59 protein-coding genes, 2 tRNA genes and 1 rRNA gene (1 of these 62 running past the window's edge) are annotated in these 56,048 nt (G+C 66.6%); 46 read left to right on the forward strand and 16 right to left on the reverse strand.

Features of this window, described 5'->3' with window-relative positions; all coding sequences use genetic code 11:
- From rrf to thiL, 8 genes are all read left to right on the forward strand, one after another.
- Positions 1-71: ribosomal RNA gene (gene rrf / locus LOC57_RS16585) — 5S ribosomal RNA — on the forward strand; the annotation flags it as partial.
- A gap of 139 nt (positions 72-210) precedes the next feature.
- Entirely contained in the window at positions 211-984 is a 774-nt protein-coding gene (locus tag LOC57_RS06335; protein ID WP_227911741.1) for a fumarylacetoacetate hydrolase family protein, read from the forward strand.
- Complete coding sequence (locus LOC57_RS06340; RefSeq protein WP_229958768.1) at positions 984-1,604, forward strand: hypothetical protein; 621 nt, start codon at positions 984-986, stop codon at positions 1,602-1,604. The genes LOC57_RS06335 and LOC57_RS06340 overlap by 1 nt, the downstream gene beginning before the upstream one ends.
- A gap of 39 nt (positions 1,605-1,643) precedes the next feature.
- Positions 1,644-3,161: a glutamate--tRNA ligase gene (gene gltX / locus LOC57_RS06345; RefSeq protein WP_229958770.1), complete on the forward strand. Its 1,518-nt coding sequence runs from the start codon at positions 1,644-1,646 to the stop codon at positions 3,159-3,161.
- A 9-nt stretch (positions 3,162-3,170) separates the two neighbouring features.
- The gene (locus tag LOC57_RS06350; protein WP_227911738.1) at positions 3,171-3,896 is read left to right on the forward strand and encodes an HAD family hydrolase; all 726 of its coding nucleotides are present in this window, start codon (positions 3,171-3,173) and stop codon (positions 3,894-3,896) included.
- 136 nt (positions 3,897-4,032) lie between these two features.
- Positions 4,033-4,104, forward strand: a tRNA-Gln gene (locus LOC57_RS06355).
- A 150-nt stretch (positions 4,105-4,254) separates the two neighbouring features.
- Positions 4,255-4,330, forward strand: a tRNA-Glu gene (locus tag LOC57_RS06360).
- A 138-nt stretch (positions 4,331-4,468) separates the two neighbouring features.
- Positions 4,469-5,479 (forward strand): thiamine-phosphate kinase, encoded by a 1,011-nt coding sequence (gene thiL, locus LOC57_RS06365; protein WP_229958772.1) that lies wholly within the window; start codon positions 4,469-4,471, stop codon positions 5,477-5,479.
- Positions 5,480-5,499: 20 nt separating this feature from the next.
- Here thiL and LOC57_RS06370 read toward each other — a convergent pair whose 3' ends face one another.
- Positions 5,500-5,925: a potassium channel family protein gene (locus LOC57_RS06370; RefSeq protein WP_227911736.1), complete on the reverse strand. Its 426-nt coding sequence runs from the start codon at positions 5,923-5,925 to the stop codon at positions 5,500-5,502.
- Positions 5,926-5,958: 33 nt separating this feature from the next.
- The gene (locus LOC57_RS06375; protein WP_229958774.1) at positions 5,959-6,678 is read right to left on the reverse strand and encodes an IclR family transcriptional regulator; all 720 of its coding nucleotides are present in this window, start codon (positions 6,676-6,678) and stop codon (positions 5,959-5,961) included.
- Between the two features lie 111 nt (positions 6,679-6,789).
- Here LOC57_RS06375 and leuC point away from each other — a divergent pair, with 111 nt between their 5' ends.
- The 7 genes from leuC to LOC57_RS06410 all read left to right on the forward strand — a co-directional run bounded on the left by leuC (position 6,790) and on the right by LOC57_RS06410 (position 14,599).
- Positions 6,790-8,247 (forward strand): 3-isopropylmalate dehydratase large subunit, encoded by a 1,458-nt coding sequence (leuC, locus tag LOC57_RS06380; RefSeq protein WP_227911734.1) that lies wholly within the window; start codon positions 6,790-6,792, stop codon positions 8,245-8,247.
- A gap of 10 nt (positions 8,248-8,257) precedes the next feature.
- On the forward strand, positions 8,258-8,857 hold the full coding sequence (gene leuD, locus LOC57_RS06385; protein WP_227911733.1) for a 3-isopropylmalate dehydratase small subunit: 600 nt from the start codon (positions 8,258-8,260) through the stop codon (positions 8,855-8,857).
- A 245-nt stretch (positions 8,858-9,102) separates the two neighbouring features.
- Positions 9,103-10,443 carry a UDP-N-acetylglucosamine 1-carboxyvinyltransferase gene (gene murA, locus LOC57_RS06390; protein WP_227911732.1) on the forward strand — a complete coding sequence of 447 codons (1,341 nt, stop codon included), beginning with the start codon at positions 9,103-9,105 and terminating at the stop codon, positions 10,441-10,443.
- Between the two features lie 9 nt (positions 10,444-10,452).
- On the forward strand, positions 10,453-11,217 hold the full coding sequence (locus LOC57_RS06395; RefSeq protein WP_227926061.1) for a lysophospholipid acyltransferase family protein: 765 nt from the start codon (positions 10,453-10,455) through the stop codon (positions 11,215-11,217).
- On the forward strand, positions 11,214-12,257 hold the full coding sequence (locus LOC57_RS06400; protein WP_229958776.1) for an NAD(P)H-dependent glycerol-3-phosphate dehydrogenase: 1,044 nt from the start codon (positions 11,214-11,216) through the stop codon (positions 12,255-12,257). The genes LOC57_RS06395 and LOC57_RS06400 overlap by 4 nt, the downstream gene beginning before the upstream one ends.
- Before the next feature lie 11 nt (positions 12,258-12,268).
- Entirely contained in the window at positions 12,269-13,408 is a 1,140-nt protein-coding gene (locus LOC57_RS06405; RefSeq protein ID WP_229958833.1) for a D-alanine--D-alanine ligase family protein, read from the forward strand.
- A gap of 153 nt (positions 13,409-13,561) precedes the next feature.
- On the forward strand, positions 13,562-14,599 hold the full coding sequence (locus LOC57_RS06410) for an LCP family protein (protein ID WP_229958778.1): 1,038 nt from the start codon (positions 13,562-13,564) through the stop codon (positions 14,597-14,599).
- Between the two features lie 8 nt (positions 14,600-14,607).
- Here the strand turns inward: LOC57_RS06410 and LOC57_RS06415 are convergent, their stop codons facing one another.
- Positions 14,608-15,078 carry a DUF3515 domain-containing protein gene (locus tag LOC57_RS06415; protein ID WP_227911728.1) on the reverse strand — a complete coding sequence of 157 codons (471 nt, stop codon included), beginning with the start codon at positions 15,076-15,078 and terminating at the stop codon, positions 14,608-14,610.
- A gap of 92 nt (positions 15,079-15,170) precedes the next feature.
- Here LOC57_RS06415 and LOC57_RS06420 point away from each other — a divergent pair, with 92 nt between their 5' ends.
- The 4 genes from LOC57_RS06420 to rsmD all read left to right on the forward strand — a co-directional run bounded on the left by LOC57_RS06420 (position 15,171) and on the right by rsmD (position 20,113).
- A complete protein-coding gene (locus LOC57_RS06420) occupies positions 15,171-16,172 on the forward strand; it encodes an LCP family protein (RefSeq protein WP_229958780.1) in 1,002 nt (333 codons plus the stop codon).
- A 160-nt stretch (positions 16,173-16,332) separates the two neighbouring features.
- Positions 16,333-17,310 carry a DAK2 domain-containing protein gene (locus tag LOC57_RS06425; RefSeq protein WP_229958835.1) on the forward strand — a complete coding sequence of 326 codons (978 nt, stop codon included), beginning with the start codon at positions 16,333-16,335 and terminating at the stop codon, positions 17,308-17,310.
- The gene (locus LOC57_RS06430) at positions 17,300-19,525 is read left to right on the forward strand and encodes an ATP-dependent DNA helicase RecG (protein ID WP_229958782.1); all 2,226 of its coding nucleotides are present in this window, start codon (positions 17,300-17,302) and stop codon (positions 19,523-19,525) included. Before LOC57_RS06425 ends, LOC57_RS06430 begins: the two co-directional genes overlap by 11 nt.
- A 9-nt stretch (positions 19,526-19,534) precedes the next feature.
- The gene (rsmD, locus tag LOC57_RS06435; protein ID WP_227911725.1) at positions 19,535-20,113 is read left to right on the forward strand and encodes a 16S rRNA (guanine(966)-N(2))-methyltransferase RsmD; all 579 of its coding nucleotides are present in this window, start codon (positions 19,535-19,537) and stop codon (positions 20,111-20,113) included.
- Between the two features lie 9 nt (positions 20,114-20,122).
- On the opposite strand, the gene LOC57_RS06440 is transcribed toward rsmD, so the two are convergent.
- Positions 20,123-20,911 (reverse strand): spermidine synthase, encoded by a 789-nt coding sequence (locus LOC57_RS06440; protein WP_229958784.1) that lies wholly within the window; start codon positions 20,909-20,911, stop codon positions 20,123-20,125.
- On the reverse strand, positions 20,908-22,152 hold the full coding sequence (locus LOC57_RS06445) for an aminotransferase class I/II-fold pyridoxal phosphate-dependent enzyme (protein WP_229958786.1): 1,245 nt from the start codon (positions 22,150-22,152) through the stop codon (positions 20,908-20,910). The genes LOC57_RS06440 and LOC57_RS06445 overlap by 4 nt, the downstream gene beginning before the upstream one ends.
- 40 nt (positions 22,153-22,192) lie before the next feature.
- Between LOC57_RS06445 and coaD the strand changes: the two genes are divergently transcribed.
- The 5 genes from coaD (at position 22,193) to mutM (ending at position 25,381) form a co-directional block, all read left to right on the forward strand.
- The gene (coaD, locus tag LOC57_RS06450; protein ID WP_227911722.1) at positions 22,193-22,666 is read left to right on the forward strand and encodes a pantetheine-phosphate adenylyltransferase; all 474 of its coding nucleotides are present in this window, start codon (positions 22,193-22,195) and stop codon (positions 22,664-22,666) included.
- Positions 22,667-22,843: 177 nt separating this feature from the next.
- On the forward strand, positions 22,844-23,410 hold the full coding sequence (locus tag LOC57_RS06455; RefSeq protein WP_227911744.1) for a YceD family protein: 567 nt from the start codon (positions 22,844-22,846) through the stop codon (positions 23,408-23,410).
- 2 nt (positions 23,411-23,412) lie between these two features.
- On the forward strand, positions 23,413-23,616 hold the full coding sequence (gene rpmF, locus LOC57_RS06460; protein ID WP_146364453.1) for a 50S ribosomal protein L32: 204 nt from the start codon (positions 23,413-23,415) through the stop codon (positions 23,614-23,616).
- 85 nt (positions 23,617-23,701) lie between these two features.
- Entirely contained in the window at positions 23,702-24,409 is a 708-nt protein-coding gene (gene rnc / locus LOC57_RS06465) for a ribonuclease III (protein WP_227911721.1), read from the forward strand.
- Between the two features lie 12 nt (positions 24,410-24,421).
- Positions 24,422-25,381 carry a bifunctional DNA-formamidopyrimidine glycosylase/DNA-(apurinic or apyrimidinic site) lyase gene (mutM, locus tag LOC57_RS06470; RefSeq protein ID WP_227911720.1) on the forward strand — a complete coding sequence of 320 codons (960 nt, stop codon included), beginning with the start codon at positions 24,422-24,424 and terminating at the stop codon, positions 25,379-25,381.
- A gap of 6 nt (positions 25,382-25,387) precedes the next feature.
- On the opposite strand, the gene LOC57_RS06475 is transcribed toward mutM, so the two are convergent.
- The 3 genes from LOC57_RS06475 to LOC57_RS06485 are packed head-to-tail and all read right to left on the reverse strand — an operon-like array spanning position 25,388 to position 26,690.
- A complete protein-coding gene (locus LOC57_RS06475; RefSeq protein ID WP_229958788.1) occupies positions 25,388-25,777 on the reverse strand; it encodes a VOC family protein in 390 nt (129 codons plus the stop codon).
- Positions 25,774-25,998, reverse strand: coding sequence for a hypothetical protein (locus tag LOC57_RS06480; protein WP_229958790.1), 225 nt, complete (start codon positions 25,996-25,998; stop codon positions 25,774-25,776). The genes LOC57_RS06475 and LOC57_RS06480 overlap by 4 nt, the downstream gene beginning before the upstream one ends.
- 11 nt (positions 25,999-26,009) lie before the next feature.
- Positions 26,010-26,690 carry a phosphotransferase gene (locus LOC57_RS06485; protein ID WP_229958792.1) on the reverse strand — a complete coding sequence of 227 codons (681 nt, stop codon included), beginning with the start codon at positions 26,688-26,690 and terminating at the stop codon, positions 26,010-26,012.
- A 170-nt stretch (positions 26,691-26,860) separates the two neighbouring features.
- Here LOC57_RS06485 and LOC57_RS06490 point away from each other — a divergent pair, with 170 nt between their 5' ends.
- Both LOC57_RS06490 and LOC57_RS06495 read left to right on the forward strand, forming a co-directional pair.
- Entirely contained in the window at positions 26,861-27,217 is a 357-nt protein-coding gene (locus tag LOC57_RS06490; protein WP_229958794.1) for a hypothetical protein, read from the forward strand.
- Between the two features lie 29 nt (positions 27,218-27,246).
- Positions 27,247-28,377 carry an HNH endonuclease gene (locus LOC57_RS06495; protein WP_229958796.1) on the forward strand — a complete coding sequence of 377 codons (1,131 nt, stop codon included), beginning with the start codon at positions 27,247-27,249 and terminating at the stop codon, positions 28,375-28,377.
- Between the two features lie 8 nt (positions 28,378-28,385).
- Here the strand turns inward: LOC57_RS06495 and LOC57_RS06500 are convergent, their stop codons facing one another.
- From LOC57_RS06500 to LOC57_RS06515, 4 genes are read right to left on the reverse strand one after another with little or no spacing between them, the layout of a single operon-like run.
- Positions 28,386-29,171, reverse strand: a complete 786-nt coding sequence (locus tag LOC57_RS06500) for a serine hydrolase domain-containing protein (protein WP_229958797.1) — start codon at positions 29,169-29,171, stop codon at positions 28,386-28,388.
- 29 nt (positions 29,172-29,200) lie between these two features.
- The gene (locus LOC57_RS06505; protein WP_227926075.1) at positions 29,201-30,217 is read right to left on the reverse strand and encodes an NAD-dependent epimerase/dehydratase family protein; all 1,017 of its coding nucleotides are present in this window, start codon (positions 30,215-30,217) and stop codon (positions 29,201-29,203) included.
- The gene (locus LOC57_RS06510; RefSeq protein ID WP_229958798.1) at positions 30,214-32,949 is read right to left on the reverse strand and encodes an alpha/beta fold hydrolase; all 2,736 of its coding nucleotides are present in this window, start codon (positions 32,947-32,949) and stop codon (positions 30,214-30,216) included. The genes LOC57_RS06505 and LOC57_RS06510 overlap by 4 nt, the downstream gene beginning before the upstream one ends.
- Positions 32,943-33,968 carry a 3-oxoacyl-ACP synthase III gene (locus LOC57_RS06515; RefSeq protein ID WP_227911743.1) on the reverse strand — a complete coding sequence of 342 codons (1,026 nt, stop codon included), beginning with the start codon at positions 33,966-33,968 and terminating at the stop codon, positions 32,943-32,945. The genes LOC57_RS06510 and LOC57_RS06515 overlap by 7 nt, the downstream gene beginning before the upstream one ends.
- A 214-nt stretch (positions 33,969-34,182) precedes the next feature.
- Between LOC57_RS06515 and smc the strand changes: the two genes are divergently transcribed.
- Positions 34,183-37,821, forward strand: a complete 3,639-nt coding sequence (smc, locus tag LOC57_RS06520) for a chromosome segregation protein SMC (protein ID WP_229958799.1) — start codon at positions 34,183-34,185, stop codon at positions 37,819-37,821.
- On the opposite strand, the gene LOC57_RS06525 is transcribed toward smc, so the two are convergent.
- Positions 37,818-38,549: a glutamine amidotransferase gene (locus tag LOC57_RS06525; RefSeq protein ID WP_229958800.1), complete on the reverse strand. Its 732-nt coding sequence runs from the start codon at positions 38,547-38,549 to the stop codon at positions 37,818-37,820. The two genes, smc and LOC57_RS06525, sit on opposite strands and share 4 nt — an antisense overlap.
- Positions 38,546-39,775: an MFS transporter gene (locus LOC57_RS06530; protein WP_229958802.1), complete on the reverse strand. Its 1,230-nt coding sequence runs from the start codon at positions 39,773-39,775 to the stop codon at positions 38,546-38,548. The genes LOC57_RS06525 and LOC57_RS06530 overlap by 4 nt, the downstream gene beginning before the upstream one ends.
- Before the next feature lie 62 nt (positions 39,776-39,837).
- On the opposite strand from LOC57_RS06530, the gene ftsY reads away from it, so the two are divergent.
- From ftsY to LOC57_RS06545, 3 genes are all read left to right on the forward strand, one after another.
- Positions 39,838-41,025, forward strand: coding sequence for a signal recognition particle-docking protein FtsY (gene ftsY / locus LOC57_RS06535; protein ID WP_227911710.1), 1,188 nt, complete (start codon positions 39,838-39,840; stop codon positions 41,023-41,025).
- 210 nt (positions 41,026-41,235) lie between these two features.
- Positions 41,236-42,531 (forward strand): ammonium transporter, encoded by a 1,296-nt coding sequence (locus LOC57_RS06540; protein ID WP_227926080.1) that lies wholly within the window; start codon positions 41,236-41,238, stop codon positions 42,529-42,531.
- A complete protein-coding gene (locus tag LOC57_RS06545) occupies positions 42,528-42,866 on the forward strand; it encodes a P-II family nitrogen regulator (protein WP_227911708.1) in 339 nt (112 codons plus the stop codon). Before LOC57_RS06540 ends, LOC57_RS06545 begins: the two co-directional genes overlap by 4 nt.
- A gap of 7 nt (positions 42,867-42,873) precedes the next feature.
- Here LOC57_RS06545 and LOC57_RS06550 read toward each other — a convergent pair whose 3' ends face one another.
- Positions 42,874-44,271 carry a glucose-6-phosphate dehydrogenase gene (locus LOC57_RS06550; RefSeq protein WP_229958804.1) on the reverse strand — a complete coding sequence of 466 codons (1,398 nt, stop codon included), beginning with the start codon at positions 44,269-44,271 and terminating at the stop codon, positions 42,874-42,876.
- Positions 44,272-44,401: 130 nt separating this feature from the next.
- Here LOC57_RS06550 and ffh point away from each other — a divergent pair, with 130 nt between their 5' ends.
- The 13 genes from ffh to LOC57_RS06615 all read left to right on the forward strand — a co-directional run bounded on the left by ffh (position 44,402) and on the right by LOC57_RS06615 (position 53,540).
- Positions 44,402-45,985, forward strand: coding sequence for a signal recognition particle protein (gene ffh / locus LOC57_RS06555; RefSeq protein ID WP_227911706.1), 1,584 nt, complete (start codon positions 44,402-44,404; stop codon positions 45,983-45,985).
- An 89-nt stretch (positions 45,986-46,074) separates the two neighbouring features.
- Positions 46,075-46,656, forward strand: a complete 582-nt coding sequence (locus tag LOC57_RS06560; protein WP_227911705.1) for an alpha/beta fold hydrolase — start codon at positions 46,075-46,077, stop codon at positions 46,654-46,656.
- Between the two features lie 24 nt (positions 46,657-46,680).
- Positions 46,681-47,040 (forward strand): GNAT family N-acetyltransferase, encoded by a 360-nt coding sequence (locus LOC57_RS06565; protein ID WP_229958806.1) that lies wholly within the window; start codon positions 46,681-46,683, stop codon positions 47,038-47,040.
- Entirely contained in the window at positions 47,037-47,918 is an 882-nt protein-coding gene (locus tag LOC57_RS06570; RefSeq protein ID WP_227911703.1) for a VOC family protein, read from the forward strand. The genes LOC57_RS06565 and LOC57_RS06570 overlap by 4 nt, the downstream gene beginning before the upstream one ends.
- 206 nt (positions 47,919-48,124) lie before the next feature.
- Positions 48,125-48,532: a 30S ribosomal protein S16 gene (gene rpsP / locus LOC57_RS06575; RefSeq protein WP_227911702.1), complete on the forward strand. Its 408-nt coding sequence runs from the start codon at positions 48,125-48,127 to the stop codon at positions 48,530-48,532.
- Position 48,533: 1 nt separating this feature from the next.
- On the forward strand, positions 48,534-48,776 hold the full coding sequence (locus LOC57_RS06580; RefSeq protein ID WP_227911701.1) for an RNA-binding protein: 243 nt from the start codon (positions 48,534-48,536) through the stop codon (positions 48,774-48,776).
- A gap of 169 nt (positions 48,777-48,945) precedes the next feature.
- Positions 48,946-49,527 (forward strand): ribosome maturation factor RimM, encoded by a 582-nt coding sequence (rimM, locus tag LOC57_RS06585; protein ID WP_229958807.1) that lies wholly within the window; start codon positions 48,946-48,948, stop codon positions 49,525-49,527.
- The gene (gene trmD, locus LOC57_RS06590) at positions 49,528-50,307 is read left to right on the forward strand and encodes a tRNA (guanosine(37)-N1)-methyltransferase TrmD (RefSeq protein ID WP_229958809.1); all 780 of its coding nucleotides are present in this window, start codon (positions 49,528-49,530) and stop codon (positions 50,305-50,307) included.
- A gap of 252 nt (positions 50,308-50,559) precedes the next feature.
- Positions 50,560-50,919: a 50S ribosomal protein L19 gene (gene rplS / locus LOC57_RS06595; RefSeq protein WP_227911698.1), complete on the forward strand. Its 360-nt coding sequence runs from the start codon at positions 50,560-50,562 to the stop codon at positions 50,917-50,919.
- A gap of 5 nt (positions 50,920-50,924) precedes the next feature.
- On the forward strand, positions 50,925-51,635 hold the full coding sequence (gene lepB / locus LOC57_RS06600; RefSeq protein WP_227911697.1) for a signal peptidase I: 711 nt from the start codon (positions 50,925-50,927) through the stop codon (positions 51,633-51,635).
- Positions 51,636-51,646: 11 nt separating this feature from the next.
- On the forward strand, positions 51,647-52,417 hold the full coding sequence (gene lepB, locus LOC57_RS06605; protein ID WP_442860141.1) for a signal peptidase I: 771 nt from the start codon (positions 51,647-51,649) through the stop codon (positions 52,415-52,417).
- The gene (locus tag LOC57_RS06610; RefSeq protein ID WP_229958811.1) at positions 52,414-53,223 is read left to right on the forward strand and encodes a ribonuclease HII; all 810 of its coding nucleotides are present in this window, start codon (positions 52,414-52,416) and stop codon (positions 53,221-53,223) included. Before lepB (LOC57_RS06605) ends, LOC57_RS06610 begins: the two co-directional genes overlap by 4 nt.
- A complete protein-coding gene (locus LOC57_RS06615) occupies positions 53,220-53,540 on the forward strand; it encodes a DUF2469 domain-containing protein (protein WP_227901490.1) in 321 nt (106 codons plus the stop codon). Before LOC57_RS06610 ends, LOC57_RS06615 begins: the two co-directional genes overlap by 4 nt.
- A 3-nt stretch (positions 53,541-53,543) precedes the next feature.
- Here the strand turns inward: LOC57_RS06615 and LOC57_RS06620 are convergent, their stop codons facing one another.
- Entirely contained in the window at positions 53,544-54,134 is a 591-nt protein-coding gene (locus LOC57_RS06620) for a GNAT family N-acetyltransferase (RefSeq protein ID WP_227911695.1), read from the reverse strand.
- Between the two features lie 41 nt (positions 54,135-54,175).
- Here LOC57_RS06620 and LOC57_RS06625 point away from each other — a divergent pair, with 41 nt between their 5' ends.
- The 3 genes from LOC57_RS06625 to LOC57_RS06635 all read left to right on the forward strand — a co-directional run.
- Positions 54,176-54,775: a 2'-5' RNA ligase family protein gene (locus LOC57_RS06625; RefSeq protein WP_229958813.1), complete on the forward strand. Its 600-nt coding sequence runs from the start codon at positions 54,176-54,178 to the stop codon at positions 54,773-54,775.
- Between the two features lie 35 nt (positions 54,776-54,810).
- Positions 54,811-55,839: a hypothetical protein gene (locus tag LOC57_RS06630; RefSeq protein ID WP_229958815.1), complete on the forward strand. Its 1,029-nt coding sequence runs from the start codon at positions 54,811-54,813 to the stop codon at positions 55,837-55,839.
- 118 nt (positions 55,840-55,957) lie between these two features.
- Positions 55,958-56,048, forward strand: partial view of a YraN family protein gene (locus LOC57_RS06635; RefSeq protein ID WP_227911692.1) — the start only. The gene runs 266 nt beyond the window's last position; the window shows 91 of its 357 coding nt (coding positions 1-91); it begins with the start codon at positions 55,958-55,960; the stop codon falls past the right edge of the window.

Genomic DNA, 56,048 nt, shown 5'->3' on the forward strand with positions numbered 1-56,048 from the left:
CGGAAGCTAAGACCCACAGCGCCGATGGTACTGCATCCGGGAGGGTGTGGGAGAGTAGGTCACCGCCGGACAAATTGTGGGGTGAGGCCCGTACCAGTGTTGGTACGGGCCTCACCTGTTTAACCCGACAACCCTGGTTGCGGCCTACAGGGGCACTGCTGCAGGGGTGCCCATGCCGGCATGGGCTGATTCTCCACTAGGCTTGTATCCATGCGTATTGCTCGATTTGTACAGGACAGCGACCCGGCGTTCGGCGTGGTCGGCGGAGAAGAAGGCAGCGAAGAAATTGCCGTCATCAAGGGAGACCCGTTCTTTTCGGGGATCCAGCTCACGGGGGAGCGGCACAAGCTCGAAGACGTTCGGCTGCTGGCGCCGATTATCCCGCGCAGCAAGGTAGTGGGCATCGGCCGCAATTACGCGGACCACGCCAGCGAGATGGGCAACGAGGTGCCGGCGGCACCGCTGATGTTCCTCAAGCCCAACACCTCGGTCATCGGCCCCAATGATCCCGTGGTGCTGCCATCCTTCTCGGACGAGGTCTCATACGAGGCGGAGCTCGCCGTCGTTATCGGCCGCATCTGCAAGGACGTCCCCATCGAACGGGTGGACGAAGTGATCTTCGGGTACACCTGCGCCAACGACCTCACTGCCCGCGACGTGCAGCGTACCGATGACCAGTGGGCGCGGGCCAAGGGCTTTGACACCTCCTGCCCTCTGGGCCCGTGGATTGAAACCGAACTGGACCCGGAAAGCACCGACGTGCGCGGTTTCCTGAACGGCGAGCTTGTTCAGGACGGCAACACGAGCTCCATGATCTGGGGTGTCAAGGAACTGGTGTCCTACGTGTCCCAGGCCTTTACCCTCTTGCCGGGCGACGTCATCCTCACCGGAACCCCTGCAGGAGTAGGCATCATTACCGACGGCCAGCGCTTCGAGGTCGACATCGAGGGCATCGGCCGCCTGGTTAACACCGTCCGCAGCTGATGTCCTCCGGGGCGGTCAGGCAGGAAGGCCACGGCACGTTCGCCGTGCCGGCGGCACTATGGTCCGCCGTCCTCCTGATTGCCCCGTTCCTCAGCTTCGCACCGGCTGCCGCATGGCCGTGGAGCGTAGGAGCGGCACTGCTGCTGGGTGTGTTTCCCGCCGTACTCATTGCCACTCTGCGGCGCCGCGGCGACCTGCGCCCGCTGCCGCCGTCGTCCCTGCCGCCCGCTGTGCTGGGCGCGGCCGCACTGGCAGGCATGACGCAATGGGCAATTCTGTGGCTGGACGGTCCGTTGGCGCTGTCCGCCGCCGCTTTCGGGCTGATCACCTGCGCCGTCCTCTTGATGATCGCGAACTGCTTTGCATCCTGGGACTGGCTGGACGTGTCCCTGGGCGCCGGCGTCGTCATCACCGCGGCGGAGGCCTACCTGTTGCTGCCGGGGGGTTACGGCCCGGCGGCCGCAGTGGTCCTGGCAGCCGGGCTGGGGACCGCAGTGGCCCTGCGTTTCCGCGAAGCGGCGCCGCACCACAATGACCGGTTCCGGCGCCTCGCTGCTGCTGCTGCCGGCGCACTTGCCGGGGGAGGAGTGTTCCTCTGGCTGCTCTCACATGCCCGGTGAGGGCCCTGCGGGGCAGAAGCGACTAAACTGGGAAGCATCATGACTAATGCGCCCACTCCCTTAGCTGACCTGCCCACCGTTACCGATGACACGCCCGTGCGCGTGCGGTTCTGCCCGTCTCCCACCGGCACCCCGCACGTGGGCCTGATTCGGACAGCCCTGTTCAACTGGGCCTATGCCAAGCACACCAAGGGCACCATGGTGTTCCGCATCGAGGACACCGATACGGCCCGCGACAGCGAGGAAAGCTTCCTGCAGCTGCTCGGCGCGCTGGACTGGCTGGGCATCACCTGGGACGAAGGCGTCAACGTGGGGGGTCCGCATGAGCCGTACCGGCAGTCCCAGCGCGGAGAGATCTACCAGGACGTCATCGCCAAGCTGCGCGACGCCGGCTACCTCTATGAGTCCTACTCCACTCCCGAAGAGATCGAAGCCCGCCACCGCGCTGCAGGCCGCGACATCAAGCTCGGCTATGACAACTATGACCGGGACCTGACCCCGGAGCAGATCGAAGCCTTCAAGGCCGAAGGACGCTCGCCTGTGCTCCGCGTCCGGATGCCCGATGAAGACATCACGTTCACCGACCTGGTCCGCGGTGAGATCACGTTCAAGGCCGGCACCGTTCCCGACTTCGTGGTGGTCCGCGCCAACGGCGCCCCGCTGTACACACTGGTGAACCCCGTGGACGACGCCCTGATGGGCATCACCCACGTGCTGCGCGGCGAGGACCTGCTCTCCTCCACCCCGCGCCAGGTTGCGCTGTACCGTGCATTGATCGACGTCGGAGTGGCGAAGTACATGCCGCTGTTCGGCCATCTGCCGTACGTCATGGGCGCCGGCAACAAGAAGCTCTCCAAGCGCGATCCCGAATCCAGCCTCTTCCTGCACCGGGAGCGCGGCTTCATTCCGGAAGGCCTGCTGAACTACCTGTCCCTGCTGGGCTGGTCGCTCTCGGCTGACGAGGATATCTTCAGCGTTGAGCAGCTGGTGGAGAACTTCGACATCCACAACGTGCTCGCCAACCCGGCGCGGTTCGACCTGAAGAAGGCCGAAGCCATCAACGGTACCCACGTGCGGATGCTCGAACCCACTGACTTCCGCAACCGCCTGGTCCCGTACCTGCAGCACGCCGGCTTGGTGGGGGAGACCCTCACCGGCCGTGAAGAGCAGATCCTCACCGAAGCAGCCCCGCTGGTGCAGGAACGCATCACCCTGCTCGGCGAGGCCCCGGATATGCTCGGCTTCCTGTTCAAGGCCGACGACGCCGTGGACGTTGCCGATGACGCACGCAAGGGACTGCCGGCGAACCTGGCCGAAGTGCTCGATGCAGCGCTGGGTGCACTGGAACCGGTCACGGACTGGACTGCCGAGAACATCCAGGCGGCGCTGCGCCAGGCCCTCGTGGAGGACATGGGCATCAAGCCGCGCCTGGCCTTCGGCCCCGTGCGTACCGCTGTTTCCGGCCGACGGATCTCGCCGCCGCTGTTCGAGTCGATGGTCATCCTTGGCCGCGATTCCTCGCTCGCGCGCATCCGCGCCTTCCGCGACGCCGCGTAGGAGCACCTGATGGGCAGGTCCATTGATGCGGTGCTGTTCGACATCGATGAAACATTGGTGGACCTGCAGGCTGCCATGGGCAGTACTCTGCAGGCAGTAGGGGCCGCGGATCTGACCCATTTCACGGCGGCGGACTGGGACGCGTATACCGCCCTGTTCGCCGCCGACCCGCAGGGCCACTACGAGTCCTATCTTGCGGGACGGCTGGACTTTGCCGATCAGCGGGTGCTGCGCCTGCAGCACGCTCGCGAGCAGGCGGGCCTGGCGCCGCTGGACAGCGACGCCGCCCGCGCCTGGAACGACGCCTACGAGCAGGCCCTGCCGCGCTACTTCCGGGCGTTCGACGACGTCGTGCCCCTCCTGGATGCGCTGGACGCCCGCGGGATTTCCTACGGGGCGGTGAGCAACAATGTCCACGACTACCAGCGGGCCAAGCTCGACGCCGCCGGACTGGAGCGCATCAAGGTCCTGGTGGGCATAGACACAGTAGGCGTCTCCAAGCCGGACCCGATCATTTTCCATGAGGGTGTCCATCTCCTGGGCGCCGCGCCTGAGCGCACCGCCTATGTGGGGGACAACCTCCGGGTGGACGCGGCAGGAGCTGTCGCTGCCGGGCTGCTGGGGGTATGGCTGGACCGCACGGACAACCCGTCACCGGTCCGTGAAGACAGCATGCCCGTGCCGGCAGACGTGCACACCATCGGTTCGCTGGCAGAGCTGCTGGGCCTGCTCTGACAGCAGCCGGAGAGGGGTGAAAGAGCCCGTTTTGTACTTGCTCCGGAACCCGTGTATAGTAATAACTCGTGCTGAGGGGTTGAAGCCCAAAGGAACGCGGCAGGGAAACCGGCCAAACGCGTCGCCTGAAGCACAGTGGGATATGGTGTAATTGGCAACACATCGGTTTCTGGTACCGACATTCTAGGTTCGAGTCCTGGTATCCCAGCGGTAACCAACAAGGCATCTGCCGGTTGGTCTCCACTGAAAGAGTATGAAATACTCTTTCAGCCGGTTCTTCGAAACCGGCAAAGGAAGTGCGCAGGCTAATCCACCCGTTGTAACCAACGGCTAGATCCATGCTTGCGGCACTGTACACGGCCCCATCGTATAGCGGCCTAGTACGTCGCCCTCTCACGGCGATAACGCGGGTTCGAATCCCGCTGGGGTCACCAGTAACCGGCTCCGGACAATATGTCCGGGGCCGGTTTTGCATTTAAGCCCCGGACGAGGCGAGGGGCAGCGGGGGCGGCGTGATAATTTCGAATCCGCACTCCTTCCCCATACCCCCACTGAAAACCGAGGAACAGACTGTGCCCAACGAGGCCCTGACCGTGGACCAGCTCGACGAGAAGGCACTCCTGGCCCGGATCTTCCCCCGGCTGGGGCCGGACACGGCACTACTGGGTCCGGGCGATGACGCAGCGGTGATTGCGTCGCCGGACGGGCGGACGGCCATTTCCATCGACACCCTGGTCCAGGATGCGGACTTCCGCCTGCTGTGGCCTTCGGGCTACCGGACCACCGGATTCGACGTTGGGTGGAAATGCGTGGCGCAGAACGTTTCCGACATTCGCGCGATGGGAGCCGTTCCCACATCCCTCGTCGTCAGCCTCACCCTGCCCGGCACCACGGAGGTGTCCTGGGTCGAGGATCTGGCCGAGGGGCTCGCAGCCGGCATCGCGGCCCTGGCCTTCGAACAGTGTTCAGTGGTGGGCGGTGACCTCGGCCGCGGGGACCAGATAGTGGTGACGGCGGCGGTAACCGGCGATCTGCAGGGCCGCCGGCCGGTACAGCGCTCGGGTGCACGCGCCGGGGACGTCCTGGCCCACATCGGTGCCTTGGGCCTGGCTGCAGCCGGCTTGGCTGTACTGGAGGGCAATGTCGACATGGCGGATCCCGAAGCGGCTGACGACCAGGAGCTGGCGGGGTTGGCTATGGCCCAGCTTCGTCCGCGGCCGCCGCGCGCCGGTGCCGGTCCCGAGGCGTCCCGTGCCGGCGCCACGGCCATGCTGGACGTCTCCGACGGGCTGGTACGCGACGCGGGCCGCATTGCCCGGGCATCCGGCGTGGGCATTGACCTGGACGCGGAATACCTCCTAGCGAAGGCGGCGTCCCTGGCCCCGGCAGCTGCACGCCTGGGCGCCGATCCGCTCGTGTGGGTCCTGGGCGGGGGAGAGGACCACGGTCTGCTGGCCGCCTTCCCGCCGGATGCTGCCCTTCCGGAGGGCTTTGCGCGGATAGGGCAGGTGCACGACGGCGCCGGCGTTACCTTTGGCGGACAGGTCCCACCGGCCACGGGCTGGGACCACTTCGCCGGCTGACGTGCCGACGGGCTAGACGGCTAGCGCAGGATATGGCGCTCCCGTATGCGCTGCGACAGTGACTGCAGCTCCTCCCGGGACAGGTCGGGCAGGTGTTCCAGCTCATCGAGCAGCCCGTTCAAGGAATCCCGGGAACGGACCCGCAGGAGTTCGTTGTAGAACCCCACAATGATGCCGGTCAACAGCGCGACCACCAGGATGCCGTACAGGGCCACCACCACGGTAATCAGCCGCCCCATGGGCGTGACGGCAACAAAGTCACCGAATCCGATGGTCGTAAAGGATCCGAAGAGATACCAGAGACTGTCTCCCAGCCCGGGAATGGCCGATTCGAACAACGGGATTAGCAGGGTGGCCACACCCAGGACGATGAGGAAGCCGTAAATGATGTAATCCGCGTTGGTGACCCGGACGATGTTCCAGAGCACGCGCATCCGCTTCATCATGCCTCCCGTGCATCGGAGACTCCCAATATAGGCTTAGTCGGCGTTCTTGCGCAGGGCTTCCGTCAGCTGGGCGGCTGCCTTGGCAACGACTTCGGCGTGGATTCGGCCGGGCTGGCGGGTCAGCCGTTCAATGGGCCCGGAAATAGACACGGCGGCAATCACCCGGCCGGACGGACCGCGCACCGGAGCGGACACCGAGGCGACCCCGGGTTCACGTTCGCCAAGGCTCTGGGCCCAGCCCCGGCGTCGGACGCCGGCCAGGACGGTGGGAGTGAACCGTGCGCTGTGCAGCCCCTCGAGCAGCCGGTCATGGTCCTCCCATGCAAGGAGGCACTGGGCTGCGGAGCCGGCCTTCATGGACAGCTGGGTGCCTACCGGGATGGTGTCCCGCAGCCCGATGGGCCGTTCGGCGGAGGCGACGCAGACCCGCCATTCTCCCTGTCGGCGGAACACCTGGGAGCTTTCGCCGGTGATGTCGCGCAGCTGCAGCAGCACGGGTCCGGCCGAGGCGATCAGCCGGTCCTCTCCGGCTGCGGACGCGAGTTCCACCAAACGGCCGCCGAGGACGAAACGGCCCTGGATATCCCGTCCCACGAGGCGGTGGTGCACCAGCGCCAGGGCCAGCCGGTGAACGGTGGGCCGGGCCAGTCCCGTGGCCGAAACCAGCTGCGCGAGCGTGGTGGGGCCGGCCTCCAGTGCATCCAGCACCATGGCCGCTTTATCGATGACTCCTACGCCGCTTGCTGTGTCCATGCACTGATACTGCCGTCTCACTATCTGAGATGCAAATCCAAAAGCTGGCGCGGCGGTACGGCGTGCTGGTTCCCTTAAGGCATCAGCAGTGAATCGTTAAGGGGTATCGGTATGGGTGAGCATGTGGCAGGCAGGACGCTTGCACAAAAAGTCTGGGACGAGCATGTCGTCCGCAAAGGCGAAGACGGCGCTCCGGACCTTCTCTACATCGATCTGCACCTCGTCCACGAGGTGACCTCCCCGCAGGCCTTCGAGGGCCTCCGGCTGGCGGGCCGCGGCCTGCGCCGCCCCGACCTGACCATTGCCACGGAGGACCACAACACGCCCACACTGGCCATCGACCGGCCGATTGCGGACCCGGTCAGCCGGACCCAGATCGAAACCCTGCGCGCCAACTGTGCCGAGTTCGGTGTGCGGCTGCATTCGCTGGGGGATGCCGAGCAGGGCATTGTCCACGTGGTAGGACCGCAGCTGGGACTGACCCAGCCCGGCCTGACCGTTGTGTGCGGCGACTCGCACACCTCTACCCACGGTGCCTTCGGCGCCCTGGCCATGGGCATCGGGACCTCCGAGGTGGAACACGTGATGGCCACCCAGACACTGTCCCTCAAGCCTTTCAAGACCATGGCCATCAATGTCGAGGGCACGCTGCGGCCGGGAGTCACCTCCAAGGACATCATCCTGGCCGTGATCGCCAAGATCGGCACCGGAGGGGGACAGGGCTACGTGCTGGAATACCGGGGTTCCGCCATCCGCTCCCTGTCCATGGAAGCGCGGATGACCATCTGCAACATGTCCATCGAGGCGGGTGCGCGGGCCGGAATGGTTGCCCCTGACGAGACCACCTTCGCCTACCTCAAGGGCCGCCCGCACGCGCCGCAGGGGCGGGACTGGGATGCCGCCGTCGAGCAGTGGAAGTCCCTGGCCACGGACGAGGACGCACAGTTCGACGCCGAGGTGTTCCTGGACGCCGACACGCTGGAGCCCTTCGTCACCTGGGGCACCAACCCGGGGCAGGGTGTGTCGCTTTCGGATGCCGTGCCGGCGCCCGCACACTTCACCGACGGGAACGCCCGGGCGGCAGCAGAGCGCGCGCTGGCCTACATGGACCTGGCCCCCGGAACACCCATGAAGGAGATCCGGGTGGACACGGTGTTCCTGGGCTCCTGCACGAACAGCCGCATCGAGGACCTGCGCATTGCGGCCGACATTATCCGCGGCCGGCAGAAGGACCCGGCGGTCCGGATGATGGTGGTGCCGGGTTCTGCCCGCGTGCGGCTGGAAGCCGAAGCCGAGGGGCTGGACCGGGTCTTCAAGGACTTCGGCGCCGAATGGCGGTTTGCCGGCTGCTCCATGTGCCTGGGCATGAATCCGGACCAGCTGGAACCCGGGGAACGCTGCGCCTCCACGTCCAACCGCAACTTCGAAGGGCGGCAGGGCAAGGGCGGACGCACCCACCTGGTCTCGCCGGTGGTGGCCGCCGCTACCGCCGTGCGCGGAACCCTCAGTTCACCCTCGGACCTGGACCCGCTGCCGGGTGCCGCCGTCGACGCCGCAGCTGCTGCCTAGGAGAGACCCCATGGAAAAAATCACCACCCACACCGGCATCGGTGTTCCGCTGCGCCAAAGCGATGTGGACACAGACCAGATCATCCCAGCCGTTTATCTGAAGCGGATCACCCGGACCGGATTCGAGGACGCACTGTTCGCCGGCTGGCGCAAGAACGAAGACTTCATCCTCAACCGGGAACCGTACAGTCGCGGCTCCGTCCTGGTGGCAGGGCCGGATTTCGGCACCGGTTCCTCGCGGGAACACGCCGTCTGGGCGTTGAAGGATTACGGATTTCGGGCCGTGCTTTCCTCCCGCTTCGCGGACATCTTCCGCGGGAACTCCGGCAAGCAGGGGCTGGTGGCCGCCCAGGTGGCCCAGGACGACATCGAGCTCATCTGGAAGGTGCTGGAAGACTCTCCCGGCACGGAAGTCACGGTGGACCTGCAGGCCCGCACGGTCCTGTGCGGCAGCGTCAGCGCCGGTTTCGAGATTGACGAGTACACACGCTGGCGGCTGCTCGAGGGCCTGGATGACATTGGGCTGACCCTGCGCCACGAGTCGGAAATCACCGGTTTCGAAGCGCAGCGGCCTTCCTACAAACCCGTCACCCTCCCGGCCCTGCCTTAGGAGGCAGGCAGCCGCCGGTTTGCCCCCGGCAGCGTTTCGTGCACCTAACCAAATCCCTATATCATTGACAGGCCCCGTCCAAGCGGGGCCTGTCCGTTTGTCCGGGCGGTGCAACGTGTCGGGAATCACCCCGACGAGGGGCCATGGCAAGGCGGCGTTATTTCAGTAAGCAGACGCTTCCTCCTATGCTTGGTTGCAGTCTCTTATTGCTTTTGGGGCCCAACTAGTTAAGAAATCAGGTGTTCATGGGTAGCGTTCTCACCATCCGAGGCGGTGTTCCTCTATCGGGGAAGGTACCGGTCCGCGGGGCGAAGAATCTGGTCCCCAAAGCCATGGTTGCGGCCCTGCTTGGCAACGGCCCGTCCCTGCTGCGCAACGTTCCGGAAATCAAGGACGTCGAGGTTGTCACCTCCCTGCTGAAGCTGCACGGCGTAGAGGTCACCAAGGACCCGGTAACCGGCGACCTCACGATGGATCCGAAGAACGCGAAAACGGCGGCGTCCAAGGACATTGACGCCCATGCCGGGGACTCGCGCATCCCGATCCTGCTGTGCGGGCCCCTGATGCACAGCCTTGGCGAGGCTTTCATTCCCGACCTTGGCGGCTGCAAGATCGGTGACCGCCCGATCGACTACCACCTGCAGATGCTGCGCAACTTCGGTGCCGTGGTGGAAAAGCGCCCCGGCGGCATTTCCATCTCCGCACCGCGCGGCCTCACCGGTGCCAAGCTTGAACTGCCGTACCCGAGCGTCGGCGCCACCGAGCAGGTGCTGCTGACCGCGGTTAAGGCCGAGGGCATCACCGAACTGCGCGGCGCTGCCGTGGAACCGGAAATCCTGGACCTGATCGCGATCCTGCAGAAAATGGGCGCCATCATTTCCGTGCAGACGGACCGCGTCATCCGCATCGAGGGTGTCACCGAGCTGACCGGGTACAACCACCGGGCGCTGCCGGACCGTAACGAAGCGGCGTCCTGGGCTTCCGCTGCCCTGGTCACCAAGGGCGACATCTATGTTGAAGGCGCGGACCAGAAGGACCTTACCGCCTTCCTGAACACCTACCGCAAGATCGGCGGCGCGTTCGACGTCGACGACGGCGGCATCCGCTTCTATCACCCCGGCGGTGCCCTGAACCCGCTGGTGCTGGAAACCGATGTACACCCCGGCTTTATGACGGACTGGCAGCAGCCCCTCGTAGTTGCGCTGACCCAGGCTGAGGGCGTCTCGATTGTGCACGAAACCGTGTATGAGAACCGCTTCGGTTTCACCGATGCACTGGTTCGCATGGGCGCCAACATCCAGGTCCACCGCGAATGCCTGGGCAGCGTCCCGTGCCGGTTCGGCCAGCGCAACTTCCTGCACTCGGCAGTTATCGCCGGCTCGGTGCAGCTGCGCGGCGCAGAAATCGACATTCCGGACCTGCGCGGCGGTTTCAGCCACCTGATCGCCGCGCTGGCAGCAGAAGGCACCTCCCGGGTGACCGGCATCGAGCTGATCAACCGCGGCTACGAGCACTTCCAGGGCAAGCTCGAGGGCCTCGGGGCGGACTTTGACGTCACGTCCGGTGTATCTGCCGGACTCCGGTAGCCTGACGCCATGAAGGAATCGACTAGGTCACGGGTAGTTTTCGCATTGCTGGCCGGGACGCTGCGGCCCGTGTTCAATGTCTTCCTGAAGAAGCACTGGCAGGGGGCGGAGAACCTGCCGCAGGATTCGGGCTTTATTGTGTGCCCGAACCACGTGACCGAAGTCGATCCCGTTGTGGTGGGGCATTTCCTGTACAACCAGGGCCACCCGCCGCACTTCATGGCCAAGGCCTCGCTGTTCAAGGCTCCCGTCCTGGGCCCAGCCTTGAAGTACAGCAACCAGGTCCCGGTGGAACGCGTGACCACCGGCGCAGCCGGGTCCCTGAATGCTGCGGGGAAGGCCCTGGCGGCCGGGCGTGCGCTGGTGATTTATCCCGAGGGGACACTGACCCGTGACCCGGACCTGTGGCCGATGAAGGGCCGGACCGGTGCGGCGCGGCTGGCCCTGCAGACCGGGGTCCCGGTTATCCCGGTTGCCCACTGGGGTTCGCAGGACCTGCTGCCCCGCTATGCCAAGCGTCCGTCGCTGTTTCCCCGCAAGGAGGTGCACCTGGTAGTGGGCAAACCGGTGGACCTCTCGGAGTTTGCGGGCCGTCCCATCACGAAGGCGGTGCTCGACGCCGCCACTGACCGGATCATGTCCGATCTCACCGACATGGTGGCCAAGCTGCGCGGGACCCAGCCGCCCGCCGAACGCTGGGATCCCGTGTCCAAGGGCCAGAAACAGATTGGCCGTTCCTTTGAAGCAGATAAACCGAAAGAGGCTGGACAGTGACCGCCAGAAGTGAGCACCCCGCCGTCGTCGCCGTGCTGGGCGCCGGAAGCTGGGGCACTGCCTTCGCCAAGATCGCCGCGGATTCCGGCGCCGGACGCGGCACCGAGGTCCGCCTCTGGGCCCGCCGGGCCGAGGTGGCCCAGGATATCAACGGCAGGCACCGCAATACGCAGTACCTCAAAGACACCGTCCTGCCCGAAAACCTGCGTGCTTCAACAGATCTCGCCGAGGTCCTTGCCGGAGCGGAACTGGTCGTCCTGGCCGTGCCCGCGCAGTCGCTGCGCGCCCAGCTGCAGGACGTTTTGCCCCTCATGCCCGCCGACGCGGTGGTGGTGTCCCTGATGAAGGGCCTGGAACGCGGTACCGACGCCCGGATGAGCCAAGTGATTGCCGAGGAACTGGGCGTTCCCGCCGAGCGCATCGCGGTGGTTTCCGGGCCGAACCTGGCCATGGAAATCGCCCGGCAGGAACCCACCGCCTCCGTGGTGGCCTGCACCGACCTTGATACGGCTGCATGGATTGCAGAGGCCTGTACCGCGCCGTACTTCCGGCCTTACACCAACGCCGATGTGGTGGGCACCGAGATAGGCGGCATCGTCAAGAACGTGATTGCCCTCGCCGTGGGCATCTGCGACGGCAAGGGCATGGGAGACAATACCAAGGCCTCGGTGATGACCCGCGGGCTGGCCGAGACCACGCGTCTTGCCCTGGCCCTGGGCGGCAACGCGGAGACCATGGCCGGCCTGGCCGGCATGGGCGACCTCATTGCCACCTGCTCGTCCCCCCTTTCGCGCAACCACACCGCGGGAACGCTGCTGGCGCAGGGCCTGAGCCTGGCCGAGGTCAACGCTTCCATGACCCAGACTGCCGAAGGCATCAAGTCCGCCCAGGCCGTCCTGGACCGGGCCACCCAGCTGGGCGTCTACATGCCCATCACCGAAAACGTCGTCGCCGTACTGCAGGGCGTAATTACTGTGGAAGAACTGGGCCCGCGGCTGCTGGCCCGTGAATTGAAATCCGAAGGTGTGTCCGCCCCGTGACTGTTGAACCCCTGCCCACCACTGCCGAAGAGCCCAGCCGTGCCGCCCGCCCCCGGGTGGCCGTCCTCTTCGGCGGACGATCCAGCGAGCACGCCGTCAGCTGCGTAACGGCTGCCGGAGTGCTGCAGGCCATTGATACGGCCAAGTACGACGTCGTTCCTATCGGCATCGCCAAGAACGGCCAATGGAGCCTGGTTGACGCAGATCCCGCCTCCTGGTCGCTGCGCTCCAGCACGCTGCCGGAGGTGGCCGTCTCCGACGACTCCGTGGTGCTTTCCTCACAGGACGGCAGCAGCGAACTCGTGGCGCACGGGCCCGGCAGCCTGCCGCGCAGCTTGGGCCGCATCGACGTCGTGCTGCCGCTGCTTCACGGACCATTTGGTGAGGACGGAACCCTGCAGGGCCTGCTGGAAATGGCCGATGTCCGCTACGTGGGCGCGGGCGTCCTGGCTTCGGCCGTGGGCATGGACAAGCACTACATGAAGGTGGTTTTCGCGGCCGCCGGGCTCGAGGTCGGCCCCTACGAAGTCATCACCGACAGGCAGTGGCGGCGCGACCCGCAGGCCTGCCTGGCCCGCGCCGGTGCGCTCGACTTCCCGTTGTTCGTCAAACCGGCCCGCGCCGGTTCCTCCATGGGCATCACCCGGGTGACCGATCCGGCGCAGCTGCCCGCCGCCATCGAAGCGGCCCGGCTGCACGACCCCAAAGTGGTTGTCGAAGCCGGGATCACCGGCCGGGAAATTGAAGTGGCCGTGCTGCAGGGCCGCGGGACCCAGGACCCGCGGACCAGCCAGCCGGGCGAGATCGCGGTGCGCGACGGCGGCCACGAATGGTACGACTTCGAGGCGAAGTATGTTGACGGTGCCGCCGTCGACCTCAGCTGCCCGGCGGACCTTCCGGCGGACATTTGCGCCCGGGTGCGTGACCTGGCCGGGGCCGCCTTCGAAGCTGTCGGCGGCGAGGGCCTGTCCCGGGTGGATTTCTTCTACACGCAGGACGGCAAGTTGACCATCAACGAGATCAACACCATGCCCGGCTTCACACCGGTCAGCATGTACCCGCAGATGTGGGCCAAATCCGGTTTGCCGTACACCGAGCTGATCGACGAGCTGATCACCCTGGCCCTGCAGCGGCCCACCGGCCTGCGGTAGGCGGCCGCCCTCGCCGGGCCGGGACCTGTCTCCGGGTAGGGTCCGCAAGTTTTCGGGTATGCCTTCCGTGGTTATTCTCAGGACCCGTGTGCCCCGTGCTGGCTACACTCGCATGTCTAGGACCGACCACGGACCCTGATGCGAGGACCGGCTATGCGTACGCACCCCTCTCCAGTTGCCCCATCCAAGGAACCCCCATCCAAGGAACACGGCCGCCGGAGGGTGGCCGTTAGGCGCGTGCGGAACGGGCTGTGGCTTGTGGCCAGCGTTGTCCTGGCCGCGGCACTGGTCCTGGGCGGCTACCTCTGGTCCTTGGCAACTGCCTTCGACGGCGGCAGGAACACCATTGTGGGGGCGCTCCCCTTGGACAAACCGCCGCGGCCTGCTGCCGCGGAAAAGTCACTGAACATCCTGCTGATGGGCAGCGAAGCAGGCAATTCCGGCAGCGCCGAGGCGGCACCGGACATGATGATGCTCCTGCACCTTCCCGGCGACCGAAGCGGGGTCTATGCACTGTCCATCCTGCCCGGTACTTCCGTGGACGTGCCCGGCTACGGCACCCGCCGGCTCGATTCGGCCATGTCGCTTGGCGGGGTCCCCCTGACCGTGGCAAGTGTGCAGAATATGTTCAACACCCCGATCGACCATGTAGCCATCATCGATTTCGAAGGCTTTCGGGGGCTCACGAGCGCACTCGGCGGAGTCACCGTGAACAACGGCACGGCATTCTCCTCCGGGGGAGCCAACGGCGACTATTTCCCCTCCGGACCGATCACCTTGGAAGGGGATGCTGCGCTCAACTACGTCCGGACCGGTCAGGGTTTCACGGATGGCGACATACAGCAGGTGAAGAACCAGCAGGCATTTGTTGCAGGTATCGTCGACGGGATGCTGACCCGTGGTCCGCTCAACAACGCCGTGACCGCGCGGGGCGCCATCAGCGACTTTGCTCCTTTCCTCAGCGTCGATGCAGGCCTGGACTCCCGCACGCTGGGAAGCATGGCAGTGAGCCTGCGGAGCATGCGGTCCCAGGACGTGCACATGTTCGCCCTGCGGACCAGCAACGGTGCCGGGGCGGACGGCGGGCCGGTACAGATCGCGGATCCCGGCCAGCTCGCCGGTATCTCCGGCGCCTTGGCTTCGGATACGGTTGCGGACTATGTCCAGGCAGCGGGAAGCGGCGCCGACTAAGCCGGAGGCTATCCGTCCAGTTCCAGGGTGTCCTCCGGGCTGAGGCACTGCGAGGTGGGCTCGATCTTCGATACCGCGTTCTGCAGTTGGACCAGGATGGTGGAAGAAGCCACTTCGTTGGGGTTAAAGACCACCTCCACGGCCGGTTCGCGGCCGTATGTTGTGGCGGTCCAGGTGTCTTCGTTTTCGCGCAGCACCCAGTCCACGCCGTTGACCTCGGCACACGGGTCCGTGGTGGGCCCGGGCACGGGCACGCCGCACCGGAGGATCGCCTTGGACGGATCGCCCCAGGCCGCCGTTGACTGGCTGGCGGTGTCCCGCAGCCGGTAGCCGGCCATTTCATCAGGCAGGGCCACCATTACGGCGGCGCAGTCTGGATTGGCGGCATCCGGGGCGGCATCAACATTGGCTGTCGCAGTGCAGGCCGTGGCGGAGACGGCCACCAGCAGCAGTACCGCGGGCAAAGCGTAGGACTTCATGCATCAAGGGTATCCGGCACGCCGAGGGGGACCGGAATCGGTCCCGGGATGCCCATGTATATACTTCGAACCCCGACGAGCGGAGGACGACTGTGAGCGAGCACCGGCTACCACCCGAATCTGACGCTAAGCATCCCGTACGCACCGCTTTGACCGTGATGCTCAGTGTTGTACTGGTTGCCGCCCTCGCGGCCGGCGGCTATCTGTGGCACCTGGCCCGGACCTTCGACTCGGGGAAGCAGACGCTTACCGGTGCCCTGCCTGCCGGCAGCCCGCAGAAGGACCCGGCTGCCGGGGATTCGCAGAATTTCCTGTTGATCGGCAGCGACAGCCGCGACCCGGGCTCGGACAACGCACGGTCCGACACCATGATGCTGGTGAACATTCCGGCGGACGGGAGCGGTGTCTACGTGATGTCGATTATGCGTGACACGTGGGTGGACGTACCCGGCCACGGCGCGAATAAGATCAACGCAGCCATGGCGCTGGGCGGTGTTTCCCTCACGGTGGAAACCGTCCAGGAGCTTTTCGACGTCCCGATCGACCACGTGGTGGTCATTGATTTCGAAGGATTCAAGGGGCTCACGGACTCGCTGGGCGGTGTCACGCTGGAAAACCATACGGCCTTCACCTCGCGTGAACCGGGCGCAGAGTATTTTGCGGCCGGAAGCATCCGGGTGCAGGGAGAGTCCGCATTGAAGTACGTACGGGAACGGTATGCCTTTGCCGACGGCGACTACCAGCGGGTGCGCAACCAGCAGGCTTTTGTGCGGGGCCTCCTGAACGGGATCATGGCCCGGGGGACGCTGCTGAATCCGGTGAAGGTCAATGAGATCGTGGGCGGAATGTCGCCGTACCTCAGCGTGGACGAGGGCCTGGACGCGGTGGCAGCCGGGCGCCTGGGCGTGAGCCTGCGCAAGGTAGGGCCGGAGGATGTGCACATGTTTACCTTGCCTAACGAAGGGGTGGGCACCTCACCGGACGGACAGTCCATTGTGCTGCCTGACTACGCTGCCATCGCGGAAATAGGGGCAGCCCTGGACGGTGGCACTATGGCCGGGTACCCGGGAGCCTCCGGCGCAGGGAAAGGGTGAATTGTTATCGGTTCTGTCACCGCCCTGCGGTAGGCTTCCTAATGACATAAACGGTTAGCGGCAAAGACGGCGAAGACCGGACGGGACGGGCCCCAGATGAGTGGCACAAGCAGGAAACGGGACTACTTTGCAGACTAAGATCACCGCCAACGCGCAAGCGCTGAAGCGATGGTTGAGCAACGCAGAGGTGTCCCTTGGCAACCACAGCGACCGCCTCAATGCCATCAACATTTTTCCGGTGGCCGACGGCGACACCGGCACCAACCTGTACCTGACACTTTGCGCCGCCGCCAAGGCAGCTGCCGAAACCGATACAGCCGACATCGGCGAACTGCTGGGAACCGCAGGCCGCGCCGCCATGGAAGATGCCCGCGGCAACTCCGGCACCCTGTTTTCGGTCTTCCTCACGTCCATGGCCGAACCCCTGGCCGGCGCCGTCCGGTTGTCCGCCCCGCTGCTCGCCTCTGCTTTGCAGCGCGCCCAGCTCCGGTCCTGGTCGGTGCTCAGCGATCCCGTCCCGGGCACCATGCTCTCGGTCCTGGAAGCGGCAGCCCATGCTGCCTCGGACAGTGAAGCCGCCGTCACCGGCGATGACAGCAACGTAGGCCTGGCAGTGACTCTGCGGGCCATGCTGGACGCTGCCCTTGCCGCCGTCGTCCACACCGAAAACCAGCTGGACGCGTTGGCGGAAGCCCGGGTGGTGGATGCCGGCGGCGTCGGCTTCCTGCTGGTGCTTGACGCGCTCCGCGCCGCAGCCCTGGGCGAGGAGCTGCAGGAGGAACTGCTGGACGGCCTGCACGGCTACGATGTCCAGGATCCGCACATCCACGCGCATATGCCCCGGATGGAGGGCGTCGAAGTTATGTGCACCATCAATCTCAGTCCGCTGGACGCCGCCACCCTGCGGCTGCAGCTCGATGAGCTGGGCGACTCGGTGATCATGAGCGCCGTCAGCCCCGTTGCGGACGGTTACCGCTGGCGGGTGCACGTGCACACCCCGGAGGCCGGCGCCGCCATAGAGCTGCTGCGCGGGCTGGGCGAGCCGATGAACCTGACCATCACGGAGCTCTCCGCGGACGGACACGAAACCAAGGAGATCCCCGAGAACCAGGAAATCCCCGGGGCGCATGGACTCTAGGCTTCCCGCAGAACTGGATTTCCCGCTCGACCGCCGCATCGGCAAGCCGTCCGCGACGAAGCTGGACAAGCAGCTGGGCCTCAAGACGGTCGGCGACCTGCTGCACCACTTCCCCCGGCGCTACCTCGAACGCGGGGAGCTCACGCCCATTGCCGAAATACCCTTCGACGAAGATGTCACCCTGATAGCCCGGGTGCAGAGCAACAACCGGCGGCAGATGCGCGCCCGCAAGGGAATGATCGTGGAGGTGGTGGTCACCGATGACACCGACGGCAGCCTCGGCCAGCTGCACCTGACGTTCTTCAACGGATTCAACGCATCCAAGGAGCTGGCCGTAGGCACCCGGGCGATGTTCTCCGGCAAAGTGGGCGCCTACAAGGGCCAGCTGCAGCTCACCAACCCCAGCTATGTCCTGCTGGATGAAGACACCGTGGACGAGGAAGAGCTCAAACGCCCCATTCCCGTGTACCCGGCCACAGCCAAACTCGCCAGCCCGCAGATTGCCAAGTCCGTGGCCATGCTCCTGGACACCATGGAGACGGACCGGCTGCGCGATCCGCTCCCCGCCGCAATCCGGAGCCGGGAACGTTTTCCCGGCCTGGTAGAGGCGTATAACCGGATCCACCGCCCCGCCACCATGGAAGAGGCCTACGCCGCACGGCACCGGTTCCGCTACCAGGAAGCCCTGGTGCTGCAGACCGCGCTGGCCCGCCGTCGGGCGCTGACCGCTGAGGAAGAAGCCACGGCCCGCCCTGCCGTGCCCGGCGGCCTGCTGGACCGGTTTGATGCCTCCCTGCCCTTCACGCTCACCAACGGGCAGGCCGAAATCGGCCGGGACCTTTCCCGGGAACTGGCCGGAGACCACCCGATGAACCGGCTGCTGCAGGGCGAAGTGGGGTCGGGCAAGACCCTGGTGGCGCTGCGGGCCATGCTGCAGGTGATCGACGCCGGAGGGCAGGCCGCCCTGCTCGCCCCCACGGAGGTACTGGCAGCCCAGCACTACGAATCTATTACCGCCATGCTTGGCCCGCTGGGCCGTGGCGGACAGTTGGACGGTGATCCGGACGGCACCCGGGTGACCCTGCTGACCGGTTCCATGAACACTGCGGCACGCCGGGCGGCACTGCTGGATGCGGCCAGCGGAGCCGCGGGAATCATCATCGGCACCCACGCGCTGCTCTCGGAGCACGTCTCCTTCGCCGACCTCGGCCTGGTGGTGGTGGATGAACAGCACCGGTTCGGCGTGGAGCAGCGGGACGTGCTGCGCACCAAGGGGCACAGCACCCCGCACCTGCTGGTGATGACGGCAACCCCTATTCCGCGCACCGTCGCCATGACTGTGTTCGGCGACCTTGAGGTGTCCACGCTGACCGAACTGCCGGCCGGGCGGGCACCGATTTCCACGTTCGTCTCTCCGCTGGCCGAAAAGCCGCAGTGGGAGCAGCGGATCTGGGCCCGCGCACGGGAAGAAATCGACGCCGGGCGCCAGGTCTACGTTGTGTGCCCCAAGATCGGAGACAAGGAAGAAGAGCCGGGCAGCGAGCTGGCGCTCTTTGACCCTGCCGAATCGCCGGCCGGCGGCGAACGGGCGCCGAAGCAGCAGTTGGCCTCCGTCACGGAAATGACGGAGTACCTGGCCACGGTCCCCGCCCTCGCCGGAAAAACAGTGGCGGCGCTGCACGGCCGGCTGGACCCGGCGGAGAAACACGAAGCGATGGCGGCCTTCAATGACGGTGACGTGGACGTGCTGGTCTCCACCACCGTCATCGAGGTGGGCGTGGACGTTCCCAACGCCTCCCTCATGGTGATCATGGATGCGGACCGGTTCGGCATCTCCCAGCTGCACCAGCTGCGCGGCCGGGTGGGCCGCGGCGGGTTGCCCGGCACCTGCCTGCTGGTCACCAGCCTGGAACCGGGCCATCCCAGCCGGGAACGGCTGGAAGCGGTTGCCGCGACCACCGACGGCTTCGAGCTCTCCCGCAAGGACCTGGAACTGCGCCGCGAGGGCGACATCCTGGGTGCCAGCCAGTCCGGCGGGCGCTCCACACTGAAGCTGCTGCGGGCGGTGCAGGACGAAAAGGTCATCGAAAAGGCACGGGCTGATGCCGTCGCCCTGGTTGCGGAGGACCCGGACCTGCGGGAGTATCCGGCCCTGGACGAGGCGATCGAGGCGTACCTGAACCCCGAGGCCGAAGCCTTCCTGGAACGCGGATAAAGTGAAGGCATGAGCCGCATTATTGCCGGGACCGCCGGCGGATCCACCTTGTTCAGCGTTCCGGGCGACGGAACCCGTCCCACCACGGACCGGGTCAAGGAAGCACTGTTCTCCCGCCTGGAATCCTACGAGGTGCTGCAGGGCGCCCGGGTACTGGACCTGTTCGCCGGTTCGGGAGCACTGGGTGTGGAAAGCGCCAGCCGCGGAGCCGAGGCCGTGGACCTGGTGGAGCTTGCAGACAAGGCCGCGGCCACCTGCCGGCGCAACGCAGAACTGGTCAACAAGCTGCTGGGCTCCAACCGGGTGAACGTGCACCGGGCCAAGGCGGAAACATTCCTGCTGCGTGTGCCCGAAGAAGTCCGGTGGGACCTGGTCTTCATCGATCCCCCCTACGCCCTGACGGAGGCCGAACTGGAAACGGTCCTGGCGCCGCTGGCGAAACACCTGTCCGAGGGCGCCGTCGTGGTGCTGGAACGATCCACCCGCTCCGATGAGCCGGTCTGGCCGGCGGGGCTGGAACGCTTCAGCGAGCGTAAGTACGGCGAGACCACCCTGTGGTTCGCCGAGCCCGCGCAGCAGGCCGGTTAGCCGCGCCCGCTAGGATCCCGAGGCAAACACGTCCAGGTCCTCGCCCGTGAGCACCGCAGCAGGATGCGGGCCGGCGGCCAGTAGCTGCCGGGTCCATTCCTCCGGCCACGGGAACGGGGTTGCCGCCAGCACGATGTTGCCGGGGTAACGGCCGGTAAACATGTCGGCCGGGCCCAGCGCGGCCACCGCTCCGCGGCCGGCACGTTCCAGGGCTGCCGCCAGTTCGCGGATCTGCCTGCGGGCGAACGCCAGCGGCGGATCGTCTCCCACATTGACCAGCAGCACGCCGTTGGGGGAGAGCAAGGCGGCCAGCTCCGCGTAGAAGTCCGACGTCGTCAGGTGCCCGGGTGCATCGGCGCCGGCAAAGATGTCCAGGACAACGGCGTCGAACTCCTGCCCGGTAAAGCGGTCCAGCGATTCACGGGCATCACCGATCACCGTCTGCAGATCCGTTCCCTCCGGCAGCGGAAGGTGGGCCAGGACAAAGTCCAGCAGTTCCCGTTCCAGCTCCACTGCGGCCTGCCGGGAACCGGGACGGGTGGCCTGCAGGTATCGGGCAAGGGTCAGGGCGCCGGCACCCAGATGCAGGGCGCGCACCGGCTCCCCGGCGGGCCGAACCAGGTCCAGGACGTTGCCCATGCGGCGCAGGTATTCATAGAAGATCTCCCCGGGCCGGGCCAGGTCTACGTGGGACTGTTCCGCCCCGCCGATGCTCAGCACATAGGCGCCCGGCGTGAAGCCGTCTTCCGTGATGGTGGCGTGGGCTCCGATGCCGCGCAGCAGCCGTGAGGCGTTCACAGGGCACCGCCCAGCCCGGCCAGGCGTTCTGATGCCTGCTCCAGGACCTCGAACTTTTTGCAGAACGCGAAGCGCAGCAGTGAGCGTGTGCGCTGCGCGCCGTCCGCGTGGCAGAACACTGCCACCGGGATGGCCGCCACACCGATCAGCTCCGGGAGCCGGCGGGCAAGCGCGGTGGCGTCCGTGATGCCCAGGGCGGAGGTATCCGCGGTGAGGAAGTAGGTTCCGGAGGAAGGCAGGACGGTCATGCCCGCTGCGCGCAGCCCCTCGCCGAGGAGGTCGCGTTTGGCTTTCAGGGTAGCCGCGGCCTCCGTGAAGTAGGCATCGGGCAGGCCCAGGCCAACCGCAACGGCGTACTGGAACGGGGTGCCGGAGGTGTAGCTCAGGAAGGTCTTGACCGTCCGGACCGCGGACACCAGCGGTGCCGGGCCGGTGAGCCAGCCGATCTTCCAGCCCGTCACGGAGAACGTCTTGCCGGCGGAGGAAATGGTCAGTGTCCGCTCGGCCGCCCCCGGCAGGGTGGCGACGGGGATGTGCTGCGGCCCGAAGGTGAGGTGTTCATACACTTCATCGGTGACGATCACGGCGTTGTACCGCGCCGCCAGGTCCACGACCTGCTGGAGCACTTCGCGCGGCAGGACGGTCCCGGTGGGGTTGTGCGGGTTGTTCACCAGCACCACCCTGGTGCGCTCGCTGAACGCGGCCTCCAGCGCGCCGTCGTCGGGCAGGAAATGCGGGGCCTGCAGGGCAACGGTGGTGTGCGTGGCGCCGCTGAGGCCGATCACGGCACCGTAGGAATCGTAGAACGGCTCGAAGGTCAGCACTTCGTCTCCCGGGCCGGCCAGCGCCAGCAGCGCCGATGCGATGGCCTCGGTGGCTCCGGTGCTGACAATCACCTCGGTTCCGGGATCCACGGCCAGGGAGTAGAAGCGGTCCTGGTGGGCGGCGATGGCTTCGCGCAGCACCGGCAGTCCCTGGCCCGGCGCGTACTGGTTGGCGCCGGAAGCAATGGCGGCGCGGGCGGCGTCGAGCATTTCCGCCGGGCCGTCCTCGTCCGGGAACCCCTGGCCGAGGTTGATGGCGTTGTGCCGGCCGGCCGTGGCGGTAATTTCTTCGAAGATCGTCACGCCCAGGTTGCCGTCTGCTGCGAGCAGGTTGGCGCCGGCGGCGGTGCGCTGCCAGGGCGCGGGGCCGGCTGCCTGCCGGGAGCGGAGCAGGGACGCGGGGGTGGAGAAACTCATTCTTCCAGTATTACCCTGCCGGACCCGGTAGATTCGACTTATGCGACGCGCTGTATGCCCAGGTTCCTTTGACCCTATCCACAACGGCCATATTGAGGTCATTGCCCGCGCGGCAAGCCTCTTTGACGAGGTCATTGTGGCGGTGTCCACCAACTATGCGAAGAAGTACCGTTTCCCGGCCGGGCAGCGCCTGGAACTGGCGGCCGAGGCACTGGGCTCGCTGCGCGGGGTATCCGTGGTTCCCATGGGGGAGGGGCTGCTGGCGGAGTTCTGCCGCGAGCACGGTGCCGGCGCCATTGTGAAGGGCCTGCGGTCCGTCCAGGACTACCAGTACGAACTGCCGATGGCCGTGATGAACCGGCACCTCACCGGCGTCGAAACCGTCTTCCTGCCCGCCGAGGGAAGCTATACCCACCTCTCCTCCTCCCTGATCAAGGAGGTCGCCGCCCTGGGCGGAGACATCAGCGGATTTGTCCCGGCAGCCGTGCTCAAGCGCCTGCTTGCCGCCGATTAGCTCTTGGCCCGCAGGCGGGTAAACTGGACCTCGGAGTTCCGTGCATGCGCGGGCTCCGTGGCTGCAGCGCAGCCGCAGTTTGAGAGATTCCGGCAAGTCAGGCTAAGATGATATGTCGGTCTATGTTCTACAGGAGTTCTCATTAGCGAATTTTCGCGGTCCAATCCGAATACACCCCTGGCAATCAACGTCAGGGACCTCGGGCGCAGCCCGGGAACGATGCGGACCTTGCATGAACATGTACCGGCACCGAAAGACTTCGGTGTTGCGCTTATCGGCGTTCCGGAAGGATCCGAGCTCGAGGTTGACTTGAGGTTGGAGGCCGTGCACGAAGGGATTCTGGTATCCGGCGTAGTCATCGCTCCCGTAAGGGGCGAATGCGGCAGGTGCCTGAAGCCACTCGCGTACGACCAAGAAGTCGATGTGCAGGAACTCTTCTACTACGAGGACGCTGAGTCCTTCGAAGAAGACGAGGAAGAAGAGCAACGCCGGATCGAGCGAGATGTCATCGATCTTGAGCCGGTATTGCGGGACGCCGTGGTTCTTACCATGCCGTTCCAGCCGGTGTGCCGGGAAGACTGCCCAGGCCTTTGCTCCGAATGCGGAGCGCGCCTAGAGGAGGATCCGGGTCACCACCATGAAGCAGTGGATCCTCGCTGGGCAGCCCTCGCAGGGTTGACCGGCACGGCCGCAGAAGATACTGCGGCACCAAGTACAGAGTCAGACGAGAGAGAAGAGAGTTAGCCGTGGCTGTTCCGAAGCGGAAAATGTCCCGCGCGAATACACGTGCACGCCGGTCCCAGTGGAAGGCGACCGCGCCCAACCTGGTGAAGACCGTGGAGAACGGCCGCGTCACCTATAGCCTGCCGCACCAGGCCAAGGTCGTCACCGATTCCGCCGGCACCGCGCTGTTCCTTGAATACAAGGGCCGCAAGGTCGCGGACGTCTAAGACCAGTGTTCGGCCCTGCCATGCACACCTTTAGGGGAACCGCTGCCAGGGCCGTGAATACTGCTTTTCGGGTTGTATCCAAAAAGTGAAGAATACTGAAGAGCTTATGAAGCGTCTCGGTGTCGATATCGACGCCGGGACGCTTCGTCTTGCGCTCACGCACCGCTCCTACGCTTACGAGCAGGGCGGCATCCCCACGAACGAACGCCTCGAATTCCTTGGCGATTCCATTCTGGGGTTCTCGGTAACCGATGCGCTCTACCGGGATAATCCTGACCTTTCCGAGGGGGAGCTGGCCAAGCGCCGCTCCGCCGTCGTGAGTACCCGCGCCCTGGCCGGCATTGCCCGCGACCTGGGGCTGGGCGAATACATCCTGCTCGGCCAGGGTGAAAAGCTCACCAACGGACGCGACAAGTCCTCCATCCTCGCGGACACCACGGAAGCCGTTATCGGCGCCGTATATCTGGACCACGGGATTGAAACCGCACGCCAGATGGTGATGCGGCTGGTGGGACCGCTCCTCTCCGACGCCGATGCCCTGGGCGCCGGTACGGACTGGAAAACGAGCATCCAGGAGATCGCCGCGAGCCGGAAAATGGGCGACATCGAATACCGTGTCACCGGTTCCGGCCCGGACCACTCACGCAGCTTCGTTGCCGTGCTCCATATTGGGGATACGGCCTTCGGCACGGGTACCGGCCACTCCAAGAAGGAAGCGGAGCAGGAAGCTGCCGCCGCGTCCTGGAAGATGATCAATTCCAGGGAAGCCGACGCCGCGGCTGCCGGTTCCTAGGGCGGTTCCGCCGTGCCTGAGCTTCCCGAAGTCGAGGTTGTCCGGCGCGGACTCGCCTCCTGGGTCCGCGGCCGGACCATCACCGGCGTCGAGATCCTGGACGCCCGCTCCGTGCGGCGCCACGCTGCCGGTCCCGAGGACCTGGCAGGCAACCTTGAGGGCGCCGTGGTCACCGACGTCGTGCGCCGCGGCAAGTTCCTGTGGCTTCCGCTGGTCGAGGAGGATCACGACGGCGTGCCGTCTCTGGCGCTCATGGCGCATCTGGGGATGAGCGGCCAACTGCTGATGGAAGACTCCGCGCTGCCGGACGAGAAGCACCTCAAGGTGCGCTTTTCGCTCAGTCCGGCGGTCGACGACGCCGGTGCGGCCATGCCCTCCGAGCTGCGGTTCGTGGACCAGCGGATTTTCGGCGGCGTGTTCCTCACCGACCTGGTGCCGACGCCCGACGGCGCTCCCGGCGGCCTTTCCGAAACCGGACTGCCGCTGGTGGCGCAAGAGGCGGCGCACATTGCCCGAGATCCGCTGGATCCGGCCTTTTCCTTCGATGACTTTTACCGCCGGCTGCGTGCCCGGCGGACCGGGATCAAGCGTGCCCTGCTGGACCAGGGGCTGGTGTCCGGGGTGGGGAACATCTATGCGGATGAATCCCTGTGGGCTGCGCGGATGCACTTTGCCCGGCCCACGGACACCATGCGCCGTGCGGACGCGCTGCGGCTGATTGAAGCGGTGCAGGACGTGATGACCCGGGCGCTTGATGCCGGCGGGACGAGCTTCGATTCCCTGTACGTGAATGTCAACGGGGCGTCCGGCTACTTCTCCCGGTCCCTGAACGCCTACGGCCGGGAGGGGGAGCCGTGCCTGCGGTGCGCTTCCCTGGGGCGAAATACGCTGATCCGCCGGGATTCCTTTATGAACCGGTCCTCATACAGCTGTCCGGTGTGCCAGCCGCGGCCGCGGAACGGGCGCTGGTAGCCAACACTACCGACGTTCCACGAACTGGAGCGGATGTCCGTCCGGGTCCTCCACGAACGCCACCCGGAGCCTTCCGTCCAGGAACGGGTGGGGACCCTCAAGGTCCTTTGCGCCGGCGTTGAGGGCCGTGGCATAGGCTGCAGCGACGTCGTCGGTCCACAGGGTGAGGCATGCCCGGTGACTCTTGGCCACCGGGGTGAGTTTGTGTTCCTGGGCGGCGGGTCCGGGCAACGCCAATCCGAGTTCGAAGCCTTCCAGCGACATTTCGATTTTGAACGGCGTCGAGTCCGGTCCTGCTGCCCGGAACTTCTCCACGAAGCCGAGGGCGGCGTAAAAGCGTGCTGCCCCTTCCGTGTCGGCCACGAACAGGATGATCTGCGGGTCGAAGATCCTCACGATTGTCCTTTTGTTGTGTGCGCATGGAATACATCCGTGCGGAAGGTGGCCAGCGCGTCGGCCAGCATCCGATGTCCCTGCCGCTCGAACGCATGGTCGCCGGTTTGGTAGGCCCACACCGCGGTGGAGACTGCTTCGCGCAGCAGCGTCATATGCCAGAGTTCCATGTCGCTGTCATCTTCCCGCACGCCGTCCCCGAGGCCTGCACCGTAGCCTGCCACGAAGGCACCCTTCAGTTGCGGGTGGGTGCGCCATTGCTGGCTGCCAGTCGGCAGAAGTCCGTGACAGCCGGGCGGAACGCAAACCGGCCGAAATCGATGATCCTCAGTTCCGCGCCATGAAGCAGCCAGTTGCGCGGCTGCCAGTCGCCATGGGTTGGCACCACCGCCACCGGCTTTGGCGAATAGGCGGCAAGGATGGTCCTGGCGTCTTCCACGTGGGACTTCTCGATGCGGTGTGGCCGTTTCAGCCAAGACAGCGCCTTGGCCGTTGCTGCGCTCTCATAGCCCTTGTTGGTATGCGAGGTCTGATCATGGAACTGACGCAGCAGCGAACCCGCCTGGTGATGAACTTCCGGGTCATGCTCGGCCGTGGTCCCCTCCGCCAGCGATCCATCGAGATATTCCGTGACGAGGACCGTCTGGGCGAGGTCCGAGCGGACGAGCCGCGGTGCACGGTTCTGCCGGCTCCATACCCGCGTCCATGATTCATGCGCCGCGATCTCGCGTCCGATGTGGTGGTTGGAAAGACCGGCGGCTTTGACGACGTACCGGCGCTCCCCGGATTCGACTTCCAGTACCGCTGTGTCCGAGAGGGCCCAGGAGAGATCCCGGATGAGGCGAACCCCCGGCAGCCACTGTTGCACAAGCTCACCCTGGCTCATGCTCAGTTGGTTCCGGTGCCAGGTTTCCATTCCAGCAGGCTAGCGGCTCTGTTGTCCGGTTCTGCGTATATCCGTATGTGCGGCTTAGCATCGGAGCATCGGCCTCCCGGGCTGAGTGGCCGCGAACAGAGCAAAAACAGGTAGCGGAACAGGTACTTCTGCCCTGTTTTACCGCTGCCCCGCCGCCTAAAATCGAATACATGTTCGAATACTCGTCGCCTCAGGAGCACCGGCCGGCCGGCACTGCCGTAGCTGGCAGCGCCATGGTGCATGGCTGGGTGGAGGTGCTGGTTGACCAAGCTGGCCTGGTGTCGGGAGCGGAACCGGAGGACAGCGAACTCATCGACCGGATACGGGCACTCGAGGAACTGAAAGCCGCCGCCTCAGCCGCCCAGGCCCGGGCCGCCGCAGAGTTTGATGCTTCCCAGCGCCGGAAACAGGCCGCAGCAGGAATGCGCCGTGAGGATGTGGGCCGCGGGATCTCTTCACAGATTGCGTTGGCACGCAGGGAGTCTCCGAACCGAGGCGGGCGGCTGCTGGGCTTCGCAAAGCCCTAACGTCCGAGATGCCGTGCACCTTGCAGGCCTTGACCACCGGCGCTATCAGCGAATGGCGGGCAACGTTGCTCGTTCGGGAGACGGCGTGCCTCAGTGTGGAGGACCGGCAGCGGGTAGATGCAGAAGTTGCCGGAGACCCCCGCGTGCTGGAAACACTGGGTGACCGCCAGATCATTGCCCGGGCCAGAGGCGCCGCCTACCGGCTGGATCCGAAGGCCGCCGTAAACCGGGCAGCCAAAGCCGCCTCCGAGCGGTTCGTCTCCTGCCGCCCCGCTCCGGATACCATGACCTACCTGACCGGGCTGCTGCCCGTGGCCCAGGGAGTCGGCGTTTATGCGGCCTTGTCCCGTGAAGCGGATCGCCTCCGTGCGGCGGGGGATGCCCGGGGGCGGGGCCAGATCATGGCCGATACCCTCGTGGAGCGGATTACCGGCCAGACCGATGCGGGCCAGATGAAGGTGGAAGTGCAGCTGGTCATGTCGGACCGGACGCTGTTGCGCGGAGAATCGGAGCCCGCACTTGTCCCGGGGTATGGTCCCGTGCCTGCGCAGTGGGCGAGGGACCTGCTGCGGGGGAGCGGGAGAGACGGGGATAACGGCCGGACGCGCCGCGGAGACGAGGACAGCGGAGGGGGACGCAGCAGGAACACCGGCGCCGGCCAGTCAGGGCGGGGGCAGTCGAAGCGGGACAAAAGCGCAGAACGCTGGATCCGGCGGCTCTATGCGGATCCGTCAAGCGGGCAGCTGGTCGCAATGGACACCCGTGCCCGGCTGTTCCCTGAATCGATGGCCCGCTTCATCGCTGCGCGGGACCAAACCTGCCGCATGCCGTGGTGCGGGGCACCGATCCGGCAGATCGACCATGTACATCCGCACAAGGACGGCGGGGTCACCAGTATCGTGAATGGCCAGGGACTGTGCGAGGCATGCAACCAGGCCAAGGAAGCACCTGATTGGCGTGTCCGGCCGGTTCACCAGCCGGGGCCGCACGTGGTCGAGACCATCACCCCAACGGGGCACACCTACCAGTCCTCGGCACCGCCGCTGCCCGGATCGCCTCAAGACCGGATGGGGAACGGGCCCGCCGTGGATCCAGGGCCTCCGCGCTTCGCAGGCGGAACCTTGGAAGTCTGCGTTGTGGACTACCTGAGGGCGGCTTAGCCGGCGCGCTAGTGGTCTGCGAGCTCCGCCAGGACCGCATCAGTCAACGGAGGCCAGACCTCGGCAGCCCACGGACCGAAGTCCCGGTCAGTGAGGCAAACGGCTGCTGAGCGGGCTTCGGGGTCTACCCAAAGGAAGGTACCGGACTGACCGAAATGGCCGAATGTCCTCGGGGAGCTGTTGGCACCGGTCCAGTGCGGAGACTTGCGGGCGCGGATTTCAAAGCCGAGACCCCAGTCGTTCTCCTTCTGCCGGCCGAACCCGGGAAGTACCCCCGCCAAGCCCGGGAAGACCACATGGGTCGCTTCCGCGAGCCGGTCCGGATCAGTCAGCGTGGGGGACTGAAGCTCCGCGGCAAAGCGGGTCAGGTCGGCCGCGGTAGACACCGCTCCGGCAGCGGGGGATCCCTCCAAGCGGGTGGACGCCATGCCCAGCGGGCTCAGCACACCTTCACGCATGTAGTCGGCAAACCCGATCCCTGTTTCCGCCTCGAGGGTTTCCCCGAGCACTTCGAAGCCGGCATTGGAATACAGCCGCCGGGTACCGGGGGTATACCGGACCGTGCGCTCGCCAAAATCGTACCCGCCGGAATGGGCCAGCAGGTGCCGTACGGTTGACCCTTCCGGGCCGGCCGGCTGGTCCAGTTCCAGCGCGCCCTCATCCAGGGCAATCAGGACCGTGTAGGCGCTGAGCAGTTTGGTGACGGACGCCAAGCGGTACGGACGGTCTTGGTCGCCGGCAGTGCCCAGCACTTCGCTGTCCGCTCCGAGGACAGCTACGGAAACATTGTCCACCGGCCACGATTCAACCGCAGCGAGACTCCTCACCGGGCCACCCCGCCGCCGTAATGGAGCGCAAGCCGGGCCATACCGTCTTCGATCGACACCTCAGGCGTCCAGTCCAGCACCTCCCGGGTTTCGCGCTGGTCAAACCAGTGCGACGTCGAAAGCTGCTCGGCCAGGAAACGCGTCATGGGGGGCTCGTCGTGAACCAGCCCGCGGCGCCCTGCGGCCAGCCATACACGTTCGATGACGCTGCCGGCTTTACGGGCGGCCACGCCGGGCACGCTCCAGCGGGGAGCGCTTACACCGGCGGCGGCACAAATCCCGGCGATCAGCTCACCGACAGGACGCGGCTGGCCGTTGGTCACCACCAGCGCCTTGCCCTGGGCGGCGTCCATCCGTTCCAGTCCCCGGACGATCGCGGAGGCGGCGTTGTCGATGTACGTGGTGTCGATCAGGGCTGCACCGGCGTCCAGCAGCGGCAGTCGGCCGGACCGTGCACGGTCAATGACCCGTTCCACCAGCTGGGTGTCACCAGGGCCCCAGACGATGTGCGGCCGGATGGCTGCCACCCGGAATTCGGCCGAGTTCGCGGCCAAGGCCAGCAGTTCGGCCTCGGCTTTGGACGAGGCGTAAAAACCGCGGGCCCTTTCGGGGTCGGCCTTGCCTGCGCCGGCGCCGGCAATTGGTTCACCAAAGTGGGCCACGGACGGAGAGGAAACGAAGACGACGTCGCGTACCCCGGCTTCCCGGGCTGCCTTGAGCAGTATCTGGGTTCCGAGGATGTTGGTTTCTTCGAACTCCTGCCATTCGCCCGTAAAGGACACCTTGGCGGCAAGGTGGATGACGGCGTCCATGCCCTCCACGGCACGGGCAGCAGCCTTGGGATCCGCCACGGACCCGGCCACGAAATCCGTTCCGGGCAGCCCGGGACGGCGCTGCAGGGTGCGTACCTTGTGTCCCTTGGCAGCAAGCAGCTCAGCGACGGCGCCGCCAAGCAGGCCGCTGGCACCGGTCACCAGGACGTTGCGGGGCGCCAGGTTGCCGGAGGTGCTCATCGGGAAGCCTCCTCAAAGACAGGCAGCGATCCGGAGCCGCCGGCGGTACCGGCTGAGGAACCGTCAGCGTCCGCAGAAGCAGGAACCGCGGGGCCGCCCTTGCCGTGCTTGCTCTGCTTTCCAAGCTTTGGCACCGGCCCCCCGGCCAGCAGCTGCGAGGCCCAGCCGGCCAGCGCGGTTCGGTCGATCTTGGAGTTGTGCCGGATGTCGGTGGGCATCGCCGGCAGCACCAGCACCGCGGCGAGGTCAATGCCGCACAGCTCCAGTACCTGTGACCGGACCTTGGCGGACAGATCCGCAGCGGCCGTTCCAGCCCGCCGGACCGGCGGCGAGGTTTCCAGTACGGCAACAGGGACCTGGGCCCCGGCCGGTCCGACGCCGACCACGGCCACCCGGCCCACGCCGTCGACCGACTCGGCAGCCTGCTCAGCGGCTACCGGCGTGCGGACGCCCTCTGCGGTGGTGAGGATGTGCCCCAGGCGGCCCTCCACCCACAGCCGTCCGTCCCCGTCGAGGTGGCCGACGTCGCCGGTGCGGTGCCAGCCGGTAATCGAAGAACTGTGGCGCTCGGTAATCCAGAGCCTGTCATACCGGTCCTTCACATGCGGGGCACGGACAAGGATTTCGCCGGTACGGTTCGCCGTGGTCAGCGGGTCGCTGCCCACCGAACCATCGGGGAACACCTCGGCAATGGCCACCTCGGCACGGGACACCGGGGTGCCAACACAGACGCCGTTGCCGGAGCCCGCAGCACGGATGCCCGCCAGGCTGATGTCCGTCACCGGCAGCGCCTCGGTCATACCGTAAGGCGTGTGCAGCGACGCGTTGGGCACCAGGTCCTGGACCATGGCCAGCAGTTGCTCGCCAATGGGGGCGCCGGCCGAAAGCAGCAGGTCCACCTGTCCCAGCGCTGTCCGCTGCGCGGCGTCCAGCTCTCCGGAAGTTGCTGTCACATTGGTCAGCGCGGCGGGGGAGGCGAAAACGGTGGTGGCATTCACGGCCACTGCGGCGTCGGCAAGGGCCGAAGCGGTCAGCGTACGCGGGGAGGTTACATCCATGTCCGGAGTCACCGACGTGGCGCCCAGGGCCGGACCCAGCAGGGCAAACGGCGCGAAGCCTGCCACCAGTGAGGTGCCGGCGCGCAGGTTGTAGGTGTCCTTGATCGCATCGCGCATGGCGGCAAGCTGGCGGTGGGTGTACACCACACCCTTGGCCGGACCGGTGGACCCGGATGTGAAGAGGACAGCGGCATCGGCGTCCGGTTCCGCGGGGAACCACGGCACCTCGGCTGTGCTGCCACCGGCAATGAGCTCGGCCACCGAATGCTTGACGCCCAGCAGCCGTTTACGGGCCGGGGCCAGTTCTGTGACGCTGATCCGCGTGCCGGGCCAGCCCAGCGCCCGCGCTCCGATGAGCGCACGGTCGATTCCGATAAGGAACGCGGGACCGGCGCCCTTGATGGCGCGCCCCAGCCCCTTGGTGCCCAGACCGGCGTCGGCCACCACAATCACGGCGTTCAGGCGCAGGCAGGCGTAGATCAGCGAGGTCAGTTCAATGCCCGGCGGTACCAGCAGGTTCACCCGGGTGCCGGGGCGCACCCCGGCGGCGGCCAGTCCGGCGGCCAGGGCGTTGACCCGCTCGGCCAGCTCGGCCCAGGACAGTGTGCGCGGCTGTGCATCCGTGCCTGCTGCCCCCAGCGGGGCCATATCGACGACGGCGGCGCTCGTGTCGTCGGCGCGCTCGTCGAGTTCGGCGAGCATGGGCCGGAAGGGCTCGCTGCGCCGCAGCGAGGTGTCGGCCGGGGCCTCCACGGCAGTCCGCAGCCAGGAGAACACCGGTGAGGCAATGTCCACGTCTTCGTGCAGCAGATGACCGGCGCCCTCGAAGCGGTGCACCGAAGAAGCCGGCAGCCGCTCCAGCAGGTCGCGCAGGTACCGGTCGGAGAACACCGGGTCCTTGGGTCCCCAGAGCACCAGGGAGGGAACGTTGAGACGGCGGATGCCGTCGGCCACAGTGTTCAGGGTGCGCCAGCTCGGATGCGTTTCGTCGGCCGGAATGTCTGCCACGAAGTTGGCTACGCCTTCCCGGCGGGCCGCGCTGCGGTACGGCAGGGCGAAAGCGTTCTTCACGTCGGCGGACAGCGCCGGCTGGGCCAGGGCATGGGTGACGCGGATGAACGCGTCGGTGCTCCGGGTTCCCCACGGGTGGACGGCCGGGTGCAGGGCCAGTTTCAAGGCCGGCGGCAGGGAGAAACCTGCCGGGTGCACGGCGGTGTTGGTCAGCACTACGCCGGCAAGCTGGCGGCGGTGCCGCAGTGCCCAGCCCAGGGAAATGACGCCGCCCCAGTCGTGTCCGGCGGTGACCACCTGGCCGCTGATGCCCAGCGCGTCTGTCAGGTTGCCAAGGTCGGTGATCCGGTCCTCAAGGCGGCGGAAGGTGCCCGTCCGCTGGGAAAAGCCCATGTCCAACTGGTCGACGGCCACTACCCGCCACGGCTTCTGCGCCGTTGCGCCGGCGGCCAGCATGCTGCGCCAGAGGTAGGACCAGGTGGGGTTGCCGTGGACGCACAGCAGCGTGCCTTCCGGTTCGACGCCGGCGGCGGCCAGATCAGGACCGTTGTCCAGCACATGCCACTTGTGTACGGTGCCGGGCCGGTCGACGGCGGCGGTTGAGGGTACGCGGACAAACGAGGACCAGGCGGGGGAAACGCCGGGCCAAAGCTCCTCTACCACGCAATCTCCATCATGGTGGTGTTCAGGCCGGACCCCACTCCCATGCACAGCACACGGTCCCCGGGGTTGAGGGTCTTGGACTCCTGCGCCAGGGTCATCGGCAGCGACGCCGGGCCCACGTTGCCCCAGGTCGGGAACGTGATCGGCACCTTGGAACGGTCCAGGTCCACGGCCTTGATGATGGCGTTGGTGTAGGAGTTGGACACCTGGTGGGTGACATAGCGGTCCATGCCGCTCCAGTTCCAGCCGTTTTCCTGCGCTTCATTCCAGCCGTCGACTACCAGTTCCAGGCCGCCGTCCAGCAGGCCCTTGGTGTCGGTGTACATGCCGTCCACGCCGCCCACGCACAGCTCATGGTGCTGGGTGCCTGCACGGGAGACACCGCCGAGGATGCGGTGCGAACCGGGGTGTTTGTCGGCGCGGCCGATCACGGCGGCCGCGGCACCGGAGCCCAACGTCAGGGTGGCGAATTCCCGCAGGTAGTCCTGGCGGGTGGAGTCCGGGGCGTTCAGCCGGTCGAACGTGGCCTCCTGCACGCCCTGGGAATCTTCGCCGGCAACAATCAGGGCGTAGTTGATCTGCCCCGAGTCGATCATGTTGGACGCCAGCGTGATGCCGTTCACGAAGCCGAGGCAGGCATTGGCCAGGTCGAAGTTCATGGCGGAAGAAGGCAGGCCCAGCCCGTTGTGGATCTTCACCGCAACGGAAGGCTCAAGGTTGCGGCGGGTCACCGAGGTGTTGATCAGCAAGCCTATCTCGGAGGCCTCGATCCCCGCCTCGGCGAGGGCCTTGGCGCCCGCCTCGATGGCGCCGTCGTCGAACCCTGTTCCAGGGGCCCACCAGCGCCGCTCGCTGACGCCGGCAACCCGTTCCAGCAGGCGTTTGGAGAGACGCAGCCGCTTGAGCGATGGCTCAAGCCGCTGGTCGAATTCACTTGAACTCATAACCATCGGAGCTTCGACGCTGTTCACGCTGAGGATGGCCGAATTGGAGTGCTGGAAGTTGAAGTTCCCGGTCAAAATGCCTGCCTTGTCTGCTGCTGAAACTATCGCGCTGGCGGCCGCCGTGAAGCCTGCATCCACGCCCTAAAATCATATGACTCTTTTAGAAGCCTACTTTCCGGCGCGGCGAATCAGCAGGGAAATGCCGGATTACGCTCTCCGAGTAGAGCGGAATTTTGACGCTAACCGCGTAGATTTAGGGAATCAACCCCGGCAGGAAAGATTAACCCCCGTGCACCTGAAAACCCTGACCATGCGAGGATTCAAGTCCTTCGCATCGGCCACCACCTTCGAGTTCGAACCCGGCGTCACCGCCGTGGTGGGCCCCAACGGGTCCGGGAAGTCCAACGTGGTGGACGCCCTGGCCTGGGTGATGGGCGAACAGGGAGCCAAGACACTGCGCGGCGGGAAGATGGAGGACGTCATCTTCGCCGGCACCTCCGGCCGGGCGCCGCTGGGCCGGGCCCAGGTGTCCCTGACCATCGACAACGCCGACGGCGCCCTGCCGATCGAATACTCCGAAGTCACCATTTCCCGCACGCTCTTCCGGGCCGGCGGCTCCGAGTACGCCATCAACGGCAGCCCCTGCCGGCTCCTGGACATCCAGGAACTGCTCTCGGACTCGGGGCTGGGCCGTGAGATGCATGTCATAGTGGGCCAGGGCCAGCTCGACAAGGTGCTGCATGCCACTCCAGAGGAGCGCCGCGGTTTCATTGAGGAAGCCGCCGGCATCCTCAAGCACCGCCGGCGCAAGGAGAAAACCCTCCGCAAGCTGGATGCCATGGCCGCGAACCTGGCCCGCGTCACCGACCTCACGGCCGAACTGCGCCGCCAGTTGGGGCCGCTGGGCAAACAGGCCGCCGTCGCCCGCCGCGCCAAGACGGTGCAGCAGGACGTCCGGGACGCCCGCTCCCGGCTGCTCGCCGATGACCTGGCCACCCTCACTGCTGCCTACGAGAAGGAAGCCGCAGACGAATCCGCCCTCAAGGCCCGCCGCGTGGCGGTGGAAGCCGCCGTCGCCGCAAGCCGGGAACGCCAGGCCGAGCTGGAGGCGCTGGCAGCCCGGGCAGCTCCGGAACTGAATGCAGCACGGGACACCTGGTACGAGCTGTCCTCCCTGCAGGAGAGGTTCCGTTCCCTTGCCGCCCTCGCTGCCGAACGTGCCCGGCTGCTGGGGACGGCTGAACCCGTTGCCGGCACCGGCCGGGACCCTGAACAGCTGCAGGCCTCGGCGGACCGGGTGCGCGCCGAAGCCGCCGCCCTGGAAGCGGACATCGAGGACCTGCGGGTCCGGCTGGAAGACGCCGTGGAGATCCGCGAAGCGGCTGAAGAGGACGCAACCGCCGAAGAGCGGCGCTACGCAGCCCTGCTCCGGGCCGCAGCGGACCGGCGTGAAGGGCAGGCGCGGCTGGCCGGCCAGGTGGAAGCAGCCCGCTCCCGCCTGGCCTCCGCGCGCGCCGAGGCCGGACGCCTGCGGACTTCCATCGCGGCAGCCGAAGAGCGGCGCGCCAAAGCGCAGGAAGCCTTTGGCCGGCTGGAAGGAACCGCTGCCGGTGCCGAAGCCGGGGAAGCGGACCTCGACGCAGAGTTCGAAGCGGCGCAGGCAGACCTCGACGACGCAGCGGCGGCCCTGGAGCAGGTGCAGGTTGCCGAGCGTGAAGCCGTCCGCGAGACGGAAACCCTGACAGCGCGCCGCGAAGCGCTCGCCGTCGGACTGGACCGCCGTGACGGCAGCACAGCACTGCGGGACGCCGGGCTGCCCGGGGTGCTGGCACCTTTGTCGGTCAGTGTTAAGCCCGGCTTTGAACGCACCGTTGCCGCTGCCCTCGGCACAGCTGCCGAGGCCGTGGCCGTAGCGGACCTCGACGCCGCCGTCCGGGCGCTGCAGTACCTCAAGGACACGGGGGAGGGGCAGACGGATCTGCTTCTTGCCGGGTCGGGTCCCGCCGGGGAAAACGCTCCGGGCGCCGTGGTCCCGGCAAGGCAGGCCGTGCTGCCTCCCGGCGCCGTGCCGGTGCTGTCCCTGATCAGTGCCGAGGACCAGGTGCAGGCGGCCCTGAATGTCCTGCTGGCTGACGCCGTAGCGGTGGATAGCCTGTCGGCTGCCGCCGCCCTGCTCGCGGCGGATCCCGCTGCCCGGGTCATTACCGCCGACGGCGACGTGCTGAGTGCCTACAGTGCCCGGGGCGGCTCGGCCACGGCCCCCGGCCTGCTCGAAATCCAGGCTGCGGTGGATGAAACTGACGCCCGGCTGCAGGCTGCACGCACCAGGGCGGAGGAAGCAGGGGCAGGGATCGGGTCCGCCGCCGCCCGGGTGGCAGCAGCGCGAACCCGTGCAGAGGCCGCGCTGGCCGCCCTGCATGAATCCGACGCACGGCTGGCAGCCACCGCCGAACAGTTGGGCACCTTGGGCTCAGCCGTGCGTGCTGCAGCCGGAGAAGCCGAGCGCCTGGCCGGACTGGTGGCTGCAGCGGACGCCAACGCCGCCGCGGAAGAAGAAAAGCTCGCGGCAGTGACCGAACGTCTGGCGGCGGCAGGAGAGGACAACGCCACCGAGGAAGAACCCTCCGCCGGACAGCGGGATGCGCTGGCGCTCGCAGCCTCCGCCGCACGGCAGGCGGAAATGGACGCCCGCTTGGGCCTGCGCTCGGCCGAAGAGCAGCTCAAGGCAGTTGCCGGGCGTGCCGAGGCGCTGGAACGCTCCGCCGTCGCCGAGCGGCGGGCACGGGAAGCCGCAGCGGAGCGGGCCCGCCGCCGCGCAGTGCAGCGGGAACGCGCCGTTGCCGTGGCGGCTGGCGCGGATGCGGCGCTGGCGCACCTGCAGGTGTCCCTGGTGCTGGCCGCCGCGGAACGGGACCGGGCCGAAGAATCCCGGGCGGCCCGCGAAACCGAACTGGCAGCAGTCCGCAGCGCGAACAACGACGCCGCCGCGGAGCTGGCACGGCTCACCGACTCCGTACACCGGGACGAGCTGGCCAGGGCCCAGCAACGGCTGCGGATCGAGACGCTCGAGGCCCGGGCGCTGGAGGAGCTGGGCATGACGGCCGAGCACCTGGTGGCCAACTTCGGACCGGACCAGCCGGTTCCGGTGCCGGCCGATGCTGCGGAGGGGAAGGGTGCGGACAAGTGGGCCGCCCTGCACACCCCCGTGGACGAGGACGGCAACCCCCTGATGGAGGGCATCCCGTACGTCCGGGCCGAGCAGGAAAAACGCCTGAAGCGCGCTGAACGCGATCTGGCCGCACTGGGCAAGGTGAACCCGCTGGCACTGGAGGAATTCGCGGCACTGGAGGAACGCCACCAGTTCCTTTCCACCCAGCTGGAAGACCTCAAAGCCACCCGCAAGGACCTGCTGGACATCATTGCCGACGTTGACCGCCGGGTGGAGGAAGTGTTTACGGCCGCCTACCGGGACACCGCCGAGCAGTTCACGCATGTGTTCGCGCGGCTGTTTCCCGGCGGCGAAGGCCGGCTGGTGCTCACCGACCCGGACAACATGCTCACCACCGGCATTGAGGTCCATGCCCGTCCTGCGGGGAAGAAAATCAAGCGGCTGTCCCTGCTCTCCGGCGGGGAACGGTCCCTGACCGCCGTCGCGCTCCTGGTGGCAATCTTCAAGGCCCGGCCCTCGCCGTTCTACGTGATGGACGAGGTGGAGGCAGCCTTGGATGACACGAACCTGGGCCGGCTGATCACCATCTTCGAGGAACTGCGCGAGTCCAGCCAGCTCATTGTGATCACGCACCAGAAACGCACCATGGAGGTGGCGGACGCACTGTACGGGGTGACTATGCGCGGCGACGGCGTGTCCACCGTGATCAGCCAGCGCATCGAGCGCGGGACGCCCGGGCAGGACGGGGATAACCCCTAGCGGGCGTACCGTGCGGTGAAGTTCGCCAGGATGCGCGGCGGCACGTGTACTGCCGAGCCCCGCACGGCATCCATCACGGTCTCTGCTTCCTCCGGCGGGAAATATCCTGCGTTCCGGTACACCGAGATCCGCGTCAGCAGCCCGGCCACGTCCAGCTCGGGATGGAACTGGGTGGCGTACAGGTTGGTCCGGACCCGGAACATCTGCACCGGGCACGTGGCCGAGCCGGCAAGGCTCACCGCGTTCGGAGGCAGCTGCGCCACTGCCTCCTTGTGGCCGACATAGGCCGCGAAGGTCTCCGGGATGCCCTCCAGCAAGGGATCCGCCCGGCCGGCCGGCGTCAGCGCAATCTCCACCGGCCCCACGGGCTCGCCGTACGTGCGGTCCACCACGGCGCCCTGGTGCCGGCCCAAGGTGCCCACGCCGTAGCAGGCGCCGAAGAACGGGAAGTCCCGCCCCGCAACCTCGTCCAGCAGCGCGGCCATCTCGGCCTCGACCCGCAGCTGCACGGCGGACTTGGATTCTTCCGGATCACTGGAATTGAACGGGCCGCCGCCCACAATCACACCGCTGTAGTCGGCCAGGTCCACCGGCGGCATGGGGCCGGACTCCAGGCGTACCCGGTGCAGCTGCTCCTCGCCCAGCCCGCCGAAGCGCAGGAAGGAGGCATATTCCTCATCGGCGGCGTCGTCTTCGGCCCGGGTGGCCAGGAGCAGGAAAGGCTTCATTCCTCGATGGTAGTGCTGGCCGGGGCCGCTTTCCGGGCGGGCAGGGTTTCCCGCGCGGCCAGCCACGCCACGAAGCCCAGCGCCATAATGCCCCCGGTCACTCCGAACGCCCAGGAGTAGCCCAGGCGGTCCGCCAGCATACCGGCCAGCACGGGGCCGGCAATGGCACCGGTGTCGCTGGCCATCTGGAAGGTGGCCAGCACCTTGCCGCCGCTGCGCCCGTTGCCGATGATGTCGCCCACGGCGGCCTGCTGGGCGGGGTTCAGCAGGCCGGTGCCCATGCCGGCTATGGCGGAAATGATCAGGAATTCCGGAACGCTGGAACTGAAGCCGATCAGTGCGGTGGCCACCGCATTGATGGCCAGTCCGAGCAGGATCATCGGCCGGCGCCCCCAGCTGTCGGCCAGCCGGCCGGAGAAGGTCAGTACGACGGCGGTGCCCGCAGCGAAGGCGGTCAGCGATATGCCGGCCACTTCCGGGCCCGCGGACAGGGCCGCGGCCGCGAACAGCGGCACCAGCGCGTTGCGGACGCCGAAGGAAGACCACCCGTTGGCGAAGGATGAGGCAAGGGCGCCCCGGTAGGCGGAGTCCTTCAGTGCTTCCCGGACCGTGAGCACCGGCAGCTTCGGGGCGGCATTCTCCTCGGCACCGGCCACCGGACGGGTGTCTTTGAGCCGCAGGAACACCACGCCGGCGGCCAGGACCAGGGCGGCGGCATAGACCAGGAACGGGATCCGCAGCCCGAAACCGGCCAGCAGCCCGCCGAGCAGCGGCCCGCCGATGTTGCCCAGCAGGAAGGACGAGGCGTAGGCGCTGGAGACCCGGCCGCGTACCTCCGGGGGAGCGAGCCGGATGATCAGGGCCATGGCGGAGATGGTGAACATGGTGGACCCAATGCCGCCCAGGCCGCGGAAGACCAGCAGCTGCCAGTAAGACTGCGCGAAGGCGCAGGCAGCGGTGGACAGGGCCACGATCAGCAGCCCGGCGATGTACACCGGGCGTTCACCGAGTTTTTCCAGCAGCACCCCGCCGGCCGGGGCGAACACCAGCCGGGTGAACGCGAACGCGCTGACGATCACTGAGGACGCAGTCACGCCGACGTCGAAACTCAGGGCAAACTGCGGAAGGACCGGAGCCACCAGGCCAAAGCCGAGGGCAATGACGAAGGCAGCGGCGATCAGGACTTGGATTTCCTGCGGGATTCGGATTCGGGGAGGGCGCACCATGATAAGGCGATTCTCTCAGATCTTCGGACAGTCAAAGAGCCGTCTGTGAGAAGCTTGGAAGCGTGAATGAGACCCTATCGATAGTGATCTACGTCCTTGTCGCCTTGGCTGTGGTCGGCTCTGTCGCTGCGCTGCTGGTACGGACCCGGCGCACCCCCAAGAGCATGTACCCCACCCGCCGCGACGCCAACGACCCGGTCACCGGATCCGGTGCCGGCACTGACACGCTTGATGCACCGCCGGGTGAGACCGGCGTCGTTGTTCCCGACGATCTCCGCGACCTGGAGGAAGCCCCCGCCCCGCAGGCACCAACCGTCGAGACGCCCGAACCCGTCCAGGGCCGTCTGGCCCGGCTCCGGGCCCGTCTGGCCAAGTCCAACAACGCACTGGGCAAGGCACTGCTGGCACTGCTTTCCAGCGACCGTATTGACGAAGACGTATGGGATGAAATCGAAGAAACCCTGCTCCTCGCGGACCTCGGCACCGAACCCACCATGGAACTGGTGGATGCCCTGCGCGCACGCGTCAAGGTTTCCGGCAGCCAGGACCCGCAGGAAGTCCACGCAATGCTGCGCGAGGAACTGATCAAACTGGTGGATCCGTCTATGGACCGCTCGCTGGCTGTTACCCGGCACGCCGAGACCCCCGCCGTCGTGATGGTGGTGGGCGTCAACGGCGTCGGCAAGACCACCACGGTGGGCAAGCTGGCCCGCGTCCTGGTGGCCGAAGACAAGGACGTGGTGCTGGGCGCCGCGGATACCTTCCGTGCAGCCGCAGCCGAGCAGCTGGCCACCTGGGGCCAGCGCGTGGGCGTGCCCACCGTGCGTTCCGAGATTGACGGCGCCGACCCGGCGTCGGTGGCGTTTGAAGCGGTCAAGGCCGGCATCGACGGCGAAGCGGACGTGGTCCTGATCGACACGGCCGGGCGCCTGCAGAACAAGGTCGGCCTGATGGATGAGCTCGGCAAGGTCAAGCGGGTCATCGAAAAGCAGGCCGCCGTGGACGAGGTCCTGCTGGTGCTGGACGCCACCACGGGCCAGAACGGCCTGACCCAGGCGAAGGTCTTCGCCGACGTGGTCAACATTTCCGGCATTGTGCTGACCAAGCTGGACGGCACCGCCAAGGGCGGAATCGTCGTCGCCATCCAGCGCACCCTGGGTGTGCCGGTGAAGCTCGTGGGACTGGGTGAAGGCGCGGACGACCTCGCCCCGTTCGAAGCCGAAAGCTTCGTGGACGCCCTGCTGGGCTAGTACCCGCCGCAGCTCAAAGCCCCGTCTCCCGGCAAGGGAGGCGGGGCTTTTGCGTACCCGGAAACGCAATGGAAACCTCCCCGTCACCGCCCTTTTACCGGACCTGCGTGTTTGTAACCTCACGGCAACACCCCCACGCCCGGCCGGAAATCTGGCCCCGGCAAAGTTCATGGTGCGGGAGATGCCCGCCAAACGCGAAGGGACGTGAAGATGGATCTGTCAGCAGGTCACGTCTGGGTAATGGTTTCGGCAGCTCTGGTGCTGCTTATGACACCGGGGGTGGCGTTCTTCTACGGCGGCATGACCCGCGCCAAGGCCGCTCTGAACATGATGATGATGAGCTTTGTATCCATCGGACTCATCGGTGTGGTCTGGGTGCTCTGGGGCTTCTCCATGACCGGCGGGGACGGCATCGCCGGACTGTTCGGCAACCCCTTCACCTCCTTCGGCCTGGAAGACATCCTGGGCAGCGAAGACCTCATCACCGCCGGATACGGGGCAACGTTTGCCATCATCACCGTGGCCCTGATCAGCGGGGCCGTTGCGGACCGCACCAAGTTCGGTGCATGGGCGGTCTTCGTCCCGATCTGGGTGACCCTGGTCTACTGCCCGCTGGCCTTTATGGTCTGGGGCGGCGGACTGCTCGGCGCCGACGGCGCGGTGGGTTCCGTGGTGGGCGAGGCCATCGACTTCGCCGGCGGCACCGTGGTCCACATCAACGCCGGCGCGGCCGGACTGGTCCTTGCCCTGATCATCGGCAAGCGCAAGGGCTTCGGCAAGGACCCCAGCCAGCGTCCGCACAACATCCCCTTCGTGATGCTGGGCGCCACCCTGCTCTGGTTCGGCTGGTTCGGATTCAACGGCGGCGCCGCCGGTACTGCTGAAGAGGCGGGCCTCATCTGGATCAACACGCTCGCCGCCCCCGCCGCCGCCATGCTCGGCTGGCTGCTGACCGAACGGATCCGCGACGGCCGGGCCACCTCGCTGGGAGCCGCTTCCGGCGTCGTCGCCGGCCTGGTGGCCATCACCCCGGCCTGCGCCAACGTCAGCCCGCTGGCCGCGGTGGGACTGGGTGTGGTTGCCGGTGTCCTTTCCGCCCTGGCGATCGGCCTGAAGTACCGGTTCGGCTATGACGACTCCCTCGACGTCGTAGGCGTCCACCTGGTAGCCGGTCTCGTGGGCACCCTCGCCTTGGGCTTCATCGCCCTGCCGGCCGACGGCGCCGGCGGCGGCCTGTTCTACGGCGGCGGTCTCGGGCAGCTCGGCGCGCAGTTGGCCGCAGCCCTGATCACCATCGTCTTCTCGGCCGTGGTGACCCTGGTCATTGGCCTGGCGATCCACAAGACCATGGGCTTCCGGATCTCCGAAGAAGACGAGATCAACGGCGTGGACCTGAGCGAACACGCCGAAACGGCCTATGAATTCGACGGGCTCGGCACGGGCGGCGCTTTCACGCCCTTCCCGGATACGGCACGCACCACCACCAAGGAGACGGTCAACTCATGAAACTCGTAACCGCTATTGTCCGGCCCGAGAAGCTCGACGCCGTCCGGGGCAGCCTGGAAAGCTACGGGGTGCAGGGACTAACCGTCAGTTCCGCGAACGGCTACGGCCGCCAGCGCGGGCACACCGAGGTCTACCGGGGTGCGGAGTACACCGTGGACCTGCTGCCCAAGGTACGGGTGGAGGTGCTGGTGGCCAATGAATGGGTCAATGACATTGTTGATGTGCTGGTTTCCACCGCCAACACCGGCCGGGCCGGCGACGGCAAGGTGTGGGTAGTCAACGTGGAAGAGGCGCTGCGGGTGCGTACCGGCGAACGCGGGGACAGTGCACTCTAGCTACTCCCTACAGGTCCGCCCGGCTGGTATTCCAGCCGGGCGGTCCCTGTGTTCCGGCAGGGTAGGACTCCATCGGGACCTCGTCGGAGGCCCATGCCTGCAGCACCGGATCCACGATCCGCCAGCACTCAGCGGCTATGTCGGCACGGACCGAAAGCAACGGATCGCCGTTGAGCACCGATTCGATCACCTCGCCGTACGGGGTCAGGTGCGACACGTGGGTGGGTCCCTTCAAGCCCGTGCGTTCAAGCCGGAACACGCTCTGCGGTCCGTTGATGTTCAGTTCCAGCTCAATTTCCGCCGGGCCGAAGGAAATCCGCAGCCGCGAAGGCAGGTCGGTGATCCCCGTGAACCCCTCCGGCAGGTGGCTGACCGGCCGGAACGTCACCAGCACCTCCTTGCGGGCACGGCTCATGGCCTTGCCGGAGCGGAGGATAAACGGAACCCCGGCCCAGCGGTCATTGTTGATCCGGATGTCCACCTCGGCCAGGGTCTCGGTGCCGCGGGAGGGATCAACACCGGGGGAGTCCGCATAAGCCTCGATCTCCCGTCCGTCCACGCTGCCGGCGGTGTACCGGGCACGGCGGCTGGTGGCCGGGTCGGCGACGGAGGCGCGCAGCGTAGCCGCCACCAGATCGCGCAGGTCGCGCTCGCCGAGGGTGGCCGGTGCCTCGATGGCCATAAACGCCATGATGTGAAGCAGGTGGCTCTGGATCATGTCCTTCAGGGCTCCGGCGGAGTCGTAGTACTTCGCCCGCCCTTCCAAGCCCAGCTGCTCGTCGAAAACGATCTCCATCTTCTCGATGTGCAGGTTGCTCCACGCCGGTTCCAGCAGGCGGTTGGTGAACCGCAGGCCCAGGATGTCCATGACCGTGGTCATGCCCAGGAAATGGTCCACCCGGAAAATATTCTCTTCGGGAACCAGCCGGGCGAGGGCCTCGTTCAAAGCAACGGCGGACGCCTGATCGCTGCCGAAAGGCTTTTCCAGCACCAGCCGGGTGTCCGGCGGCAGGTCGCCGGCCTGCAGTTTCCCCACGGCCTGCACCGCCAGGGCAGGAGGCAGCGCGAAATAGACGGCCAGGGGAGGCTCCAGGTCCCGGATCCGATCTGCCAGCTCGGCGCCCTTGGACAGGTCCAGCTGCAGGTACCGGCCGCGTTCCACCGTGTCGGCCAGATACTCGGCGGCGGATTCATCGGCAGCTTCGGAGGCTTGGGCGAAGCATGCCCGCATGCGGTCCTGCCACTGCTCCCGGGTCCATTCCCGGGACCCGGACCCGATAACGGTCAGCCCGGGCGCGCGTCCGCGGCTGACCACCCGCGCAAGGCCGGGCAGCAGCAGGCGCTCGGCAAGGTCTCCGGTGCCGCCAAGGATGAGAAGGGTCCGCACACGCTGGGGATCGGCCATGACTCCAGCGTCCCACCGCCGCGGCCGCGGAGGTAGGGCAGGGGAGGCAAATAGGCGGAGCGGCTTGGTACCCTTAACAGCTGGGCCTGGCAAACAAGGCGAAGAAACTGACGAAAGAAGTGCGCGGCACGTGTTTAATTCACTGTCTGACCGGTTGACTTCAACCTTCAAAAACCTGCGCGGCAAGGGCCGGCTCACCGAGGCCGACGTCGACGCCACCGTGCGCGAGATTCGCCGCGCCCTCCTGGACGCCGACGTCGCCGTTCCCGTGGTGCGTGCGTTCACCGCCACTGTCAAGGAACGTGCCCTCGGGTCCGAAGTTTCCCAGGCCCTGAATCCGGGCCAGCAGGTCGTCAAGATCGTCAACGAAGAGCTCAAAGCTATCCTCGGCGGTGAAACGCGGCGCCTGCGCCTGGCGAAGAACCCGCCCACGGTCATTATGCTCGCAGGCCTCCAGGGTGCCGGTAAGACCACCCTCGCCGGCAAGCTTTCCAAGCACCTGAAGTCCCAGGGCCACAGCCCGCTGCTGGTCGCAGCGGACCTGCAGCGGCCCAACGCCGTCCGCCAGCTCCAGGTCAACGGCGAACGCGCCGGCGTGCCGGTCTACGCACCGCACCCCGGCGTGTCCTCCGAGTTCGAGGCCGCCACCGGTGATCCCGTAGCCGTGGCCCGCCAGGGCATCCAGGAAGCCCGCACCAAGCTGCACGACGTCGTTATCGTAGACACCGCCGGCCGCCTGGGCGTGGACGCCGAACTGATGCAGCAGGCCGCGGACATCCGCGCCGCCATCAACCCGGACGAAGTCCTCTTCGTGATTGACGCCATGATTGGCCAGGACGCCGTGAACACGGCCCAGGCCTTCAACGAGGGCGTGAACTTCACCGGCGTTGTCCTGACCAAGCTCGACGGCGATGCCCGCGGCGGTGCCGCGCTGTCCGTGGCCTCGGTGACCGGCAAGCCGATCATGTTCGCCTCCACCGGCGAGGCCCTGACGGACTTCGAGATCTTCCACCCGGACCGCATGGCCAGCCGCATCCTGGACCTCGGCGACGTCCTGACGCTCATCGAGCAGGCGGAGCAGAGCTGGGACAAGGATGAAGCCAACCGGATGGCGAAGAAGTTCGCCGACCAGGAAGACTTCACCCTGGACGACTTCCTCGCCCAGATGCAGCAGATCCGCAAAATGGGTTCCATGAAGAAGATGCTCATGATGATGCCCGGTGCCGCCGGCATGCGTGAGCAGCTGGAGAACTTCGACGAACGCGAGATCGACCGGGTCGAAGCCATTGTCCGCTCCATGACTCCGCACGAGCGCGTGGCCCCGAAGATCATCAACGGCTCCCGCCGCGCCCGCATTGCCCGCGGCTCCGGCGTGCACGTCTCCGAGGTCAACGGCCTGCTGGAACGTTTTGTCCAGGCCCAGAAGATGATGAAGAAGATGGCTGCCGGCGGCGGCATCCCCGGCATGCCGGGTATGGCAGGCCCGGGCGGCTTCGGCGGTGCCCGCAAGAAGCAGCAGGCAGCCAAGGGCAAAAAGAAGGCCAAGTCCGGCAACCCGGCCAAGGCCGCCCAGGAACGGGCGGAAGCAGAGGCGCGGGCCGCCGGTGCCCGCAAGGCGCTTCCGACCGGCAGCGCCTTCGGGGCCCAGGACGCGGACTTCGACCCGGCGTCGTTGAACCTGCCCAAGGGCTTCGATAAGTTCCTCGGCAAGTAAGCTCTGCACCTGAACAGCCGCACACCGCCGGACACTTGTCCGGCGGTGTGTGCTTTAACCCGCGGCTGGCCGTGGAGAACGGGAGTCCCATGCTTCGGCAACGAGTGGTTTTTGTGCACGGAGCCGGCAGCTTCGGTGCGGCCGCCTGGCCCAAACAGCACGGGCTCGCCCTGGACTATGACGCCTTGTTCCTCCGGCGCCACGGCTACGGCGCTGCCGCCGGGCCGGTGCCGCCGGACCTGGAGGCAGATATTGCCCTCATCCGCGGAGAACTGGGCGAGGGCGGGCACCTGGTGGCGCACTCAACCGGTGCGGTTCCGGCCATGCTGGCCGCACTGCGTTACCCGGGCAAGGTTTTTTCCCTGGTCCTGTGTGAGCCGGCGGTGTTCTCCCTGACCCGGGACCTGCCCGTCACCACAGCGCACCGGGCGCTGCTGCAGCCGCACTCAGATGCCGCCCCGGAGTGGGACGCACCGCTGGACATTGTTCCCGGTGTTCCCACACTGGTCCTCACCGGAGGTTGGGAACCGCTGTACGAGGAAGTGGCGGAATTCCTGGTATCCACCGGCGCGGAACACCTGCAGGTGGGCGGAAACCACCGTCCGCAGGACACGGATGCCGGGGCGCGGGCCATCCGGGCGTTCCTTGCCCGCCGGAAGCGAGACAGCTGATGAACGCCGCTTCCGCCCGCGGCAGTGCTGCCTGAGTCCGCTGCTGCACGGTGCATCCTGGTGGCCGGACGGCCGCCTGCTGGCTTTGCCCGACTGGAGGAAGTTGACCGGCAGGCCCACCTTGAGCAGCTTTCGGTCCACCCCGACGCCGCCGGCGCGGGCCTTGGGCGGGCGCTGGTGGAGGCTGCCATGGCTTGGGCGCGGGAACAGGGATACACGTACATGACGTTGTGCACGTTTGCCGATGTTCCGTTCAACGCCCCGTTCTACGCCAGTTGCGGCTTTGAAGTGGTGACTGCGCCCGAAGGTGAATTGGCGGACGTGCGGCGCCATGAAGCCAACGGCTGGGCAATACGTGAAGCTTCAAGTAAGCTCAATACATGAATCTTCAAGTAAGCGACTTGCTGCCTGCAAACCTGGCCATGGGCACAGTGATGCTCAAGGTCGGCGATCTGGCCACGGTCTCCGCCTATTACCGCGGGGCCTTGGGCCTGGAGGTGATCGCAGAAGCGGACGGGGGGCTGTACCTGGGCCGCGGCGCTGTGCCGGTGGTGCATCTGGCCCCGGCGCCGGGCCTGCAGGTCGCCTCCCGCGGGGAGGCGGGGCTGTTTCACACCGCCATTCTTTTCGAAGACCGGGCGGCACTGGCCGCGGCCGTCGCTTCGGCGGCGCAGTATGACCCCACGGCATTCGCAGGGTCGGCGGACCATCTGGTCAGCGAAGCCTTTTACTTCACCGACCCGGAAGGCAACGGCATCGAACTGTATTACGACAGGCCGCGGGATGCCTGGGAATGGGATAACACCGGCGCAGGCCGGCAGGTAAAGATGGCTTCGCTGGCCCTGTCCCCGCAGGCCTACCTCCGGGAACACCTGACCGAAGCGGCACTGGACGGACTGCGGGGCTCCGCGGCCGCCGTCGGGCACGTCCACCTGCAGGTGGGGGACACGGCAACTGCCGAAGCCTTCTACGTTTCCACACTCGGCTTTGAGCGGACCGCCGGGTTCCATGGGCAGGCGCTGTTCGTTTCCGCCGGCGGCTACCACCATCACATGGCCATGAATGTGTGGAACAGCCGAGGCGCCGGGCCGCGCCGCGACACCTTGGGATTGGGGGAGGTGCTGATCAGCGTCCCGTCCGCGGACGACGTCGCAGGGCTGGCCGACCGCCTGAAGACTGCGGGCGTTGCCAGCCACCACACGGGTGCCGAACTGGTCTTCGAGGATCCGTGGCGCAACCGGCTGCGGGTCGCCGCGGGTTGACCGGGACCGCCGGGGAACCGCTTTGGGCCCGCCAGCGCCGTGAGTCGCAAAACGAGGAACCATCTGGCACAATGGTCAGGTACTCGATCTGCGCGGCCCCTCTCTCCGTGCATGCATCTTGTCCTTTTGAACCCTAACGTTATGGCCCGCCCCACGGGAGCAGAAGTACGGGTTCGCCCCATTTCAGATCAGGAGTGACCACAAAAGTGGCCGTAAAGATTCGCCTTAAGCGCCTTGGCAAGAAGTTCTCAGCACACTACCGCGTTGTTGTCATGGATTCCCGTGCCAAGCGCGATGGCCGTGCCATCGAGGAAATCGGACTGTACCGTCCGACCGAGGACCCGTCGTACATCGACATCAAGTCCGACCGCGCCCAGTACTGGCTCGGCGTCGGCGCCCAGCCGTCCGAGCAGGTCGCAGCACTGCTGAAGATCACCGGTGACTGGCAGAAGTTCAAGAACATCGACGGCCAGGAAGGTACCCTGCGTACCAAGGCCCCGAAGGAAGCCTTCGTGGCTCCCGAAAAGAAGTCCGTGATTGTCCCCGAGGCAATCACCCCCAAGGCCAAGAAGGAGGAAGCTCCCGAGGCTTCCGCCGAGGCTGAGGCTGAGTAAATTGCTCGCTGAAGCACTGGAGCACCTCGTGCGCGGAATCGTTGACAACCCTGAGGATGTCAACGTTTCCGCCAAGAGCAACCGCCGTGGGGAAACCCTCGAGGTTCGGGTTCACCAGGAAGATCTGGGCCGGGTCATCGGCCGGCAGGGACGGACGGCCCGCGCACTGCGCACGGTCATCGCCGCCCTTGCCAACGGTGAGCAGGTCCGGGTTGACGTTGTGGACACCGACCGGCGCCGCTGATAATCAACGGCGCAGCGGAAGCGGACAGTTCTTCCTTGCAGTACCAGCAGTAAAAGCAGTACACAGGATCCGGCCCCGACACCAGATAATGGTGCAGGGGCCGGATTTTTTGTGAGGCGGGTTCCCGCCCCACCATCCCAGGCGAGACAACCCCGACAGAGGAGATTCCATGCAGTTACAGGTGGCACGCATCGGCAAGCCGCACGGCATCCGCGGCGAAGTGACCGTCCAGGTGCTGACCGACGCGCCCGCGGACCGCTTTGTCCCCGGCACCGAACTCACCGTGGAGCCGGCCTCCAAGGGGCCGCTGACAGTGATCAGTGCCCGCTGGAACAAAGACATCCTGCTGCTCGGTTTCGAGGAAGTAGAGGACCGCAACGGCGCCGAGGAACTACGCGGCGTCAAGCTGTTCATCGATACCGAAACCGCCGACGAAGATGACGACGACGAAGGCTGGTATGAGCACGAACTGGTGGGCCTGAAGGCGCGGGTGGGCAACGACGTCGTTGGCACCGTCAGCGGGCTGCGGACCCTTACGGTCCAGGACCTGCTGGTGGTCGAAGACACCAACGGCGCGGAAATCCTGGTGCCGTTCGTTGAGGCCATCGTCCCTGAAGTGAACGTCGAAGGCGGCTACGTGCTGCTCACTCCGCCCGAGGGTCTCTTCGAGCTGAACAAGCCCGAAGACAAGAAGCCCGAAGACAAGAAACCCGAAGCCGGCGCGGCCGACACGAAGGAAGCCGGACAGTAAGTGCGTATCGACGTCGTCAGTATCTTCCCGGAGTACCTCGCCGCCCTTGAGCTGTCCCTCATCGGCAAGGCCCGGCAGGACGGACTGCTGGACCTGTCCGTGCATGACCTGCGGGACTTCACCACCGACCGGCACCGCACCGTGGATGACACCCCCTACGGCGGGGGAGCGGGAATGGTAATGAAGCCCGAACCCTGGGCGGCGGCGCTGGAATCGGTTGCCGGCGACGGCGACGAACGCCCCGTCCTGATTGTTCCTTCGCCGGCGGGCGCGGTGTTCACCCAGGCCATGGCCTACGAGCTGGCTGAGGAGAATCACCTGGTCTTCGCCTGCGGCCGCTACGAAGGAATCGACGAACGGGTCCTGGAATGGGCCGGGGAACACTTCGACGTGCGTCCCGTCAGCCTGGGCGACTATGTGCTCAACGGCGGGGAAGTGGCTGTGCTGGCCATGGTGGAAGCCGTGGGCCGGCTGGTGCCCGGCGTCGTCGGCAACCCCGAGTCGCTGGTGGAGGAATCCCATTCCGACGGGCTCCTGGAATACCCGGTTTACACCAAGCCCTCCGACTGGCGGAACCGGCCCGTCCCCGAAGTCCTGCTCAGCGGCAACCACGGGAAAATCGCCCGTTTCCGGCGGGACGAGCAGCTGCGCCGCACCGCGGCCCGCCGCCCGGACCTGATCGAAAAGTTCGACGCCGCTGCCCTGGACAAAGCGGACCTGGCCACCCTGGCCGCCTTGGGGTACGAAGTGCGCGGCGGCCGGATCCTTCCTCCGGCCTGATGCCCCGCCCGATCCGCTCCCGCTGATTGGTGGTGCCGGGTCGGATATGGCAAAATAAAGCATTGTGCCATCTGGGTCCGTACCTGCCACAGGGGGAACGCGGCCAACAGTCAGGCACGCCGGCAGCCCAACTTCGGGTTCCTGCCGGTCCTTTACCTTCGACAGCATCCGTGCGGCCCCGGTTTCGGGACGCATTCTTGCTGCCGTTACCAAAGTGGATGACCTGTGGCGTCCACCAGGAGTGATAAACAAATGCACATCCTAGATTCTGTTGACGCAGGCTCCCTGCGTACGGACATCCCCGAGTTCCGCGCCGGTGACACGGTCAAGGTTCACGTAAACATCATCGAAGGCAAGAACACCCGTGTTCAGGTCTTCCAGGGCTTCGTGCTCAAGCGCCAGGGCGATGGCCTCCGCGCGACCTTCACGGTCCGCAAGGTCAGCTTCGGCGTCGGCGTGGAGCGTACCTTCCCGGTACACTCCCCGGTCATCGACAAGATCGAGGTTGTATCCAAGGGCGACGTCCGCCGCGCCAAGCTGTACTACATGCGCGACCTGCGCGGCAAGGCAGCCAAGATCAAGGAAAAGCGCGACTTCCGTCCCGCCAAGTAATTTACTTGTCTGCAGCATCCGCCTCCGGGGACCCCTCCGCGAAGCACACAGAACGCCGGCCCCGGATTGCGGGCTGGCGTTTTGTGCTATGTGCTCTCGCTGCGGCGGTCATCCTCGCCGCCCTTGTCCGGGCCTTCCTGTTTGACGTTTTCTACATCCCCTCGGATTCCATGCAGCCGCTGCTCGAACCCGGAGACCGTGTGCTGGTGTCCCGGATCGCGTATGCGTCGGAGGACATCCGCCGCGGCGACGTCGTGGTCTTTGACGGCCGCGGCTCGCTGGCACCCCTGCACAGTGGACGTCCCGCCCTTGAAGAGGCGGCCGTCACCGTGGCCCGCTGGGTGGGCCTGGCCGGCAGCGACACCGTGTACGTGAAGCGGGTGGTCGGTGTGGCGGGGGACCGGGTCAGCTGCTGCAGTGACTCAGATCCCCGAATCACCGTTAACGGAACTCCGGTGGATGAGCCGTACGTTTATGAAGGTGACGCCCCCAGCGAGCAGCCGTTCGACGTCGTCGTTCCCGAGGGCCGCCTGTGGGTCCTGGGGGACCACCGCTCCGTTTCGGCGGATTCCCGTTCGCTGCTGGGGGCACCGGGCGGCGGGCTGATCTCCACCGAAAGGGTGATTGGGCAGGCCCAGCGGATTCTTTGGCCGCTCGGACGCAGTACCAATATTGACCGGCTATCCTTAGGAGCCGAGTGGACAACGGAGAAATAAGAGGAAACGCAATGTCGCAGCAACCGGACCAGTCCCCCGACGGGACGCCCGGCTCCGGGGAGCAGCGGGACCACGCCGCCCACGCCATGGCACCCAAGCAGAAGAAGCGGGGGCTCGGGGCGTGGCTGCGGGAAGTGCTGACCATCGTGGTGATAGCCCTGGTGCTTTCCTTCCTGATCAAGACCTTCCTTTTCCGGGCGTTCTATATCCCCTCGGGGTCCATGGAAGAGACGCTGGAGATCAATGACCGGATCTTCGTCAACCTGCTGGTGCCGCAGCCGATAGACCTGAACCGCGGCGACGTGGTGGTGTTCAAGGACACCAAGGGCTGGCTGCCGCAAACAGTTGAAAAGCCGGCGAATCCGGTACGCGAGGCGCTCACCTTCGTGGGGCTGCTCCCGGATGAATCCCAGCAGCACCTGGTCAAGCGGGTCATCGGCACCGAAGGCGACCACGTGGTGTGCTGCGATGCGGACGGCAAGATCACCGTCAACGGCGAAGCCCTGGACGAGCCGTACCTTTACCCCGGCGCCACTGCCTCTGACATTCCCTTCGATGTGGTAGTCCCTGAGGGCAAGGTCTGGGTGATGGGGGACCACCGCAACGCCTCCGCCGATTCGCGCGAACACCAGGCCGGTGAGGGCGGCGGCTTCGTCGACGTAGGGGACATTGAGGGCAAGGCTGTAGTGACCGCTTGGCCGCTGAACCGGATCGGCGGAGTCAGCAGCTATTCCGAGGTCTTCGAAAACGTTCCGGAACCCGAAGGAAGCAGCAGCAAGTGAGCACTGCCGTAAGAGCTTCCGTGGCGTCCAAGGCACCCACCCTGCGTTTTGAACGGACCTTCGCCGCGCAGGGGCACCAAATCCTTGCCGGTTGCGACGAGGTGGGGCGTGGTGCCCTTGCTGGCCCGGTGTCGGTGGGGCTGGTGGCCGTTGACCTGGCCACGGTGCGTTCCCTGAAAGGCGTCAGGGACAGCAAACTGCTCTCCGTGGCGGACCGGAACGCCCTGGTGCCCCAGATCAAGAAATGGGCGCTGGCCTGGGGCGTCGGACACGCTACCGCTGCGGAGATCGACCTGTTTGGGCTCACGGCGGCGCTGCGGCTCGCCGGAACGCGGGCCTGGGATCAGGTGTGCCTCACCCGGCGGCCCGACGTCGTGCTTCTGGACGGCAATTACAACTGGCTTTCCCCCGAGCGGCAGGGAAGTCTCTTCGACGGTCTGGAGGCAGCCGGCGGCGTCGGCGGCGTCGGCGGTCCCGCGGCGCTGGCCCCAGGCGAGGGCTGCGACGCGGAAGTCCACACCAGGATCAAGGCAGATATGCAGTGCCTGAGCGTAGCGGCTGCCAGTGTCCTGGCGAAAGTGGAACGCGACGCCATGATGGTAGAGTTTGCCGCTGCTAACCCGCACTACGCGTGGGAGATCAATAAGGGCTATGCCACCGAGTCGCACCGTGCGGCCATCGATACCCATGGACCTACGCCGCTGCACCGCATGTCCTGGCATCTGGGCTCCAAGCCGAGGCCCGGGGAAACGGCGGCGGTGCCGGGGGACGACCTAAGCCCAGTTGGGGGGATGATAGGAACATGAGCGCCGAAGACCTTGAGAACTATGAAACGGACATGGAGCTCCAGCTGTACCGGGAGTACCGCGACGTTGTCGGTCTCTTCAGCTACGTGGTGGAAACCGAACGGCGGTTCTACCTGGCCAACCACGTGGACCTCCAGGCGCGCTCCGCCGACGGCGAGATCTACTTCGACCTGACGCTCCAGGACGCCTGGGTATGGGATGTCTACCGCTCCGCCAGGTTTGTGAAGAGCGTCCGCGTGATCACGTTCAAGGACGTCAATGTGGAGGAACTGACCCGCAACGACGACCTCACACTGCCCAAGGCGGACGAACTCTAGGCGTTACTCCACGCCCGCCGGCACGGACGGCAGCCGCCGTGCTGTGTCTGCCCAGCTGGCCGCCGGCTCCCTAGAATCACCGTTGGCCAGGGTGGAAATCCAGCCTTCAACCATCTTGCCGCGGTGGTTTAGCAGATAGGGAACGGCTATCGGTGCCGGAAACCCGCAGCGCCAGACCGTTTTGTAGCTGCCGGCGTTTCCGGCGTTCGCGCTCCAAGTCACCACGTCCCAGCCCAGCTCATCGAAGGCGTGGCCGAGTACCAGCCGCACGGCGCGGGACATCAGGCCGCGGCCGCGGAATTCCGGTGACGTGACGAAGCCCAGGTTGCCCGAGTTCGCACCCTGGAAGCGCAGGTCAATGGTCCCCGCGTAGCTTCCCCCGGTTTCCAACGCCCAGGACACGGCATTTTCCTGCGGCACCGAAATGCCCGCAAGATACTCCCGCGCCATCTCCGGCGTATAGTCCAGCGGGACCGTGGTCCATTTGATTGTGAGCGGGTCCAGGCACCGGGCATAGACGGCGTCGAGGTCGGCAGGAGTATGCGGGCGCAGCGCCAGCGGGCCGTCGACCAGCCGGGGGATTTCGAAAACCATCCCCACATCCTAGGCACGGCGGACCGGTCTAGACTGCTGACATGCCCGAGCACCGCACCGGTTTTGATGCCAACCGGCGGCTGTATGCCCAGATGCAGCCCGACGCTGGCTCGCTGGCGCATCTGCTCGCCCTGCGGGATTCCCTAACCTCGGGTGCGCCGCGCGGGACCCGTCCGGTGCCGCGCGGCCAGCTGCACTTGACACTCATCCATTTCGGTAAAGTGCTTGACGTGCACCGGGTCATCAGTGCGGCCACGGGCATCAGCCTGCCTGACTACGGGCAGCTGCTGGCGGGATACATCGAGCGGACAGAGGCCCTCCTGCCCGAGGACTCCTTCCGGCTGCAGCCCGTGCACCTGACCGGATTCGGCGCGCACGGACGGACCCTCGTGGCGGAATACGCGCCCACCCCGCAGCTTGCCGCGCTGCACGCAGCCCTGCTGACAGAGCTGACCGGGTTCCTGGCCGCCTGCGGGATTGGGGACACTGCCGGGTTCATGGCGGGCGACCCGAATTTCATGTTCGCGCAGACACTGCGCCCGCACATCACCCTTGCCCGCGGTTACGCGGGGGAGCCGCCGGCGCTGCCGCTGGCGCCGGTAACGCTTACACCCATGCCGGTGGTCTACCCCGGGCACTGACCGCGTGCTGACGCGTGCTGTGCGAGGATGGCCGCGTGAATACCGATCAGCTGCTCGCCGGACCCAGGGGCCGCCGGCTGTGCCTGTCCCTGGCCGCGGAACTGGAGCCGCGTATCCGCATGGCCGTCTTCAACCTGGGCTACGAGCTTGACCCGGGCAAGGGGGTTTCGGTTGTCCGGTTCGGAACGGCTACCGACGCCGGGGGAGCCACCGACCTTCCGGCCGCTTCGCCGGAGGAGCTGGGTGCGCTTCTTGCTGCCGTGGACGTGCCGGATCTGGCCGAGATGCCGGTGCTAGCTGCCCTCGACGCAGCCGTGGCCACAGCCAGGTACTGGCAGGTACCGGACGGTGAGGACGTCCTGGCAGCGCTGCCGGTCATCCGGGAAGCGCTGCGTCCCGTGGCGGACCGGGTCAGGGCGTCACCGGGAGCGGGCTGGTGGGAGCAGCCCCGTGCCCGGGAACAGTGGGCCGTCGACTGGCGGGATCCGGATGCTCCCCCACCGTTGGGGCAGGACCTGCGCACGGTGCTTGCGGAGTGGGCACGGAACACACGTGCCGAGGAGCTCAGAGCGTTGGAAAGTTTCCGCTACGCCTCCGGTTCCTGGTGGTCGATCCCCGTTGGCCTCCTCGGCACGATCAGAGCGCTCCCCGTCGGATTGGACTTGGTGGAGGACGCCCCGGGGTGGCGGGAGGCCACCGCGATTCCGGTCCGAGGGGACGGCCGGACCTACGAAATCCGTACCGCGGACGACTGGGCGCAGCTGTGCCGTGCGTTCCCGCTGGAGGTCACGGCCTCCCGCCGGCGCGACTGGTTCCAGGTCACCGGCAGGGACGGCCGGTGGGTGATCCCGGACTGGGAACGCGTGGGCACGCAATGGGATGCCGTCCACCTCACGGTCCTGGGATATCTGGCCTGTGCCGGCCGGGCACTGACCGTGGACAGCGACACGGCGTCGGTGATTGCCGGTTGGGACCCGGACCGGACGATCTGGCTCACCGACGTCGTACGCGAGACCGGTGGACAGCGGCAGTCGTGGCACCGTTCCCAGCCTGGTGATGCCTGACAGGAGCAGGCTTAGTCCCCTCCTCCCCAACGCCGCCTTCAGCGGCCGCGTCCGCCCGGGACTGCACACGGCGGATGAACCGCGGCAGGGCTGTGCGCGCCGGCGCAAGGATGGCGACATGAAAGCCAAAGACATCCTGGGCAGCCGCGGCGAGGAGCTGGCGGCCCAATACCTGGCCGCCGCAGGAATGACCATCGTCGACCGGAACT

This window comes from Arthrobacter sp. zg-Y750, assembly GCF_020907365.1.
Taxonomy (GTDB): domain Bacteria; phylum Actinomycetota; class Actinomycetes; order Actinomycetales; family Micrococcaceae; genus Arthrobacter_B.

Bases quoted from the DNA above. Each gene is read 5' to 3' on its own strand.
- LOC57_RS06335 (WP_227911741.1), top strand. From the start codon at position 211: ATGCGTATTGCTCGATTTGTACAGGACAGCGACCCGGCGTTCGGCGTG.
- LOC57_RS06340 (WP_229958768.1), top strand. From the start codon at position 984: ATGTCCTCCGGGGCGGTCAGGCAGGAAGGCCACGGCACGTTCGCCGTG.
- gltX (WP_229958770.1), top strand. From the start codon at position 1,644: ATGACTAATGCGCCCACTCCCTTAGCTGACCTGCCCACCGTTACCGAT.
- LOC57_RS06350 (WP_227911738.1), top strand. From the start codon at position 3,171: ATGGGCAGGTCCATTGATGCGGTGCTGTTCGACATCGATGAAACATTG.
- LOC57_RS06370 (WP_227911736.1), bottom strand. From the start codon at position 5,925: ATGATGAAGCGGATGCGCGTGCTCTGGAACATCGTCCGGGTCACCAAC.
- LOC57_RS06375 (WP_229958774.1), bottom strand. From the start codon at position 6,678: ATGGACACAGCAAGCGGCGTAGGAGTCATCGATAAAGCGGCCATGGTG.
- leuC (WP_227911734.1), top strand. From the start codon at position 6,790: ATGGGTGAGCATGTGGCAGGCAGGACGCTTGCACAAAAAGTCTGGGAC.
- leuD (WP_227911733.1), top strand. From the start codon at position 8,258: ATGGAAAAAATCACCACCCACACCGGCATCGGTGTTCCGCTGCGCCAA.
- murA (WP_227911732.1), top strand. From the start codon at position 9,103: ATGGGTAGCGTTCTCACCATCCGAGGCGGTGTTCCTCTATCGGGGAAG.
- LOC57_RS06395 (WP_227926061.1), top strand. From the start codon at position 10,453: ATGAAGGAATCGACTAGGTCACGGGTAGTTTTCGCATTGCTGGCCGGG.
- LOC57_RS06410 (WP_229958778.1), top strand. From the start codon at position 13,562: ATGCGTACGCACCCCTCTCCAGTTGCCCCATCCAAGGAACCCCCATCC.
- LOC57_RS06415 (WP_227911728.1), bottom strand. From the start codon at position 15,078: ATGAAGTCCTACGCTTTGCCCGCGGTACTGCTGCTGGTGGCCGTCTCC.
- LOC57_RS06430 (WP_229958782.1), top strand. From the start codon at position 17,300: ATGGACTCTAGGCTTCCCGCAGAACTGGATTTCCCGCTCGACCGCCGC.
- rsmD (WP_227911725.1), top strand. From the start codon at position 19,535: ATGAGCCGCATTATTGCCGGGACCGCCGGCGGATCCACCTTGTTCAGC.
- LOC57_RS06445 (WP_229958786.1), bottom strand. From the start codon at position 22,152: ATGAGTTTCTCCACCCCCGCGTCCCTGCTCCGCTCCCGGCAGGCAGCC.
- coaD (WP_227911722.1), top strand. From the start codon at position 22,193: ATGCGACGCGCTGTATGCCCAGGTTCCTTTGACCCTATCCACAACGGC.
- LOC57_RS06485 (WP_229958792.1), bottom strand. From the start codon at position 26,690: ATGGAAACCTGGCACCGGAACCAACTGAGCATGAGCCAGGGTGAGCTT.
- LOC57_RS06490 (WP_229958794.1), top strand. From the start codon at position 26,861: ATGTTCGAATACTCGTCGCCTCAGGAGCACCGGCCGGCCGGCACTGCC.
- LOC57_RS06505 (WP_227926075.1), bottom strand. From the start codon at position 30,217: ATGAGCACCTCCGGCAACCTGGCGCCCCGCAACGTCCTGGTGACCGGT.
- LOC57_RS06525 (WP_229958800.1), bottom strand. From the start codon at position 38,549: ATGAAGCCTTTCCTGCTCCTGGCCACCCGGGCCGAAGACGACGCCGCC.
- LOC57_RS06530 (WP_229958802.1), bottom strand. From the start codon at position 39,775: ATGGTGCGCCCTCCCCGAATCCGAATCCCGCAGGAAATCCAAGTCCTG.
- LOC57_RS06540 (WP_227926080.1), top strand. From the start codon at position 41,236: ATGGATCTGTCAGCAGGTCACGTCTGGGTAATGGTTTCGGCAGCTCTG.
- LOC57_RS06545 (WP_227911708.1), top strand. From the start codon at position 42,528: ATGAAACTCGTAACCGCTATTGTCCGGCCCGAGAAGCTCGACGCCGTC.
- LOC57_RS06550 (WP_229958804.1), bottom strand. From the start codon at position 44,271: ATGGCCGATCCCCAGCGTGTGCGGACCCTTCTCATCCTTGGCGGCACC.
- LOC57_RS06560 (WP_227911705.1), top strand. From the start codon at position 46,075: ATGCTTCGGCAACGAGTGGTTTTTGTGCACGGAGCCGGCAGCTTCGGT.
- LOC57_RS06570 (WP_227911703.1), top strand. From the start codon at position 47,037: ATGAATCTTCAAGTAAGCGACTTGCTGCCTGCAAACCTGGCCATGGGC.
- rimM (WP_229958807.1), top strand. From the start codon at position 48,946: ATGCAGTTACAGGTGGCACGCATCGGCAAGCCGCACGGCATCCGCGGC.
- rplS (WP_227911698.1), top strand. From the start codon at position 50,560: ATGCACATCCTAGATTCTGTTGACGCAGGCTCCCTGCGTACGGACATC.
- lepB (WP_442860141.1), top strand. From the start codon at position 51,647: ATGTCGCAGCAACCGGACCAGTCCCCCGACGGGACGCCCGGCTCCGGG.
- LOC57_RS06615 (WP_227901490.1), top strand. From the start codon at position 53,220: ATGAGCGCCGAAGACCTTGAGAACTATGAAACGGACATGGAGCTCCAG.
- LOC57_RS06620 (WP_227911695.1), bottom strand. From the start codon at position 54,134: ATGGTTTTCGAAATCCCCCGGCTGGTCGACGGCCCGCTGGCGCTGCGC.
- LOC57_RS06625 (WP_229958813.1), top strand. From the start codon at position 54,176: ATGCCCGAGCACCGCACCGGTTTTGATGCCAACCGGCGGCTGTATGCC.